Origin of the sequence: Paenibacillus polymyxa, from assembly GCF_001719045.1 — a bacterium.
Taxonomy (GTDB): Bacteria; Bacillota; Bacilli; order Paenibacillales; family Paenibacillaceae; genus Paenibacillus; species Paenibacillus polymyxa_B.
Map to the genome: position 1 here is coordinate 1211102 of NZ_CP015423.1, position 57671 is coordinate 1268772.

Annotated in this window: 47 protein-coding genes (1 of these 47 cut by a window edge); 13 read left to right on the top strand and 34 right to left on the bottom strand. The window is 44.3% G+C overall.

Annotated features, from left to right (window positions below):
- The 4 genes from AOU00_RS05485 to AOU00_RS05500 form a co-directional block, all read left to right on the top strand.
- On the top strand, positions 1-131 hold the 3' portion of the coding sequence (locus AOU00_RS05485) for a hypothetical protein (protein WP_061828766.1). Its footprint begins 355 nt before the window's first position; 131 of the gene's 486 nt are visible here — the last part of the coding sequence; the start codon falls outside the window, past its left edge; the stop codon is at positions 129-131.
- Between the two features lie 242 nt (positions 132-373).
- The gene (locus AOU00_RS05490; RefSeq protein WP_069290124.1) at positions 374-898 is read left to right on the top strand and encodes a hypothetical protein; all 525 of its coding nucleotides are present in this window, start codon (positions 374-376) and stop codon (positions 896-898) included.
- A 273-nt stretch (positions 899-1171) separates the two neighbouring features.
- Positions 1172-1531: a putative zinc-binding protein gene (locus AOU00_RS05495; protein WP_013311396.1), complete on the top strand. Its 360-nt coding sequence runs from the start codon at positions 1172-1174 to the stop codon at positions 1529-1531.
- A gap of 660 nt (positions 1532-2191) precedes the next feature.
- A complete protein-coding gene (locus AOU00_RS05500; protein WP_069290125.1) occupies positions 2192-3619 on the top strand; it encodes a pyridoxal phosphate-dependent decarboxylase family protein in 1428 nt (475 codons plus the stop codon).
- A gap of 377 nt (positions 3620-3996) precedes the next feature.
- On the opposite strand, the gene AOU00_RS05505 is transcribed toward AOU00_RS05500, so the two are convergent.
- The 8 genes from AOU00_RS05505 to AOU00_RS05540 all read right to left on the bottom strand — a co-directional run bounded on the left by AOU00_RS05505 (position 3997) and on the right by AOU00_RS05540 (position 11336).
- Complete coding sequence (locus AOU00_RS05505; protein WP_061828763.1) at positions 3997-4929, bottom strand: M23 family metallopeptidase; 933 nt, start codon at positions 4927-4929, stop codon at positions 3997-3999.
- On the bottom strand, positions 4930-6054 hold the full coding sequence (locus AOU00_RS05510) for a serine hydrolase (protein ID WP_061828797.1): 1125 nt from the start codon (positions 6052-6054) through the stop codon (positions 4930-4932). It abuts the gene before it with no gap.
- A gap of 10 nt (positions 6055-6064) precedes the next feature.
- A complete protein-coding gene (locus AOU00_RS27675; protein WP_419538102.1) occupies positions 6065-6853 on the bottom strand; it encodes a DCC1-like thiol-disulfide oxidoreductase family protein in 789 nt (262 codons plus the stop codon).
- A gap of 544 nt (positions 6854-7397) precedes the next feature.
- Positions 7398-8081, bottom strand: a complete 684-nt coding sequence (locus AOU00_RS05520; protein WP_061828761.1) for a DUF5819 family protein — start codon at positions 8079-8081, stop codon at positions 7398-7400.
- A gap of 75 nt (positions 8082-8156) precedes the next feature.
- On the bottom strand, positions 8157-8474 hold the full coding sequence (locus AOU00_RS05525; protein WP_039273018.1) for a hypothetical protein: 318 nt from the start codon (positions 8472-8474) through the stop codon (positions 8157-8159).
- 583 nt (positions 8475-9057) lie between these two features.
- On the bottom strand, positions 9058-9582 hold the full coding sequence (locus AOU00_RS05530) for a VOC family protein (RefSeq protein ID WP_061828760.1): 525 nt from the start codon (positions 9580-9582) through the stop codon (positions 9058-9060).
- A gap of 51 nt (positions 9583-9633) precedes the next feature.
- On the bottom strand, positions 9634-10260 hold the full coding sequence (locus tag AOU00_RS05535; RefSeq protein WP_061828759.1) for a type 1 glutamine amidotransferase family protein: 627 nt from the start codon (positions 10258-10260) through the stop codon (positions 9634-9636).
- 113 nt (positions 10261-10373) lie between these two features.
- Positions 10374-11336 carry a helix-turn-helix transcriptional regulator gene (locus AOU00_RS05540; RefSeq protein ID WP_061828758.1) on the bottom strand — a complete coding sequence of 321 codons (963 nt, stop codon included), beginning with the start codon at positions 11334-11336 and terminating at the stop codon, positions 10374-10376.
- Between the two features lie 372 nt (positions 11337-11708).
- Here AOU00_RS05540 and AOU00_RS05545 point away from each other — a divergent pair, with 372 nt between their 5' ends.
- Entirely contained in the window at positions 11709-12023 is a 315-nt protein-coding gene (locus AOU00_RS05545) for a hypothetical protein (RefSeq protein ID WP_237166282.1), read from the top strand.
- A gap of 565 nt (positions 12024-12588) precedes the next feature.
- On the opposite strand, the gene AOU00_RS05550 is transcribed toward AOU00_RS05545, so the two are convergent.
- The 10 genes from AOU00_RS05550 to AOU00_RS05595 all read right to left on the bottom strand — a co-directional run bounded on the left by AOU00_RS05550 (position 12589) and on the right by AOU00_RS05595 (position 23633).
- Entirely contained in the window at positions 12589-13470 is an 882-nt protein-coding gene (locus AOU00_RS05550; RefSeq protein WP_013311404.1) for a carbohydrate ABC transporter permease, read from the bottom strand.
- A gap of 55 nt (positions 13471-13525) precedes the next feature.
- Positions 13526-14407: a carbohydrate ABC transporter permease gene (locus tag AOU00_RS05555; protein WP_039273005.1), complete on the bottom strand. Its 882-nt coding sequence runs from the start codon at positions 14405-14407 to the stop codon at positions 13526-13528.
- 25 nt (positions 14408-14432) lie between these two features.
- A complete protein-coding gene (locus tag AOU00_RS05560; protein ID WP_069290126.1) occupies positions 14433-15776 on the bottom strand; it encodes an extracellular solute-binding protein in 1344 nt (447 codons plus the stop codon).
- A 134-nt stretch (positions 15777-15910) separates the two neighbouring features.
- A complete protein-coding gene (locus AOU00_RS05565) occupies positions 15911-16711 on the bottom strand; it encodes a response regulator (RefSeq protein WP_039273000.1) in 801 nt (266 codons plus the stop codon).
- Positions 16712-16713: 2 nt separating this feature from the next.
- On the bottom strand, positions 16714-18480 hold the full coding sequence (locus AOU00_RS05570; RefSeq protein WP_039272998.1) for a cache domain-containing sensor histidine kinase: 1767 nt from the start codon (positions 18478-18480) through the stop codon (positions 16714-16716).
- 279 nt (positions 18481-18759) lie between these two features.
- Positions 18760-19752, bottom strand: coding sequence for a Gfo/Idh/MocA family protein (locus AOU00_RS05575; protein ID WP_069290127.1), 993 nt, complete (start codon positions 19750-19752; stop codon positions 18760-18762).
- Between the two features lie 212 nt (positions 19753-19964).
- Entirely contained in the window at positions 19965-20408 is a 444-nt protein-coding gene (locus AOU00_RS05580) for a HEAT repeat domain-containing protein (RefSeq protein WP_013311410.1), read from the bottom strand.
- A 216-nt stretch (positions 20409-20624) separates the two neighbouring features.
- Positions 20625-20966, bottom strand: a complete 342-nt coding sequence (locus AOU00_RS05585) for a cupin domain-containing protein (RefSeq protein WP_061828752.1) — start codon at positions 20964-20966, stop codon at positions 20625-20627.
- Positions 20967-21040: 74 nt separating this feature from the next.
- On the bottom strand, positions 21041-22279 hold the full coding sequence (locus AOU00_RS05590; protein WP_237166284.1) for a PTS ascorbate transporter subunit IIC: 1239 nt from the start codon (positions 22277-22279) through the stop codon (positions 21041-21043).
- A gap of 331 nt (positions 22280-22610) precedes the next feature.
- Positions 22611-23633: a substrate-binding domain-containing protein gene (locus tag AOU00_RS05595; RefSeq protein WP_069290129.1), complete on the bottom strand. Its 1023-nt coding sequence runs from the start codon at positions 23631-23633 to the stop codon at positions 22611-22613.
- Positions 23634-23971: 338 nt separating this feature from the next.
- Here AOU00_RS05595 and AOU00_RS05600 point away from each other — a divergent pair, with 338 nt between their 5' ends.
- From AOU00_RS05600 to AOU00_RS05610, 3 genes are all read left to right on the top strand, one after another.
- Positions 23972-25165, top strand: coding sequence for a glycoside hydrolase family 5 protein (locus AOU00_RS05600; RefSeq protein WP_069290130.1), 1194 nt, complete (start codon positions 23972-23974; stop codon positions 25163-25165).
- Positions 25166-25467: 302 nt separating this feature from the next.
- Complete coding sequence (locus AOU00_RS05605) at positions 25468-26103, top strand: LysE family translocator (RefSeq protein ID WP_069290131.1); 636 nt, start codon at positions 25468-25470, stop codon at positions 26101-26103.
- Between the two features lie 270 nt (positions 26104-26373).
- Positions 26374-26703 carry a hypothetical protein gene (locus AOU00_RS05610; protein WP_061828748.1) on the top strand — a complete coding sequence of 110 codons (330 nt, stop codon included), beginning with the start codon at positions 26374-26376 and terminating at the stop codon, positions 26701-26703.
- Between the two features lie 148 nt (positions 26704-26851).
- On the opposite strand, the gene AOU00_RS05615 is transcribed toward AOU00_RS05610, so the two are convergent.
- From AOU00_RS05615 to AOU00_RS05625, 3 genes are all read right to left on the bottom strand, one after another.
- A complete protein-coding gene (locus AOU00_RS05615; RefSeq protein ID WP_069290132.1) occupies positions 26852-27433 on the bottom strand; it encodes an NAD(P)H-dependent oxidoreductase in 582 nt (193 codons plus the stop codon).
- 73 nt (positions 27434-27506) lie between these two features.
- Positions 27507-28091, bottom strand: coding sequence for a TetR/AcrR family transcriptional regulator (locus AOU00_RS05620; protein WP_069290133.1), 585 nt, complete (start codon positions 28089-28091; stop codon positions 27507-27509).
- A gap of 441 nt (positions 28092-28532) precedes the next feature.
- A complete protein-coding gene (locus tag AOU00_RS05625; RefSeq protein WP_081330681.1) occupies positions 28533-29183 on the bottom strand; it encodes a DUF4183 domain-containing protein in 651 nt (216 codons plus the stop codon).
- A gap of 443 nt (positions 29184-29626) precedes the next feature.
- Between AOU00_RS05625 and AOU00_RS05635 the strand changes: the two genes are divergently transcribed.
- Positions 29627-30040, top strand: a complete 414-nt coding sequence (locus AOU00_RS05635) for a DUF4183 domain-containing protein (protein WP_061828743.1) — start codon at positions 29627-29629, stop codon at positions 30038-30040.
- A gap of 161 nt (positions 30041-30201) precedes the next feature.
- On the opposite strand, the gene AOU00_RS05640 is transcribed toward AOU00_RS05635, so the two are convergent.
- Positions 30202-30939, bottom strand: coding sequence for a cyclase family protein (locus AOU00_RS05640; RefSeq protein WP_069290134.1), 738 nt, complete (start codon positions 30937-30939; stop codon positions 30202-30204).
- Between the two features lie 362 nt (positions 30940-31301).
- Between AOU00_RS05640 and AOU00_RS05645 the strand changes: the two genes are divergently transcribed.
- Positions 31302-32585, top strand: coding sequence for a pectate lyase family protein (locus AOU00_RS05645; protein WP_069290135.1), 1284 nt, complete (start codon positions 31302-31304; stop codon positions 32583-32585).
- 145 nt (positions 32586-32730) lie between these two features.
- Here the strand turns inward: AOU00_RS05645 and AOU00_RS05650 are convergent, their stop codons facing one another.
- The 5 genes from AOU00_RS05650 to AOU00_RS05670 all read right to left on the bottom strand — a co-directional run bounded on the left by AOU00_RS05650 (position 32731) and on the right by AOU00_RS05670 (position 42652).
- On the bottom strand, positions 32731-33792 hold the full coding sequence (locus AOU00_RS05650; protein WP_069290136.1) for an ABC transporter ATP-binding protein: 1062 nt from the start codon (positions 33790-33792) through the stop codon (positions 32731-32733).
- Between the two features lie 214 nt (positions 33793-34006).
- Positions 34007-35386, bottom strand: a complete 1380-nt coding sequence (locus AOU00_RS05655; RefSeq protein WP_069290137.1) for a sensor histidine kinase — start codon at positions 35384-35386, stop codon at positions 34007-34009.
- A 2-nt stretch (positions 35387-35388) separates the two neighbouring features.
- Positions 35389-36099 carry a response regulator transcription factor gene (locus tag AOU00_RS05660; protein WP_061828739.1) on the bottom strand — a complete coding sequence of 237 codons (711 nt, stop codon included), beginning with the start codon at positions 36097-36099 and terminating at the stop codon, positions 35389-35391.
- A gap of 168 nt (positions 36100-36267) precedes the next feature.
- Positions 36268-36774 (bottom strand): hypothetical protein, encoded by a 507-nt coding sequence (locus AOU00_RS05665; RefSeq protein ID WP_069290138.1) that lies wholly within the window; start codon positions 36772-36774, stop codon positions 36268-36270.
- 157 nt (positions 36775-36931) lie between these two features.
- Positions 36932-42652: a WIAG-tail domain gene (locus AOU00_RS05670; protein ID WP_069290139.1), complete on the bottom strand. Its 5721-nt coding sequence runs from the start codon at positions 42650-42652 to the stop codon at positions 36932-36934.
- A 189-nt stretch (positions 42653-42841) separates the two neighbouring features.
- On the opposite strand from AOU00_RS05670, the gene fabV reads away from it, so the two are divergent.
- Entirely contained in the window at positions 42842-44029 is a 1188-nt protein-coding gene (gene fabV, locus AOU00_RS05675; protein ID WP_069290140.1) for an enoyl-ACP reductase FabV, read from the top strand.
- 298 nt (positions 44030-44327) lie between these two features.
- On the top strand, positions 44328-44480 hold the full coding sequence (locus AOU00_RS25665; protein WP_013311427.1) for a DUF1540 domain-containing protein: 153 nt from the start codon (positions 44328-44330) through the stop codon (positions 44478-44480).
- Between the two features lie 295 nt (positions 44481-44775).
- On the opposite strand, the gene AOU00_RS05680 is transcribed toward AOU00_RS25665, so the two are convergent.
- Positions 44776-45015: a hypothetical protein gene (locus AOU00_RS05680; RefSeq protein WP_069290141.1), complete on the bottom strand. Its 240-nt coding sequence runs from the start codon at positions 45013-45015 to the stop codon at positions 44776-44778.
- Between the two features lie 93 nt (positions 45016-45108).
- On the bottom strand, positions 45109-45480 hold the full coding sequence (locus AOU00_RS05685) for a DUF4190 domain-containing protein (protein WP_025720792.1): 372 nt from the start codon (positions 45478-45480) through the stop codon (positions 45109-45111).
- Between the two features lie 223 nt (positions 45481-45703).
- On the opposite strand from AOU00_RS05685, the gene AOU00_RS05690 reads away from it, so the two are divergent.
- Positions 45704-46291, top strand: a complete 588-nt coding sequence (locus AOU00_RS05690) for a hypothetical protein (RefSeq protein WP_069290142.1) — start codon at positions 45704-45706, stop codon at positions 46289-46291.
- A gap of 11 nt (positions 46292-46302) precedes the next feature.
- Here AOU00_RS05690 and AOU00_RS05695 read toward each other — a convergent pair whose 3' ends face one another.
- The 5 genes from AOU00_RS05695 to AOU00_RS05715 form a co-directional block, all read right to left on the bottom strand.
- Positions 46303-46650 (bottom strand): prenylated flavin chaperone LpdD, encoded by a 348-nt coding sequence (locus AOU00_RS05695; protein WP_069292011.1) that lies wholly within the window; start codon positions 46648-46650, stop codon positions 46303-46305.
- 179 nt (positions 46651-46829) lie between these two features.
- A complete protein-coding gene (locus AOU00_RS05700; RefSeq protein WP_069290143.1) occupies positions 46830-52334 on the bottom strand; it encodes a S8 family serine peptidase in 5505 nt (1834 codons plus the stop codon).
- Positions 52335-52900: 566 nt separating this feature from the next.
- Positions 52901-54526: a S8 family serine peptidase gene (locus AOU00_RS05705; protein ID WP_069290144.1), complete on the bottom strand. Its 1626-nt coding sequence runs from the start codon at positions 54524-54526 to the stop codon at positions 52901-52903.
- A gap of 520 nt (positions 54527-55046) precedes the next feature.
- Positions 55047-56828, bottom strand: a complete 1782-nt coding sequence (locus tag AOU00_RS05710) for a SulP family inorganic anion transporter (RefSeq protein ID WP_069290145.1) — start codon at positions 56826-56828, stop codon at positions 55047-55049.
- A 29-nt stretch (positions 56829-56857) separates the two neighbouring features.
- Positions 56858-57187, bottom strand: a complete 330-nt coding sequence (locus tag AOU00_RS05715) for an ArsR/SmtB family transcription factor (protein ID WP_069290146.1) — start codon at positions 57185-57187, stop codon at positions 56858-56860.
- Between the last annotated feature and the right edge of the window lie 484 nt (positions 57188-57671).

The following is a 57671-nucleotide window of genomic DNA, read 5'->3' on the forward strand; positions in this document are numbered from 1 at the left end:
ACCTCAAGCTAAATCCTGATGATTATTTTTGGATTGCAGATTATGATTGGGTTTACAGTTGGGAAGACATACAAAAATTAAAATTATTACCGTATGACCCAGATTGGTGCTATAAGAATCCTAAAAACTAACTTATGAGTACAATGTGATAACAAGATCGTACAATACAACAAACCAAACACTAAAAAAGACATAAAATTGGTAAACCTTCAAAGGCTTATTTCGACTTGAATCTATGAGTAGGAATGAGCTTTTTTTGTATACTCAAAATCAAAAGAAGACGAAAATAATGTCAAAACGAAAACTGCGCATTTACGCTTAAAGAAAATGTTGCTGACGTACTTACCAGCTGGTATAAAGGAGACTAACGATTATGAAGATGGAAAAATTTAAACATATTTCAATGAGAGGTAGAGTGGCATATGGTATTAGCTGCTTTGAGAACACTATTATCACCTTGAAATATGATGTTAATGATTGGAAGATCGTTTTAAATTATTTATGTAAATTCACTAATATACAATACTTAGATGATTGGAATGATATTGTTGTCGAATTAATTCCTGAGAATTTAACAGAATTCAAAACATACGAGGAGGAAGAGTTTGAGAAGTTGAGTAAAGATAAATTCATGTATTTGTATAGCTTATATCAAAATATTGATGGATCAGTCGACGCCTTACTACAAAGTATTTATGAGCTTGGTATCAGTCATGCGCACACTGTGATTGAAGGATACGGCGAAAGCAGTTTGAAATCTTTGGAGAGAATTATAAAGTTCATGATAGATTACAATTTTCCATTGCCAAATATCGAACCATTTTTAAAATTTTCTATAGAAGAAAATAAAGGATGGGGTGACAAGTTTGATGGTACAAAATTATCTAAAATTCTTTAGCAGGGAAATTGATTAATTTAAGTGTACCAAACATTAAAATTTCAGAAGCTTATTCCCACTTGAATCTATGAGTAGGGATAAGCTTTTTTCTAATCTAGCTGATTTATATACACACAGTTAGCTCTATAATAGATTTTACAAAATATTGTCGTGATCACGATCACGGTTTAGACTGTAAATTTAAGTTAAAATACAAACAATTTTAAATTTATTTCAGCTGAAACCAAAGATACTGTGATCGATCACAAAGAAAAAACAAGGAAGTGTACAAAGATGAAAAGAACTGATTTACCTCTTGTCTATTCTTGTTCTGGATGTTCCTCCGCAGCACAAACCGCTAACATGATCGCTATACAAATGGATCGAGAAAAAGTCGCTGAAATGTCCTGCATTGCTGGTGTTGGTGGTGATGTCAAACCACTTGTCAGAACAGCAAAATCGGGACGTGACATCATTGCAATTGACGGCTGTCCCTTGTCCTGTTGCAAGAGTTGCTTAGCAAGGCATGAAGTTCAACCCAAACACCATTTCCTGCTGTCTGACTTTGACGTACCCAAGATCATAGGAGAAGATCCTAACCCCGATCATTATAGGAATGCTTACACACAAATCTTAGAACAAATTGGACAATAATTCTTAGTCAAAATTAAGGTGTGTATCGAAAGATGGCTCTTATTATGTAACAATATCATAAATTAGTTTTTACTGGTGGCTCCTAACACATCTTTAAGGGCCACCAGTATTTTTTTACTTCCAGTTTAATCATTAGATATAAAAATCCTTAAGAATTTGGAGCACTAATTGGAAAAAGAGTTTCAATACATATCTATTTTGATATTATTCATATTCATCAGAGGACAAAATCTATTCGAAGGGGGAATGTTATATCTCCAGATTCATTTTTCAAATTCTTAAGCAGCTCATTTGCAACATATGGCAAAGCGTTTTCGAACACTTTTCTTACAAGTACTAACTAAGGTTCCCCCTCCTATATTCAAGCTCCCCGCCTCCTTAGCTGCCTTGTAAAATTACTCGTCATTACCATCCAGGCAACACAGCAACTATGTAACTGCTTACCAGCCTTGAGTTGGAGTACTATACATTCTCAACATCACGTTTCCAACATTTGCACTGAACGACGATTTATAGCCCTCTTTGTCCTTAAAAATTACTTTACGTAATAGCGAAGTGTCTAAAAATAAACGTAATGATGAAATTGGTAAATATCACAAAATGACAACAGATGTTATATTATACTTTGGTTGAAGTTAAACAAAGGAGATGGAGTTGCTTATGATGAATCAAGAACCAAATCAGCAATTAGGTGAGATTATTGAGCAGTTCGTACATTCATTTATAGCAGAAAACAATAATATTCGATCTCAAAAAGTAATCAACATTGCAGATGAGGATACAATAGCTCATTTAAGGGAAATTGGCTTTCCCAAAAAAGGAAGACCCGTAAAAGAGGTTGTCGATGAAATGAGGAAAAACGTCTATCCTCATCAAGCCTTCATGCAACACCCTCGTTTTTTCGCAATGATTCCTAGCCCCGTGTCTGTTTACTCTTGGTTAGGAGATATCATGACCTGTGCTTATAATACCCACGCCGGAAGCTGGATGCAGAGTTCGAGCGCAAGCCTTTTAGAGGGGGAAGTGATCCGGTGGATGTGTGACCAAGCAGGATATCCTGATACTGCCGGGGGCTTATTTCTATCGGGCGGATCGCTGTCGAATTTGACCGCTTTAGCGGCTGCACGTAATGCAAGGTTATCCGAGCAGGAATATGCCATTGGAACTGCTTATGTTTCAGATCAAACTCATTCATCGGTCGCCAAAGGGCTACGCATCCTCGGATTCCGTAGTGATCAAATCAGAAAGGTTCCAAGTGATAAAAATTTTCGTATAGATGTTTCAGCCTTAGAGAAAAAAATAATGGATGATCAGGCGGCTGGCATGAAGCCTTTTGCGATCATTGCCACGGCGGGCACAACCAATACAGGAAGCATTGACCCGTTAAACGAAATTGCTGACCTATGTGAAAAACATAATATTTGGTTACACGTGGATGGAGCTTACGGTGCGTCGATTTTGGCTTCTTCGAAATATAAGTCTCTTTTGTGCGGGATATCGCGTTCAGATAGTATCACCTGGGATGCACACAAATGGCTAATGCAGACCTATTCCTGTAGCGTGGTTTTAGCCAAAGATAAGCAGCAACTCAAAAACTGCTTCAGCACACGCCCAGAATATTTGAAGGATGCCGAGACTGATGAAGAACATATTAATTATTGGGATTTGGGTCCAGAGTTAACCCGGCCTGCTCGAAGTCTGAAACTATGGGTGACACTGCAAGCTTTAGGCACGAATGCTGTCGGTGAAGTTATAGAGCATGGAGTTCAACTCGCAGAATGGGCTGAAGATGAAATCAAAAAACATAATCACTGGGAAATTGTATGCCCCGCGCAATTAGCGATTGTCAATTTTCGATATGCACCACCTGGGCTATCCGACCAGGAAATAGATTCACTCAATAAAAGGATCTCCCAAGAAATGGTAACGAATGGGTACGCCACAGTGCTTACGACACAACTCAATGGAAAGACTGTTCTCAGAATCTGCGCAATTCACCCGGACACTACGGAAGATGAGATAAGGAATACAGTTCAGCTTTTATCGAATATAGCAAGATCATTGAATGAGAAAAAAGTTTTTTTATGATGTTCAATTGTGAAAATGAAGTGCTACACTTTCTGTAAATAAATAAAAATGCTCAGCATTACGAAAATAAGAGGGGCACGCCGCCCCTCTTTACTGTTTCCCAAACATCTTCCAAGTTATTTGCCATTGTGCAATGCAGTAACAATGAACAGCACTCAATCCTAAAATGTTATTTGGATACAAAGTTGCTCTTAAATCCTCATTCATCAATGCTTCTCATCTCGATATATCACTACCACGCACTCCACGTGTGTCGAGACGATGGTAAGGATATACCTCTCGCTTAAGTTGAAAATACTTGCTTTGAAGAACAATACACCATACTGAAAATCTGGTAAACAAATTCTCAAACCGACTTTCTAGGTAGGTATACATTTTTAACGAAAAATAAGTGTTTGATTAAATAGCAAATCATTTCTCTTTAAGTAATTACCATTAAAAGTAATAGGAACCGAGGTTCCATTGAAGTAATCTCTCTTATTGTCATGTTTTATAGCATGAACATGAAGATGCGGCTCACTACTGTAACCTGAGTTCCCTACTTTCGCAATTTCTTGTCCAACCTTGACAAAATCATTTTTCTTGACTAATAGACTATTTTTCTTCAAGTGTAACAACAGAATATTATATCCTTTGTGTTTGATGATAATCATATTTGTAGTACTACGACCCAGGGAGTTTGGGACATTATCTTCTACTCCATCCACAACTTCGATAATTCTACCCTCAACCGGACTATATACTGAATCATTATAAATGGGATAGGATTTTAAAGATTCAGGATTATCAAATATTCCTTTTCTTGAACCTAACGGGGTGAGCTTAGTTATATCCACCGCATATTTCAGAGTACGATGCGAAAAGTGATAGTTCATAGATGAACTCATTCCACCATTCACTACCTCGTAAGTCCCTCCTTTCAAGGGGAACGCTAAATCGACTGCATCTTCGTGTTTAGGAGTGGATGTAATGTATGAAATACTAAATAAAATACATATAAAAACTTGATATATTGCTAATAAACCATAAAGATAAAGGAATATTCGTGTTTTTCTATTTAAGCCATTAAATTTAAAAGAGCGTAAAGTAACCATTTGACGGAATAAGGAACATCCAAACAATACAATGCAAACCGGACGTAAATAATAGCTAATTTCTGTCCAATCATTTATAAATAAAATCATGAACGTATATGCACTTGTAAACAAAGCGTGTATATACCACGAAATACGATTTTTAAATGGAAAGTAAGCCATGATCCAGTAAAGTATAAGCGGAATCAGCAGCATTTTTACAAAATAAAAAAACATTCAATTTCTTCCCTTATCATATGATAATTTGCTTCTTACCTCTTCTTGAAATGCAGTATCCGTTAATAATTTGTAAAAAAACAAATCCATCTTCTGCTTGAGCCAAATATGATCCATCCCAGAATCATCTTGAATAAACATGGCTAGTTGAATGTCATTTCCTTCTCGATCCGTACAATATAAAGCCTCTGTTAGAACAGAAATGGTAGATCCACCTTTGTTTCCGAACTCTATTAACTTGGAGTTATCCACTTGTCGCTGAATTAGCATTTTTAGATATGGATTTATAGTAGAAGGAACCAACTCCTCCTTGTGTATGAGCTTCATGAGATAAGCATATTCTTTAGTCGTTGAACGAGGAAGCTTGCGCGATTCCAGCACTTGAAGCTTTCGTACATAATTCTGCCTGGTGTTCCATTTCTGAATACATTCTATCCCCTGATCACGATTTAAAATCTGATGAATTTCAATAGATTTTTTCATATATTCCTCGTAGCTCATCTCACTTATCTTTTGTATCGACTCTTTAAAGCCTATGTTTTCGGTCTCTTGGATATAAGGAGACATGAATCCCGCAGATGAAAAAGGAAAGATTTTATCATGAGAAGAAAGTGAGAGCTTCATAATATTCTCATTTATCTTATCCAAACCCATTTTCGCCATTAGAAATTCTGTATTGGCATTGGAACTATATGCTAACATACCATGAGTAATATCCAATAACGTAATTTTACCTTGAACCTCTTTATGGTTTGCGCGAATGGATTTGATCCAGTTATGATGAGCGTTACCATCGGAACCAGGAATATAAAACTTATTTAATTCCTCTAAAGGAACAAGTTCCTGCTCGTCTAATATTTTCGCCACAACTTGGCGAGCAAATTCGATAGCAATGATCACTTTGGCCGTGCTGGCAAGCGGCATTTTAACTTCTGAGTTATAGCTGATTTTCTCCATACCATTTTTGATCATAAACAAAGATGCTTTACTCGGATTTTCCTTTAAAAAGCTCAGAACATCCATTTCTGTTTTCTTATTATTTTGGCGCTTCGCAATGAACAAAAACAGGATACATATGAGAACAAATATTAAAATTATAGCTACTATCCATAAAATTATTTTCATGCTTTGCTCCTTAATGGACACGCTTAGGGTAAAGTTCACATAAATCATCACAGTTCCCCACAGGGATCACTTTTCTTTTAGAAGCTATATAATCATACAAATAACCGCCTATACCCATTTTTTTGAAAATAATTATAAAGGGAACCGCCCACCAAAGATACGGTATTCTTGTACAAATTTGTGCAATAGAGTCAATTCCGCGTTGTATTTTATTGGGATCATTCAGTGAGAAACTATGCATTCGCCTTTCTAATTCATTAACATCTAATTTGTATGCTTGAACCAATGAAGAATTCCGAAAACTAACAAGCCGTAGCATTCTAAAATAATCTAGCTTATACAAATTGTCTTTTATATTTGTACAGACAGGGCACCAACCATCATAGAAAACCAGAATTTGTTTGTCTTGAAAACTTACATATCCTAATCTTCTTGTTTTTCTTCGAATTGTAATTGATATTTTCCGGAAACTGATCTTTGAAAAATGGTATAACTTTTTATATTCTCGATCCGTAAACAACAATAATTCCATAACAATCATAATTAGTGAAAATGTCAGTAAGCCCATACCTATACCGATTCCTACATGAAACAATATCATAGCAATAACTACAAACGGTTTAAGGCCTTTATTAATTACAGCAAAAGGAAAAGCTATTTTAACAATTATAGATAAATAAGTGAATAAAATGGTGAGCCCAACATAATGGTTAACCATATAATCCAAAATAGGTCTGCTAAACTCTCTCACCTGAGAGATATAATAGAGTGCCGTTCCGTTTTGCCACATTTCCCCCATAAGCTGGTACATTCCTGAGAAGAAATAAACAATACACAGTTGTATAATACAAAAAAGTACTGCAAAATTGTGAATTATTATGGATAACTTATAGAGTAAAGAGTCTTTCGAGTCTTTTCCACGTGAGTTGTTCGTTTTGGAATCCAAAGAGAAATAGGCAGTGTTATTGGTGAACAACAGAAAAAACATATTCACTATAAGTAAGTTGTCTCCTCCGTCACTTATATGAAAAGAACGAACATACAGTGAATAAAAAAATAGATAGGTCAGAATTGAAAAAAGGCGGCCTTTGTAACCAATTAAATAAAAAATAGTAACCACAATTCCTAAATGATAGATAAAGTCAAAAAATAAAGCTGATGAATTCAAATTATATAAAGACCATGTTAATGACTTGTACCCGGCAGAATATATATTAATTCCAGATTCGTGCCAAAAAAAATATCTTTGTTTATAATGGATAAAATAATTGAAAAGTAATATCAACCCGATACATATCCGAAGGATACTTGTGCCAATAAGAAAGCGTTCATTCATAAAAAAATTACGGTAATTCAACAACATCCTTTACAACTCCTTTCCAACCATATACGACATTATCTTCTTTCACTTTAAAATGAAGATCATCTCGCTTTGAATATGGAATTGCATCCGATATTGAAGTCATAAACTGGACATCGGTTATTTCATGTTTCAAAAACTCTCTTTTCGCAAACGCAGAAGCATAGCGGTATATGATTTGTTCAACTTGATCCGAATCCTTTTCTAAAGAAGCATTTATTTCTTTGGCGACATTATCTTTTTTAGATATTTTCTCCATTAATTTATATGTTAGATCATCTTTTCCTCCTATATATAATTGATGTATGTATCCACTTCCAATTCTGAGCATCCTATTATAAGGTGAAAATACTGTCGTCTCATTCGTCCTGATCATAGGTTCAGTAACATCATACCAATTGCTTATAACAGTTGTGTTACTGCCCTCCCCCTTATACTTCACACGTACATATAATTTTAGATTTTGAGTCATAGGCTGGGGAGCAAATAGATGCCAGTTTTGTTGAAAAAACCGTCCAACATAGTTATCAGTTACTGATTTCAATGAAACAGAGACCGGGTTAAGCGGTCCAGCGTGAAGAAAAATAAAGAAGAAATGAACCATCAAGAACAACGATAAAGAGAATAACGTAGCATTTAAAATACACGTTTCGCTTCTTTTTTTCATTTAAGCAATCACCTCTTTTTAATAACATCAGGGAGAGAGAAATATAAAAATCTGATCCTCTCCCTGATATTTAAGCTATTTATCAAAAATTACATCTGCATTCTCTACATCACTACTAGAAACACCTGTACCTAATAGACTTCCTAAGCGGGTCGCTTCTCTCAAAGCATCCTTGTTAGCATCCCAAGCTGATTTACCAACTTGCCATGCTTTACGAGCAAGGGATGTTATTGCTTGAGGCTCAACAGCAGCACCATTTGCATGCGCGCTAATTAAAGGAGAAGAATTTCCAGAGGAAACGTCATAATCAGAAGCGTAAGAAGCGCTTAAACTTACAGTAGAGAAGGCTGTGATGGCTAGAGCCAGACTAAGTATTGTTAATTTTTTCTTCATAGATAATTCCTCCTAAGATGGTTAGTAACAAAATAATTTTTAATCTCTTAGTTTTATAACTTTTTTATATGACTATTATTGAATATAATTACTTAATATATCACTCCCTTCCATATTTTATATCTTATTTTCCCTTGCCAAAAATCATAAACATAAATTTTTAGTAATTAAAATTAAAAATTATTTCGGATTATATCTTATTCCAGCAGGTGCCGCGCTTCATTTTATAAACCATCGAAAGAAGAAAACAATAACTTGCCATTCCTCCCTCTATCAGAGTTACCATGCATGCACACACTCATACCACAGGAGGAGTAATGTATCCTGTCAAATTGGCTAGATTGTTTCAAGAAGAATTACGCCAGCGATTTTGTAAACAACATGATTAAAACGTAGCAGAATGTCTACAAGCTCCATCAAACTCTATGCCTTAAATATTTCATGTCTACATTTTTCAAATGATTAAAAATAAAAACCCGCTCAATGAGCGGGTTCCAGTATAGAGGCGAGGGGATATATTCAAGCTTTCCTTAACATCTCTCAGCAAACCGTCACTCTTAATATTTTTAAAAAGTGATTGCCTTTATTCTCCACTAAAGCTGTTGGCCCATTCAGCAACCCTACGACTACTTTCTTCTTCTGACAAATCCTCAATCCTGGTCATAATAGACCATCTTACTCCACAAGGATCCAATATACTTCCGAATCGATCACCTGAAACAAAGTTTGTAACTGGTTCCCTTACTTTTGCTCCTCTTGCTACCGCATTTTCAAATACCTGATCAACATTCAACACGTAAATTCCGAAAGAATAACACGCATTGTCTTCATCTGGCGGCAAGACCAATTTATATGCCGGATTCGCTGCTCCCAGCTGCAAAAAACCATTTCCAAAATCTAATTCCGCATGAACAATTATTTTATTGCCATTCTCATCAGGATATTCAGTAATATCCTTAACCCTTGCATTGAAAACCGTTTTATAGAACTCTATTGCTTCCGAAGGATTCTTCACTGTAATAAAAGGGGTAATAGATGTAAAGCCGTTGGGCATTCCATTCTTTGTATATTTACCTGACACTCCCACATATTCTCTGCTTTCAGTCATTTATACTCCTCCTTTAAATGATCGTAACAGTTCAATTTTATGCTTATACCTTCATTGGATTGAATCCATCAACTCATAGTAATATTTGGATGCACGAGTCTTATTTAGACTATACCAGGCTTCTAATGTTTTAGAAGAAAATACACCCAGAGCTTTCAAGACGTGTACGGAAAATTCCAACGGAGCTGTTCCAGATGCAGTGATCAGTTTTCCATCCGTTACAGCAGACTCCACTTTGTAATACTTTTCGCCCGTGTAGGTGGGACAGATCATTTTAAGGTATTCCAGATCATTGCTTGTATGCCAACGTGAATTCAGCAATCCTGCCTGGGCAAGTCCCATGGTAGCACCACAAATCGCTGCAACCCATATCCCCTCCTCTAAACACCTCTCAGCGATTTTTAAGATGGGTTGGTGAATTGTTTCTGTCCATGTATCTCCACCGGGTAAAATCAATATATCCGTACTCTCAATGCTGCACTCATCCAGTTTAATATCAGGCAGGATTTTCAATCCGCCCATTGTAGTTACAGGAGTCTTTTCCATTCCCACGGTAACTATTTTGGATGGGACCAGCCCCTTTTTATAATATCTTCCCGAGTTCAGTTCGGCAGTTAAGTAACCGATCTCCCAGTCTGCCATTGTGTCAAACACATAAAGATATACTGTATTATTCATTTGCAAGTTCTCCTTATTTTATAATTTATCAAGTGATACCAATCATCCTTCGGTAATCAATGATTATCATCATTATAAAAAAGCTTCACTGACATCTGCTGTCAGTGAAGCTATTAAAGTTGATAGTATTCCATTAACTCCGACGCAACAGCAACAAGCTTTTTCTTCAAACTCTGTGGTTCGATGACTTGAATGGACTTCCCGTAGGGTAGGAGTAAATAAGGGACATATGTATGAAGTGATTTTTCCTCAAGCAAAAAGATGGCTTGATTGGATGTCCGCTCTTTCAGATGATGCCCCAAAAACCAATGCAGACATAAGTCATCCAATGCCTCTGGCCTGCCTTCGATCATTAAAGAAATTAAACCGTCCTTGCCTACTAAATCAGGTAACAGATTGTGCATAAAAAATTCACGGGCCGAAAAAGCTTCGGAACGCTTAAATAGGGTTGGAGTACGCTTGATTTGTAGAATCCGATCTGCCCGAAAGCTACGGATCTCATTTCTTAGGTGACAAAATGCAACAGTGTACCATTTGTTGTTCCAGTAAACCATTCCATAGGGGTCTATCACCCTATTCTTGGGTTGTTCTTCATGGCTTGTGCGATAATCCATTTCTACAGAGAATTCGTTGGCTACAGCTTGCTCCAATTCCGCCAATATCGGCTGAAGAGAAGGGTCTCCCATGCGGTTAATCACTTCAAATCCGGCTAAATGACGGCTAAGTATACTTTCCTGCTCTTGATTCGAATACATTTTCAATTTTGATGTCGCATTGCCTAATGCCTCACTCAAAGGGTATCCAGCCTCTTTTGCAAAAATAGCAGCATGAAGGAGTGCCTTTTTTTCCTCCATATCAAATAGTAGAGGCGCTCTGATAAAATTATTCAGCAAGCTATACCCGCCATTATGACCTGGGTCGGATATTATAGGCACTCCACTGGCACATAGTGCATCAATATAACGATAAACTGTCCTTATATTTATTTCTAACTTTTCGGATATTTGTTTTGCAGTCATTTTTACGCCCGAATTCAGCATCCATAGAATGGCCAGCATATTATCGTTTTTTGGCATAATATGAACCCTCATCTCTCATTAAAGTTCAATCTTTTATAAATATCTTTTTATACTCTCTCTTACTACCTATTATATGCTTTTTTCTACTCAAAACTCCCCTCCGGTATCTCCTGCTTCCAGAAATACACATTGTAAATACCGCTTCTAATGGTTCATTCTGTAAACTAAATCTCTCTTTTAACCGATAAATACATATGCTGGGTTGTTTATTAAATATCACCTCTCGTTTCTTAATACCAAACAACCCCCGTAATACATTACATATCTATCTTGACTCACAGTTTGTACTCATCTGCTGCTTCTGTAATCAGAAACGAATGCAAGATGACGTGCTTTACTTGGAAATACCCATAGAGGGGAAATAAAAAAATGAATCTTAAAGAAATTGAGAAATTACCAGATGTATTACCAACAGAAACATTAGCATTGATGTTTCAAAACGTATTGAATGAATTTAATACTGGTAAAATTGAGAAAAAGGATTTTTTATTAATTCTTAGCCAATTAACAGATAGACAAGTTATGACCTACGAGTTATTGGAAAGTGAAGTAAGAAATAGTATAGATAAGATTCTTCACAGGTTATGGAATACTGATTCTTATGATGATGTAGATATCATTCTTTCAATTGTTGTAAACCTCGGACTAAAGAATTGCTTTCAAAAAATTAAAGATTCAATATAAATAAATTAATATTGGAAGAAATAATAGAAGCAATTGAGGAAGTTGGTGAAAATATTTCGAATCCATATCATGGTTTAGAAAGATTCAAATAAGCCATGTCAATAGCTTGTTAATAACTTCGGACAAATTTAATTTATAATATTAACAGATATGCAAACCAACAACTTAACACAAATATGATAGCCTTTTAAAGGCACAGTCCCACTTGAGATACGAGTAGGAATGTGCCTTTTTCATGCCAAAAATAAGCAGTCAATTAGCAGAATGAATCCCAATTCCTATATGTATAACACAACTTGCCATTCCTCCCTATCAGGGTTACCAACCACATCATAACCTCTGATCCATTCACACAATTGGTCGGTAAATAAATATCAACACGTTCGTTTGCTTTCCATTTAATTTCTGAAAGGACTTAAAATTATGGAGCTACTTCATTAAGTATTCCCTTCAATTCAAAACCAGACTTACACAAAAAAGCACCTCCTAGCATTCATCGGACAAACCAAAAGGTTTGTTCCAATGTCTACACTAGGGGGTACTCTTCTAATCAGGGGAATCTGTTTTACCCCTTAACCGATCCTGCCGCGATTCCTTCCACAATCCGGTCACTCATGATGAGGAACACTAGCAAAATGGGCAAAATGCTGATCATCAACGTAGCTCCGATAGCTCCCCAGTCGGTCGTATATTGTCCAATAAAGTTCTGAACACCAACGGTCAGTGTTTTGTTTTCGTCCGAGCTGATGAACGTATTGACGAAAATAAACTCATTCCAGTTATAGATCATGTTAATAATAGATGTCGTTGCCATGACCGGGGTTGTCATGGGCAGCACGATCCGGAAGAACATCCGATTGACGGAGCAGCCGTCCATAACGGCCGCTTCTTCCACTTCACGGGGCAAGGCGTAATAGAAGCCCAGCAAGATCATCATCGTTGTCGGTAGATTAAAAGCAACATACGACAGGATGATGGAGAGTGAAGTGTCTGTTAAATGCAGTTTGAGAAACATACTGAACAACGGAATCAAGGTGGAATGGACTGGAATCATTAGTCCGACCATAAATAGCCCGAGAACCAGCTGACTTCCTTTCCACCGCATACGCGTAATGGCAAACGTTACAAAGCTGGCTAGCAGCACTGTCAACGCCACGGATATGACCGTAATCCACACACTATTGAAAAAATACCGCCCGATATTGCCGCTGGTCCACACATTCATATAGTTCTCCCAATGCGGCTGGGACGGGAGTGCAAACGGCGGAAGGTTAAACACTTCCTGATTATTTTTAAGCGAGAACAGCATCAGCCACACCAGCGGTAAAAGCTGCGTCACCGCCAAGATGATTAAAATGATATACAAAGCGGCATAACCGACCCGAGTTAACATTTTGCCGCGGGTAGCGACTCCTAGCGGATAGTTGGCGGCTGCCTGGGTTTTCATATCCGTTCCTCCCTCTTCCTGTCCTTTGTTACCCTCATCTATTAGCAAGACTGCATTATGAATACTGGATGGTGTCACTCGTAGCCGTAACTTTGCGGATCAGCCACGTAGCGATTAGACAGATGAGCAGCAGGGCAAAGGCTGTAGCACTGCCGTATCCAAAATCAAAGCTGCGGAATGCCTGGTGGTACATGTAAGAGGCCATCACTTCACTGGCTCCATTCGGTCCACCATCCGTCATGACGTAGATGAGGTCAAAATATTTGAGCGAGCCGACAATGGACAATATGATCGTAACGTTAATCACCTCTCGCAGCAGGGGCAATTTGATACGAGTCGCAATCTGCCAGGCACTGGCCCCGTCGATCCGGGCAGCCTCCATCAGCGTTTCGGGAATGTTTTTCAGCCCGGCATAATAGATCAGGATATAAAAGCCCGCATATTGCCAAATAATCGGAATGAACAAGGCAAACAGCACCAAGGACGGATTAGCTAACCATTCAGGCGGATTGTGGACTCCGACCGACGCCAGTATGGAATTGAACACTCCGTTCGTTGGATGATACATTTTGAGCCACAGCTGTGCGATCGCTACAGATGACAACAGCATGGGAATCAGATAAATTTTCCGCAGCAGATTCGCTCCCTTGATTTTTCCTGACAAAATCATCGCAATGACCAGATAACCGATCAGACTGATGCCTGAAAACAAGGCCAACAGCAGCGAATGCCAGGCACTTTGCCAGAATGCACTGTCAGTGAGCAAATGTTGATAATTGTCCAGCCCCACAAAAGTCATAGAGCCGATTCCATTCCACTGATTCAGGCCGTAATAGCCGGTCAGTACGATGGGTACATATATTACGGCGAATAACAGCAGCAGAGAAGGCAATACATATAGAGCAATGACAAGCTTATTGGACATGACCTTTTCCACGGTCGGACCTCCTTAGGTGGTCAATTCAATTTTCTTTCTCGATGGCAGCCTTATGCCGCTCGGCAAATTGTTGCGGTGTCATCGCTTTACCAAACAACGCCTGAATCATATTCAAATGTACCTGTGCTGCATTCGGCTTCATCTGTACATCGGCGAACAAGGTAATGCTGCTGGCTTGATTCAGTCCGTTCAGCAAATCGACATACAGCTTGGGCAATTTTTCTTTGGAGGTGTCCACTTTCGTCGCCGGAATTACGCCCGCCTGTGTGACCGATTGCTCTCCCCACTTGACTACGAAGTATTCAACGAACGCTTTGGCCTCTTCTTTTACCTTGGAATTTTCCGAAACGAACAAGCCTACTCCCGGACCTCCTACCCAACTGTTCTCGTTGCCCTTGCCACCTTCAACCATCGGGAATTTAAAGAAGCCAATTTGATCTTTAAATGCTTGCGGGATTGCAGGATTGGTCGTAAAATTCGGTAATTCCCAAGTAGCCATTAAATACATAGCCGCTTTGTCGTTCATAAACTCGGATTTTCCCTCATCATTGGACAAGCCGTTAAATCCTTTGTTAAAGGCATTCATATCCACAAGCGTCTGGACTTCGGAGGCCGCCTGAATTAAACCAGGGTCATCGAACGATCCTGAGCCGTCAATCGCTTTTTTCAGCGTTTCGTTACCTGCTATACGGTCTGCCAGATACATATACCAGAGCGAGCCGGTCCAACGGTCTTTATTGCCCAATGCAATCGGTGCAACTCCATGATCCGTAAGTGTTTTCACAACTTGCTTAAATTCGTCAAATGTCACAGGTACCTTCAAGTTGTATTTTTGGAATATGGCTTTGTTATAATAAATAGGTGTAATGTTCAATTCAATCGGAAGCGCATACGTTTTGCCATTCAGCGCATAAGCTTCGGTCGTTCCCGGTACGAATTTGTCCTTCAGCTTGGAACCATTCAACAGGTCATCCATCGGCGTAAATAATCCACCTTTAACGTAAGGCTCCATAAAACCCGCTGCCCAGGTGATGCCGATATCCGGCAATTCATTGGAAGCTGACAGCACTTTGAGTTTGTTTTTGTATTGTTCATTTTCCAGCACTTCCTGCTGAATGACGACATTCGGATGATCCTTTTGGTATTGATCTATAATCTGAGTCACAAGCTTGCTCTGCTGTGCCGAGCTTCCCTCTGGCCACAGGTGCATCATTTTAAGTGTAACCTTTCCCCCTTCTCCACTGGAACCGCCTTGACCATCCTTACCAGCACCGCAACCGGATAGCACCAGCATGAATGACAGCAGCAGGGTCAACCCAGCAAACCATTTTTGATGTGAGCGTTTACGCAAACCATACTCGTTGGACATCGTTAGACCTCCGTTTGTTGTATTTATATTTTTGTAACCGTTATCATTTGTAAGTTTAGCACTCCATTCCTGCTTCCAACAGGGTACACTCATTGGGTATAATTCCACTTTTATTGGGTTTGATCTGCCTACTGTCAGTCGATATTCTCCGGCCCTGTACGCATCTGCTGCCTGTAGCGGCTAGGACTTATCCCCTCGGTCGCTTTGAATACTTTAATAAAATATTTATCTGTCCGGTAGCCTGATCGCTCGCCGATTTGGGCAATCGTCAACTGGGTATGCAGCAGCAGCTCCTTGGCTCGTTGAATCCGCAGTCGATGCAGATATTCGCTGAAGGACAAACCACTTTGCTCCTTGAATAAAACACTAAAATAGCTCGCATTCAGGTGTGAATGCGCGGCAGTCTGCGCCATCGTAATGGATTCGTGAAGATGCTCCGCCATATAGGTGAAGGCACGTCGTACCGGATCACTAAGAGTAGCCGCCTGGAGATCAAGCTCTAGCAGAACAGGGTCAGCCAGCTTGTCCAGCTTCTCGTACCGCTGCCGCTCCTCTTCCAGCCGAAGCGCTTCATTGACCGCATTCAGCAGCTCCTGCTTATCAATCGGTTTGAGCAAATAATTGACGGCTCCCAGACGAAGCGCCTGCTGGACATAATCAAATTCCGCATATCCCGAGATGACAATGATCGCTGGTCGTCGTGAATCCCGTTCCAGAGAGCGGATTAAATCCAGCCCACTGAATTCCGGCAACCGGACATCCGTAATCAACAGGTGAACTGTCTCCGCTCGCAGTATAGTTAATGCTTCCAAACCATTACCAGATGTCACAATCCGGTATTTCCCGGCGGCCCATTGCTCCAGTGTCTGGTGTATCCCCTGACGTGTTCGCTGTTCATCGTCTACAATGACAATGGTTTTGGATGAAACACTCATTCCTACCGCCCTCCATATTCATCAGGAATTTCAAAAGCGACCACAGTTCCTTCCTGCTCAGCACTATGTATCAGCATACCGTCCGTTGGATAAGATGCGCTGTCATAATAGAGAGCGAGCCTGCGCTGCACATTCACTAGTCCCATACCGGTTCCCTTGCTCTCGCAGGCTGCTCCCCCCATCAACGCTGTACGCACAGCCGCAAGTTCTTCCATTGTCATTCCAGGTCCGTTATCTATGACCGCGATCTTGGTCCAACCCGATCTGGTCGAAGGAGTGACACTGATTTCAACGCGACCGTTGCCGATGCGATTTTCGACACCATGCAAAATGGCATTCTCTAGAATAGGCTGGATCAACAGTTTAGGAAGCGGAATTCTGGCTGCCTCTGAAGGCATATGAATTTGCCAGCTCAGACGTTCACCCAGACGCATCTCCATCAGTTCCAGATAACGACGGATTTGCGCCATTTCTTCCCCGAGGGTCACCCAAGAGTCATGGTGAGCCGGTTCGATAACATAACGAAACAGCCGCGACATGGACACCATCAGCCCCGCAAGCTCCTCCTCTCCCTTCTCCTGTAACGACCAGTTGAAAGCATCCAGCGTATTAAAAAGAAAATGCGGATTGATCTGCGCCTGCAGAGCTTTAAGCTCGGTCTGGCTTTGTAAAACCTCCTTCTCACAAATAACACGGATCAATTCATTAATATCGACAATCATCGTATTGTACTCTGCGTTCAATTCTCGCAGCTCGACTGCTGCTGCCGGTTCTGGATTCAGGGCCAATGCCCCTTCCCGTGAACGACGCATCGCCTGAATCAAGTGACCTATCGGTCTTGTAATCAACGTAGACAACATAAAGGACATGAACAGAAATAGCACGGCACCAAGAGACGCGGAAATGATAAGTGTAGTCCGTAAAACCGTAATTCCGTCTGTGACGACGCTAACCGGAATCAGGATCAGCAGCGACCAGCCCGTCCGCTCCGACTGCTGAACCGCCTTCACATATTCCCGCTCCCCAATATGAACCGTCTGTGTCTTGCTGTGCAGTACACCTGACAAATCCGTCTGGTTCATTGGTTCACCCGACAGCAGCTGGCCTTGACGATCTACAAGCAGCATGGTTTCATCCGCTTCTTCATTGACTGTTGACGCACCATTCAGTCCAAAATAACTTCGCTCCATACGGGTAATCAAGTACCCTCCTCGTGAGAACCAGCGATCCACCAGACTTACCTGCCGAATTGCCAGCAGTGACCGAGGGTCTTCGGGATCAATACCGATCCAGACCAGTCTTCCTTTCATCTGATTCGCTTCCCGGATGTCTGCCTGTCCAATACGTTCCTCCAGACTGCCCTCTCTAATCGGAAACAACATCTTCCCTTCGGCGGTATACAGCTCCAGTGAGCCGACACTCGGCATATATGCCTGATAGCTATGCATCACTTGCAGTAGGGATTGGCGCTGTCCGAAATTTACCTTGCCCCCGTTACGCTCCTCCAGCAAAATATGCTGAACAGACGGGTGATTCGCGACCTGCTCCGTCAAGCTGTCCATCTGGCCAATTAATGCATCCAGCCTACCGCTTGCTTGTACGGCGGTCTGACCAATATGTCGCTCAGCACTGTCTTTTAACAGGTGAGATACATTGAGATAAATGAACGCACCCGCCACACTCATCATAATGAGCATCACCAGTATAAACCCGATAAAAATCTGATTACGTAATGTGTTTAATGGTTGAAACCTTGACCTTGAACGCATATGCCTTCTCCCCCTGAACCATCGCAGAAAAAATGGGTGATGATAACGCTTTCCTTTTCCTATTCTATCGCATCATTCGTCTTTGTTGTCGTATTTCAGCAGAGATTAATCAAACTGGGCAGGAATGCTATGAAATTAAAAGGTCGTAGGGTAAACGAAAAAAATGACTCCCGACAAATGCAGGAGCCATCTACTGACCAGTTTACACCGAAGCTTCTTTCAAATCACCCAAACTAAGGTACCGTCCAGGCTCCGAAGCTTGTATATGAAATGGGTATCCTATTGGAGCGCAGCCAAAATGCGGTCGCACAGTTCCATCGTTTTCACGTTGTCCCGTCCACTTGAATCAGGCGTCCGTCCTTCTTGGCAGCAGTTCATGAAATGTGCGATTTCACCAACAAAACCGCGCAAGTACAAATCACGGTATCCGCCCGACATCGCGGAGGCTGACGGTGTCAGAACCGTATCATTTTCCGCAAGGGATTTCCAAGGAAGCTCTGTATGACTCTCCGACTTGTGAATGATCAGTGTGTTCACTTCATCCGCGTTCGCAAAACCGTGATCAAAGGTTACCGTGATCCCTTCACTCTCGCGTGTCCATGCTGTCATACCTGCGAAGTATACGCTGCCCACTACACCATTTTCAAATTTCAGGGCAATCGTATGGGAAATACACTCACCGTTATCGTTCGCAAATCCGGTAACCTGCACCACTTCCCCGAACAAATAACGTACCAGATCGACCATGTGGACCGCCGCCAGCTTCATGAAATCTTCGCCGGTTTTACAAAACAGGGTACTGTCCACGAGAAATTTTGCCTGAAATGAGCGTGCGGCTCCAAGCGAGCCACCCTCAATCCATTCTTTTAATTTTATGTATACAGGTGCGTAGCGCTTCATGAAGCCGACCATCAGAACAACGCCTGCTGCTTCTGCCGCATCTGCAATTTGGGCCGCTTCCTCCGCATTCCAACCCAGTGGCTTGTCTACAAAGACATGTTTTCCAGCCTTAATGCAGTCTAGTACGAGCGAGGGATGATCTGCCGCTTGTGCAATCACGACAACTCCATCACAGTCTTCCTGCTCCAGCATAGCCTTGTAATTGTCATAAGGTGTGCCGCTGCTTCCAAACCGCTGAAGTGCTGTCTTCGATCTGCTTATATCTCTGGTCGCAATCGCCTGAATTTCAGCCCCTGCCCCAATGACAGCAGGATATATATTTGTTGAAGCGTGAAAGCCCGCCCCGATAAAACACAGCTTCGCCTTGCTCATGTTAGTCCCTCCCATGTACACACTAAAATAATCCGATCCCATCGTACCATATTGCTGAAGTATATATACAGTGGCATAAAGATATAGGGCGTGATTCTTAAGGAGAACAAGCTAAAAAAACCTTAACAAAGATAATCCCTTATCCTTGTTAAGGCTCTGTCTGCATCACCAGTATTGATCCTTAAATCACATTCAATTACAGGGTTCAGACATTATCTTGTAGATAACGAAGCCCATTTTTGCTCCAGCCACTGATCAAATTCAGCACCCTTGTCGCCTTCGTAGATGTCATAAATATCGACTCTCATCTTGTGCAGCTTCTCGCGAAAATCGTTATAGGTATGGTCGGCTGGCAGGCTTTTTTTAATCCGCACCAGAATCTTCGTCAGACCCTTAACAAGTTCACCCTCTTTGCGCACAGGCGGCTGTACATTCTCGCCCCATTCCTGAAGTCTGCGGTAAGCGGCTTCCTGAACGGCATATACCGTATCATTATTCAACCGGTGTGTCAGCAAGTCAATCGTCTGCTGGTTCTTCCATGCACCCAGATCGTTTACCGCGGCTAGGCGTGTTTTCCAATCGGAGGTTCGGTTTGCAGCTACTTTAAGCTGCTCATATACTTCTGCAAATTCTTGCTGAGTTTCGTTGTTTTCCAAAATCATCTCATCCTTTTCTAAAAATCACTATATTACTGTTCATCACGATTGCCGTTTGTTAAATATAACATACTTGCAGGTCTTCTTCTAAAAAAGATAAAAATGAAATGTATTGGACATGCCAGAAGGCATCATCCGCCTCAGTTGGTTGCCGCGGAAAGGCTTCGTAAATCCCTCCAGATCTCGGGGTAGATAAACCGTATTTTGTAAGGGGATTTACAGAAAATCTGCACGTGCTGGTGTAAATGCATCTAGCAGAATACCGCCATCCTCCAGTGGGATACAGCCATGAAGAGTATCGGATGGAAAATGGATGCTGTCTCCTTCTTTGACGGTCTGCACTTCCTTGGTTTCGCCATTATCAATCATGAACTCAAAACTTCCCTTTATTACATAAGTGACTTGTTCATGGACATGCTTATGCAACAGGATCTCCCCTGTTTGCGCTTTAGCAAACATCACTTTGACATACATAAGCTGGTCGCTGTGGGCCAGCACTTTCCGGGTGGTATTACTGTCAACGATGTCAATTTGAATATCTTGTTCGTTAAAAAACATGGATAATTCCTCCTCTTTTTAAGCACAAATGATTTAGATGAGTTATTTTGAAAAAACTCATAAATCGATTTAGTTTAAAACCAGCGAAAAATAAGCCAAAGTACTCCGGAAAGGGTAGTAAAGTCGGGATCGGCGAACGTTACCCCTTCGGCACCCAAAAAAGAAAAGAGCGGCAAGGTGAGAGCCGGCAGCAGACAGAGCAAGAATCCATTAAGACAACTGGAAATAACAGCTCCTCTGAAACCACCGCTGGAATTGCCGAATATCGCGGCTGCACCACCAGCAAGGAAGCAGGCCATGATCCCCGGCACAATGACAGGCAATCCGATAAACGGGAAAAGAAAGACGCAGGCAACGCCTGTGAAGAAGCTGACCAAGAAGCCTACCAACGCGGAATTGGGTGATTTATCGAACAGTACCAGAACATCCACACCAGGGATTGCTCCAGGTGCGAACACTTGGGAGAAGCCTTTGAAAGCGGGTACAATTTCAGTTGTGAACAGCTTAACACCTGCTTTTGCGATATACAAGCCGGCAGCAAAAATAGCTGACTGTTCGAGGATAAAGACGATATATTCTTTCCCATCCGATAATTTGCTGACATAATCAGAACCAGCAACCAGTCCAGATACCAGTAAAAGCACAAGCATCGTCAAGGTCGTTGCAACATTGGGGTCGCGCAAAAAACTGATGCGGTCATTAATTTTCACATTTTCGGTGTCATTTTCACAGTTGCCAAAAACTTTCCCTAAATAGGTACCTAGAATGTAAGAGGTCATGGAAGCATGAGCAATCGTATATTCATCCGATTTAATAATGTTTTTGCTGGCATTCCGGAGGAGGTAAGGAAACACCGCCATATAGCTCCCAATTACCAAAGAACCGACGATGATCGTAGTCAGCGAACTGAGACCCAGACCTTTCATAACGGCTGTAGCGGCAAAGCTCATAAACAAAATCAAGTGAAGAGACAAATAAATGTACTTGAACTTGGTCAGGCGTGCAAGCACGATGTTAAGGATCATGGAAAAGAGCAGAATGAGCGCAGCATCCGCCCCGATCTGATCAATGGTCAGTGCCATAATGGCTTCATTGCTGGGTACGACACCTTTAAGGTTGAACGCATAAGAAAAAATTTGGCTGAAGTTAGTGAGAACGCCACCTAAAATGCCGCCGCCGACCTTGATCATGGTGAAGCCCATAAAAGAAAGGGTAGTTCCCGTAATAATTTCTGATACTTTCTTTCTCTGGAATATAAGGCCGAGTAATGTCACAATCGCGATAATGATGGATGGCTCCCTGATAATGCTCATAAACATTTCCATAGTGATCTCCGACTTTCTTTTATTTATTTTCCATTCTTACTAAATCGATTTAGTAATACACGAAAAAAATTTCCCTTCCGGGAATGTAAAAAGAAGCAGAATCATTTTTGTGAATTAAATCACAACTTACTCCATACATTATTCGTTTAAGCTCCATTCCTCCCCTCTCTACAATCGCAACATCACTAAAATCAGGACATACATAAATGAAAGGGTATTCATGACTCGAATCATAAGATCATTATAGCTCTTTATTTTCTTTTTACAATAGAATTCATAAAAACGTTTTCAAAAAGATAAAAAGGACTTATTCAATCATTCAGTTCAGTTTTTGGACAGATTCTCTGTGGTTAATGACCGGATTCATTCGGATGATTTCTGACAGTTCCTCATGATCCTGTTCTTTTTGATCAATTTTCTCCAGCAGTAGCCGGGCACTTCTTTTCCCCATTTCAAAACTCGGCTGGGAAACGGTGGTGATCGGCGGGTTATAAAAAGACGCAAAGGATACATCATCTATGCCAATCAAGGAAAAATCATTAGGTATGGTCAGATGATTATTTTTTGCATAAATCAGCACCTGCTCCAAAATCATGTCATTCGTAGCAATGATTGCAGTGGGCGGATTCTCCATGTGGAATAGTTGTCCAATCAGATTGGGCATTTCATCCGATCTGCCGCTTTTGATATAGTTTTCATTCACTGGTATGTCATGTTTGCCCAACGTATTTCGATAACCTGACAGTCGCTCACTTCGTGTAGTGATCGCTTTTTTGCCTAAGGGGAACGTGATAATCCCAATGTTGTTATGACCATGCTCAATGAGTGCTTCAACCGCAAGCTCGCTGGCCTTTTCATTATTCAATAGCACCGTATCTACGCTGATTTCATCGATTTTCCGGTCCACAAACACGAAAGGATAGCCATTCTTGACAAGGGAAACATATAATTTCTTGTTCTCTTCCGTCGGGAAAATGATAAGTCCATCCACTTGCCGAGCAATCATCGACTGGACATACTTTTTCTCTTTGAGCGAATCATCATCGGTATTGCAGACAATGACCTGGACATTTTCCAGTTGGCATTCATCTTCAATGGCACGCACGACTTCTGTAGTAAATCTCGATAAAATGGTTGAAGAAATAACTCCCACAATGAAGGTCTTCTTCTGCTTGAGACTACGTGCCACCTCATTGGGTATATAACTGAGATCCTCAATCGCTTGCTCGATCTTCTTCTTGGTGTTTTCACTCATATAGTTGTATCTCTTTTGTAGAAACTGCGAAACTGTACTCTTCGACACCCCGGCACGTTCTGCCACTTCCTTCATCGTTGTTACCATAATTACCCTCCTTTCTTTTTCTGCATGTCAGGCGTGTTATTTTATCAAATATATATTCTGCAACCTGTATGTAAAGTGAATTTCACTTTATTATATACCTTCTTTTACAGCAGGAAAATATAATAAATAAAGAGTTAGAGCGAGCCATCCAGCCCATAAACAACCGCTCCCACAAAAGCTGGACACTTAGCTTAACCATCCGTTGTTACGAATCTATTGAATTCGAACGAAATCTTAGAAAGATACGAATTTTATGAACTTGTTTGATGGAAGATTTGAACATAAAATAAAAATGTAATCGGTTACAATTTCTTTTAAATAAAGGAGGAAGCAGAATTATGAAGAAAAAAGGAATGAAAAAAACATTTTTCGTCATTGCCTCCCTCGTAATGGGCTTCACACTGTATAGCTATACTCCCGCTTCAGCAGATGCAGCCAGTGTGAAAGGATATTATCACACCCAAGGAAACAAGATTGTAGACGAATCCGGGAAAGAGGCGGCATTTAACGGTCTGAACTGGTTCGGTTTGGAAACCCCTAATTACACCTTGCATGGACTGTGGAGCCGCTCAATGGACGACATGCTAGATCAAATGAAGAAAGAAGGCTACAATCTGATTCGTCTGCCTTACAGCAATCAGTTGTTCGATTCCAGTTCTCGTCCAGACAGTATTGATTATCACAAAAACCCTGATCTGGTCGGATTAACTCCGATTCAAATTATGGACAAGCTGATCGAAAAAGCTGGACAACGCGGTATTCAGATTATCCTTGACCGTCACCGTCCAAGCTCAGGTGGGCAATCCGAGCTGTGGTACACATCCCAGTACCCTGAGTCTCGCTGGATTAGCGACTGGAAAATGTTGGCTAATCGTTATAAAAACAACCCTACCGTCATTGGTGCGGATTTACACAATGAGCCACACGGTCAAGCAAGCTGGGGCACAGGCAATGCCTCCACAGACTGGCGTCTGGCGGCACAACGTGCAGGGAATGCGATTCTGTCCGTGAATCCGAATTGGCTGATTCTCGTAGAAGGTGTAGACCACAATGTACAAGGCAACAACAGCCAATACTGGTGGGGTGGCAACCTGACAGGTGTAGCCAACTATCCTGTCGTTCTGGACGTACCGAACCGTGTCGTATATTCTCCACATGATTACGGCCCTGGTGTGTCTTCGCAGCCATGGTTCAACGATCCGGCCTTCCCGTCCAACTTGCCAGCGATCTGGGATCAAACCTGGGGCTACATCAGCAAGCAAAACATAGCTCCGGTACTGGTCGGTGAATTCGGCGGTCGTAATGTTGATTTGTCTTCTTCTGAGGGGAAATGGCAAAATGCACTCGTAGACTATATTGGTGCCAACAACCTGTACTTTACGTACTGGTCCCTGAATCCGAATAGTGGCGACACAGGCGGTCTGCTGCTGGATGACTGGACTACCTGGAATCGTCCGAAGCAAGATATGCTGAGTCGAATTATGAAGCCTGTTGTTTTCGTAGCGGAACAAGCGAAAGCAACCGCAGAATAGGCCTGTCGCCTGCTCCACGGGTATATGACAACGGCTTATCCTTTGGGCATTTGACACAGGACAGGCTGCCCATGTTTTTTGCTAATTATCGTGAATGAGTAACTACGTAGTATACTCTCATTGTAAAAGCCGCTTTCCCTCCTTCAGGATCAGGTCATGCCAGACCTATGGAGGGGTGAAAAGCGGTTTTTTTAGGTAAACTTACATAAACGTATAACAGATATTGAAGATTGACAATGAGCTATTTACTAAATTATCATTACCTTTTAATGTATTTCATAATGAAGAGGTGGTGCTCAAAAATGTTTGGAATTGTAAATTATGAAGTATTTTTGCTTACTGGAATCCTCCTAAATCTAATTCCTGGTGCAGACACAATGTATATAATTGGAAAAAGTGTTGCGCAGGGGAGAAAAGCCGGTGTGTATTCTGTTTTCGGTATCATTAGTGGTTCTTTGATCCATACGCTGTTAGTTGCTTTTGGTTTGTCAATTATACTTACAAAGTCAATTATCTTGTTCAACATGATTAAAATAATTGGAGTTATTTATTTAGTTTATTTAGGAGTAAGAATGTTATTGGATAAAACAAATGCAAGTTTTAGTGCCTCTGAATCCAATAAACAACACAGTAACAGAAAAACATATTTACAAGGGATGATGACAAGTCTTACGAATCCCAAGGTTTCTTTGTTTTTCATTGCCTTTCTTCCACAATTTATTGATACAAAGGCTTCTGGTCCCATTCCATTTATCATTTTAGGACTTACATTTTCGTTCACCGGATTATTATGGTGCTTGTTTATTGCCTATTTTTCCTCTTACATTACCCAAAAAATAAAAGTCAACCAAAGGCTTGGCAGCTATTTAAACAAAATAACCGGGATAATCTTCATCGGATTAGGATTAAATCTTCTTCGAGCAAAGGCTCCTCAATAAACTTGATTAATTGTTCACAGTGTTCCACTAACAGGAACATTTTTGAATTCATCATATGACCACCTACATAGCTAAATGGTGGTCATATTTTTTTCAAAAATCGACACAATAAAAAAATAGCAAACTAAGCTTTTTCTCCCCTTTTTGACACATCCCTTCCAGTTTTACACATTGTAAATCCCACAATGAATGGGTCATTTTGTAAACTAAATCTCTCTTTTAACCGATAAATACATATGTTGGATTTAAATTTAGGAAGGAAGATTTCATGTGATTATTTGGAAGGGTTTTGGTATTTTAAACATCGTTATTCCAGGGATCTTATTTGTTATTGTCGGGAGTTTAGTATCCGCTCTAGGGCTTGACTCCATAGATTCCCGGCTACCGATGGCTTTTGTGTTCATTGTGTCGGGGGTTATTATCTGGTACTTGGGAAAGGCGCTTAACGCCGACTCGGACAAAGTGCTAGTTGATATGGAAACGGGGCAACGTTATCGAATGGGAACCCAGCACAGTCTGTTTTTTATCCCTATGCATTATTGGGGCCCTGCCGGTCTAGCGATCGGATTTATTTTAATCGTTGCATCGATATTTATTTAACGTTGATTGCAAACATGAGCTATTCCGAACACCACAATGCGAGCCAGTTGCTCCCATTGTGGTCTTTTTCCTTTTCGCAGGTCAATTATGATCAGATACCACCATGGTTTACCTGTAGCCAATGGATTTGGGGCAGGCAGGCGAAAACCTAGCTCATGCTTCGTCCCAACTGCTCCACCTTGCTCAGCCAATCGTTGCGCTGCTGATCCGATAATTTATTCATGAGATCAATCGCAGTAGAATGCACTGGTTTGACACCACATAGATGCAGCGTGGAATCCTTCATCATTCGATGCCCAGGCTGTCCCTGGAAAAATCGGTAGTACCAGTGTGGACCGTCCATCGTTGTAATGAGGCGGGCCGTTCTTCCTTTTAGAAGCTTGTCAGGCATGGGCTTTCCTTTTTGATACTTAAACGCAAATCCCGGCATAAAGGTACGGTCAATGAATCCTTTCATTAATGCAGGCAAGCTGCCCCACCAGATCGGAAAGACAAAAACGAGATGTTCTGCCCATTTAATCGACTCCTGTGCTTGAATCAAATCAGGCTCCAGCGGCAATTTATTACGATATCCACCTAATAGATTTGGATTAAAATCAAGCTCGGATAGCTGCAACAAACGAACCTCTGCCCCTGCAGCCTTCGCCCCTTTTACATAGGATTGAGCCAACGCTTCTCCATAACTGCCAGCGACAGGATTCCCTTGAATTACCAATATTTTTTTAGACATATAAACCATTCCTACCTTCATATTATGTTTTTAGTTAGAAAACACTAACTTTATATTTAAAAAGAAAAGGTCACTACTGACCTTTACTTAATAAAGCAGTTAAACGTTGTTTGACCTCTGTTGCAAATGGGACCAACTGCTGTGGAAGTTCACCTTCCAGGCTGGACACGGACAAGCGTGTAATAGCTCCAATGATGAGCACACCGGATAGCTGAGCATCCTGCTTCGGCAGTTCACCTTGTTGAATCCCCTGTTCGATGAATTCAGTCAACGCCTCCAGCGGCTGACGCACATTCTGGCTCTGGCTTGCTTCAACATACAGCTCATGATGCTGTGATAGTAGAAGCAAGCCATACTGGTCCTCATCATGCATATTCAGCACTTCATCCACCAGTTGATGGAAACGACTGACGAAGCTCCCACTCTGCTTGCGATAGAAGTCAATTAATGTGGTGTAGCTATTGCAATATTGCCCGAATACTTCCAAAGCCATCGCATCTTTACTCTTAAAATGCTTATAAATCGCGGCATCCGTCACACCGGCAGCCTCTCCAATTTCTTTGACCGAAATCCCGTCAATTCCTTTGGTTGCAAATAAGCACATCGCTGCCTGCAGAATATCTTTCTTTTTGCTGTCTATATGTGTTTTCTTATTCATAAGCTTATAGTAAGCGATAACTAACTAAAATGCAAATTATATTTATGCAGGCTCCTTCCCTCTTCATACCTTTATTTAAAATATATTGACTTTAACCTAATACACCATGTTTTTATATGTGATTAATTATAAACACCTTAAATTATACGTGTATCACCCCATTTTATTCATATAAAATAGATATGTAACCGAATAAAACGGGCGCTAGGACAGTTGGGACTAATTATGCTTGAGATGCACGCAGCCACCCAGCAGGGAAAAGACTCAGGCAATCTTGGCCTATGGAGCGACGAGCACATTTCACCGCTGCAAAAAAGTCGTGCAAGCCATCCATGACCAAGGCTCCAAAGTCGGTCTTCAGCTTTGGCATGTCGGATGCAAAGGCTCGTTGCCCCAAGAAACAGCTGTATCTGCCTCTGGGTTGCCTCACCGCAAACCGTATCATCCACTGGATCGCACACTAAATTGGACAATTTCCACAATAATAGGTGTGCCGGAGAGAATTGCCTCTCCTTCGTTAAGGCGAATCGTCAGCGATTCAGGTGTCAGGCTATACAATGTGCTTTCTTGTATCATGCCGTTAATGTATAGATTGGCGTAACTGTTGCTTCCGACATTAAAACGCTGAAAGACCTCCTGTACACCATCTACAGAAAATTGATCTGCCATAATCGTGATTGAAGATTCAATTGTAGCAGGCGCAAAATAAAAATACCGCTCAGCTATGGGTATAATTTCAATATTTGAAATGTCAGCTGCCGGACCGGTTGGGCCTGTTATTCCTTGGGCGCCGGTAGGGCCCGCTATGCCCTGTGCTCCAGTAGGGCCAGATGCACCTGTTGCACCTGAACTACCTTGGACTCCAGCCGGACCTGGCACTCCTGGCGCTCCCCGTGTTCCTGCTGGACCCTGTATTCCTGGTATTCCTTGGACTCCCGGTGCTCCCGCAGTTCCCGGTATGCCTTGCGCTCCTGCTAAACCTGGAATGCCTTGTACTCCGGTCAAACCAGTTTCACCCTGTAACCCTGTCAAACCGGGAATGCCTTGTGCTCCTGTCGAACCCGGAACACCTCGCTTTCCCGTCTGGCCCATTCTTTTCCTCCGCTTGACAGGAATATTTCTACACCGCCGGTGCATGATTAGCTTTGGATGCTTTTTGGCATTGAACCTTGTTTTTGTTCTACCTTGGAATGAATAACTTGTTTTACACTTTTTACGTTTGTTGGTCTTGCAATGTACGGTTCTCTTTCCTTGCCTTCTTAGTGATGAATCGCGTCTCCTCATACCAGCCGTATGCACCTCCTTCTCTCATGCTATGTATTGTATGCACATCCCCCTTTAGGGTTTTAGGCATCTGTAGCATGCCGATTCCAAGTATTCGCTTCCATCTATATTTGTAGCAAAATAGGGCCTTCTCCATTTACCCTATTATTAATAGAAAGGTTAATATGCCGTTTCCAAATAGGTTGAAAAATCATTTATTGATTAAGAGCCAGCGAATGGCTCATTACCAGTAAAGAAAGGAGATGAGAACTATGCCAATCATAAAACCTGTGTTCACAGCAGTAGCTACAGCTCCAGTGTCAACAGGTGGTGCCGTAACCACGACTATAGCCCCAGCCACGACTCGCTTTTTTGCAACCATTACAGCTGGAATGATCGGAGCAACAGTAACAACCGTTCCTGCTGCAAGTTTTGTAGATGACGCTGATGCTCCAGTTGTTGCTTTGCCAACATTAGCAGCTACGGATTCTTCTAATTATTATATTAACGGAGTTATTCAGCAGAGCTCCTTATTCACCCTAACCACAGCAAGTTTGGTCATTGCCTCCGTAGATATTACACCAGGTGTCCCAGTTGTTATAGAAATAACAGATTTTAGCAGTACAACCTCCACCATATCAACTCAGCCCACCATCTCTGCCCCTACCGTAACGATTATCACTTAAGACGTTTCATTATTTTGATTCAAGATGGACTGAACGGTCATTCACGCTGTACATTACCCCATATAAGCTAGAAAAGACCGATTCAGATGTCGATATCTGAATCGGTCTTTTAGTTCAAGATGATAATATTATCGTTTTATCAATGACTGAGTACTGTATGGTTAAGGCAAAATAGCAAAGGAGCGCACCGGAAATCCGGGGGAATCCTGAATGCTCGGAACGATATTATATATAACCGCGCCCGTCGGGGGCAGCTTGTCCAAATTCGTCAGCACCTCAACTTGATAACGATCTTGCTCCAATATGTAATATTCCCCTGCCAGCTTGCCAGCATTGCGATAAGCTACAGAGGAATCAGTATCTAGTGTTTCATGTCCAATGGCAGCTACATTCCGTTCTTCTACCAAAAAGCGTAGCGCTTCCAGCGACCAGCCCGGACAGTGTGCATCTCCAGCGTCGTCCTTGTTTGAGAAGGCATCTGAATCAGGCCAACGTTTGCTCCAATCACTGCGAAAAGCGACAAAGGACTGATCAGCAATGCGTCCATGCTCTTTCTCAAAGTCCAAAATATCCGCAACCGTAAGTTCATAGTCAGAATTGGCTGCAACGGCTGCTGAACGGTCAATGACAACTAGCGGCAAAACCAGTTCCTTCAACGAAAGCTCATGCAAGTAACGTTTGCCCTTCACAAAATGAACGGGTGCGTCAATATGAGTCCCATACTGACCGGGAAAGCAGTATTGTTTTACAAAAAAGCCATCGTCGTGGGTAAACAGGGTATCCACCTGAACATTATCGAATACTGGAAAATGAGGGATTTCAGGATAAAAAGCGTGGGACAAATCTATCCACTCTTTTTGCTTCAACAACTTCAAGATATCTGCTAAATGCTCTGCCATGATGCCCATTCCTCCTCAGCTTTATTACAAGCCATTTTACCTGAGGATTCTTCAAAAATCTATAAATCGAAATGAAATCGTTAACATTCTGAGAAAAACACATAAACAATTCCATATATTCATATATACATTTCCTATTCCGTGTGATTGTTAACGTTTTCATTATTACATATACGTCTTGATTGGAAAAAGAAGGGGTCTATTGAATTATATAAAAAATTCGACAAAAATTTTAGTATGTAACTTTTATTATATTAACAAATACTGGAACACGAAGTATGATAGAAAATGTAGAAACCACAGGAGCACCCGGGACTCCGTTCGTTCATCTACTCCATTAATCCAATATACGGAGGTATTTTATGAAAAAGAGATTTTCACTCGGAATCGCAGCGGCTCTACTGTTCACTACTCTGGCTCCTATAGGTGCACCTGCTCATGCAGCCAGCGATATTGGCAAGGAGACGCTCGGCAGCAAAAACGGATGGGCAGCCTTTTCTACAGGCACAACAGGTGGAGCTGCGGCGACTACCTCCAATATTTTCACCGTAACGAATCGCAAACAACTTGTCGATGCCTTAGGCAAAAGCAGCAACACAGCGCCTAAAATTATTTATGTCAAAGGCACGATCAATGCCAACGTCGATGACAATAATAAACCGTTAGGATTGGACGATTACAAAGACCCTAAATATAATTTTGACGCCTACCTCAAAGCGTATGACCCGTCCACCTGGGGGAAAAAGGCTCCGTCCGGCACATTGGAAAAGGCACGCGAGACTTCACAAAAAAACCAAGCCAGTCGCGTCATTATTGATATTCCGTCCAATACAACCATTGTCGGGCTGGGTAGCGACGCCGTCATTAACGGCGCAAACCTCCAGCTGAAAAAAGGGACAGACAACGTTATTATCCGTAATATTGAATTCCAGGATGCCTACGATTATTTCCCTCAGTGGGACCCAACAGACGGTAGCACAGGCAATTGGAATTCGGAATATGACAGTATTACAGTTAACGGCGCCACACATGTGTGGGTAGATCACAATACCTTCAATGATGGGTCTCACCCCGATAGCCAAAACGGTACCTTTTACGGTCAAGAATACCAGCATCATGATGGACTTCTCGATGTGATCAACCAAGGCGATCTGGTTACGGTTTCTTACAATCATTTTTACGATCATGATAAATCGTCGATTATTGGCAACAGTGACAGCAAAACAGCAGATGAAGGAGCTTTACGTGTAACCTTGCATCACAACTATTATGAAAACACGGTACAACGCACACCACGTGTACGGTATGGACAAGTCCATCTGTACAACAATTACTATACAGGTGATGTAAAACGCTCCGAATATCCTTTACTGTATATATGGGGTGCAGGTAAATCCTCCAAAATCTTCGCCGAAAACAATGTCATTGACGTTGCCGGTTTATCTGCAGCTAAAATCGTGACTGTCTTTGGAGGAACTGCCCTGTCAGATACGGGCACAATCCTGAATGGACAAGCTGTTAACGCAGGCTCCAGCGCGGGTCTTAGCTCCTCTGTAGGCTGGAAACCATCGCTGAACGATAAAATTTCCCCATCCGCCAGTGTGAAGGCAGAAGTCACTTCCCAAGCCGGTTCCGGTAAGCTGTAAGCACTGCCCGCTAACACCAATAACCACAGGCTCATACAACCTATGATTTTACACCAAAAAGGCTGTTTCCTCCGTAGAATGATTCCACACGGAGAGAACAGCCCTTTTTATTTCTCATTGGTTTAGTTATAAATTACGTTGCGTATTAATATTGTTCTACCAAAACCGGCTTTTCAAATGCGTTATCCAGCTTACGAAGTTTAGCCTTTACCGCTTCTGGTGGCTCAACCGCAGGCGCATCTGGATGCAGCAACCATGATTTTACAAAGTGCGTATCGGATAATTGAAAGAGTGGAGGCTCTTTCTCAAAGTCAATTTTCATAGCATAAGAACTGCGGGCTGCAAAAGCATCCCCTACAGGTGGGTGAAGCAGATCCGGAGGTGTTCCCGGAATAGCTGCCAGCTTCTGACCATGGCTGTCCAAACTTGGCATAGAAGCGAGAAGGCCCCATGTATATGGATGTTTCGGGTTATAGAAAATTTCATTAACCGTACCTGTTTCCACGATTTGTCCTGCGTACATAACGGCAACACGGTCCGCCATCTTCGCCACAACACCGAGGTCATGCGTAATAAAGATGATGGAAGTATCGATCTTTTTCTGAAGATCCTTCATCAGCTCCAAAATTTGAGCTTGAATCGTTACGTCCAACGCAGTCGTCGGCTCATCGGCAATCAGAAGTTTCGGATTAGCAGCCAATGCCATCGCAATGACGACACGTTGACGCATACCGCCACTAAATTCATGCGGATATTGGTTAAAACGCTGTTCAGGATGTGGAATACCTACCAGATTCAGCAACTCAATACCCCGCTTGCGAGCAGCATCCTTGGATATTTTTTCATGCTTGAAAAGCACTTCCGTGATCTGCTTGCCGACTTTCATCGTAGGGTTAAGCGAAGTCATTGGGTCCTGAGAAATCAGGCCAATTTCCTTACCACGAATTTTTTGCATCTGCTTTTCCGTTTTATTAATCAGCTCTTGTCCGTCAAACATAATTTGACCCTTTTGATAGATGCCCGGAGGGGTCGGAATCAACTTCATAACAGCTTGTGAGGTTACGCTTTTGCCTGAGCCGGATTCGCCCACAATCGCCAGCGTCTCTCCTTTATTGACATGAAAGTTTACGCCACGAATGGCCTGCACTAGTCCCTGACGGGTCTTGAAAGATATCGTTAAGTCCTTCACTTCCAAAAGGCGGTTCATCTCATCACTCTTTCATTTATTATTCATCACTATTATTGACCACTATCTAAAAAAACGACGTCCAGGAGTCAAGGTATATACGATTAATTTTACTCAGTTTAGTACCTACCAGTCAAGCTATATCTAAAATATCACCAAAAACCTCTCATACTATGTTAGATAAATGGGATATTAGGCCGGAAAAACGATCATTTTTACCCATTTCTGTACTCATTTATAACATGTGCTGGATATAGCTGAAGCGTGCTCCACCCAATGGCGAACGGGTGCAGAGTAGTTCTCCGTTCAATCGGGTAGCAATTTGACGACAAATAGCCAATCCAAGACCTGTGACACCATTCGAGCCCGCATAGAATCTTCCGAACACCTCGGCTGCCTCTTGTTCGGTCAGCCCTCCTCCATCATCATCCACATGCATAACCCATACAACCTCCGGTGTTGTCCCTGTCTCCAAATGAATGACAACCTCCGTAGAGGTGTGCCGAACTGCATTTTGCAACAAATTCAACATTATACGGAACAATTGCTCGGCCGGAACGGCCACATGCAGGCCCTCTCCCTCCACTCTAAGCGAGATAGAACGTTCAGCAGCCACCGGCATCAATAGATGAACAGCATCCTCCGCCATGCTTCTAAGATCAACGAGAGAGACAGGCCATTCCTCATTCAGCGCTTCCAGCCTTGATAGCTGCAGCAGCTTTTCCACCATATCAATTAACCGCTGGGACTGCACTTTGATGATACTCAGCCCCTCGTCCTGGGATACCACTTGATCCTGAATGGCATATACATAGCCTTGAATGGACATTAACGGTGTCCTTAGCTCGTGAGATACATTTTGTAGAAATTCAATTTGACCCTGATGGTGCTGCTGAATACGGGCGGACATGGAATGAAAGGTACCGATCAGCTCGCCAATCTCACTTTTATCCGCCTGCGGAAAATCACTATCCTGCGGCTGATTAGGCTCATAGTTGCCTACCGCCTTCTTCAATCGTTTAAGCGGACGCACTAGACGCGAGACAACCATCAGACCAATGACGAGAATCACCAAAAAACCCGCGATGATAGACAGTAATGTGGTTCTCATTAACGGTACATACAGTGCTCTCAAGGAAGATAAGGGTGAGTATACAAAAATACGAAAAGGTTGTCCGGGCAATTCTTCATTCGTAAACAGTACCTTTTTACCTTGAAGCACAGCTACCCCTTCATGTGTAGCTGTCAGATCCTGGAGAGACGGATGAACCGATGCAAAAAATCCCTGGCGGATCAAAAGCAAACGCTCGATCTTTTTGCCTTCCATTCCAGAGACGCTTGAGTCGATGATACGGTTATCCGTACTTAAAATAAAGTAGTCGGCAGATAAAAGTACTCCCTTGATAACATAGTTGAATTCAGCATTATCCAGTCGATCAAAGCCTCCGTCGCTCATAATATGGACGGCTTTGCGCGCCTGCTCATGGAGCTTGGATTTAGCCTGATTCACCAGAATGTCGTCGATAAGCCTGATGAATAAAACGACCGTAATACAGACGGTAATAAGCATGGCGATGGACAGGGAAAGCAGTATTTTAGCTCTCATCGTACGCATGGTTACAACTCCTGAACCGTTGCTTTATATCCGAAACCCCATACGGTGTTAATGACGAGCGTAGAGTGATATTCAGCTAACTTTTTACGAATCCGTTTGACCAGATCATCCACAACTCTCACATCACCTATAAAATCATAGCTCCACACCTGCTGAATCAGATGTTCCCTGCCAAAAGGTCTTTCCAGATGATTCGCAAGAAACAGCAGCAGGTCGAATTCACGTGAGGTCAAATTCAGCTCTTGTCCGTCCACTGTGACTTTACGAAAGTCAGCAAAAATACACAGATTGCCCGCATGGCAAAGATCTGCGCTTCCTGCCGCTTGCCTATCGTCCGATGCAGACATTCCGGCCTTGCTCAGCCTCAGCATCGCTTTAACCCTTCCTACCAACTCTCTTGGATTAAAGGGCTTGGTCAAAAAATCGCTGCATCCCAGCTCCAGTCCGTGAATACGGTCGTTTTCTTCTCCACGGGCAGAGATCATAATGATCGGCATTTCTGTAAAATCACGAAGCTGAGTCAGTAGAGAAAGCCCATCAATGCCAGGCATCATAATATCAAGAACGAGACAATCCGGACGGTTCGTACGGATATGCTCTACCAGTGTTTTACCACTGGAAAAGGAAGTGACCTCGTAGGATTCTTTTTTCAAATATTCAGATATTAATTGCAAAATGAACACATCGTCATCCACTACTACTATTTTTGTCATAGCCTTAACCCCTTGCCGTTGTTCTGGATGCTTCCATCCTCTCTTTAAGCTTAACAGAAGCCCAGCAGAATAGACAAAAGACGGGTATACCGTTCCCGGTCCCGTCTTTCTTATCATGAATCGCTGCTGTATATGCCAGGCGAGCTGAAAGCTAATTACACATCAATCTTATTTCTTGGTTGTTACTACTTTAGCAGCTGTTTTTGGCGCTGTTTTCACTGTTTTTGCTGGGACTGCTTTTTTAACTGGAGCTTTGTGAGTCAATTTTTTAGCTACGACATGATGTGCACGAGTTTTATGAGCTGTTGCTTTGTGTTTAACAACATTATGTTTTTTTGCATGATGTTTAACTGTACGGTGCTGCACTTTCACTGCTTTTGTTTTGTGGCTAGCCACTTTTTTCGCAACGGATTTTTTAGCAGGGGCTTTCTTCGCTTTGGTTGTTGTTTTATGAGCTGTTACAGCTTTTTTAACAGGTGCTTTCACCACAGGTGTTTTCGTCACAGGTGCTTTTGCCGGTGTTTTGGTAGCCGGAGTCGTAACCGCAGGAGCTTTGATCGCTGGTGCAGTGCTCGCTGGAGTCGTTGTTGCTGTAGCAGCGAATGCACTGCTTGCTCCTCCCAGTACACTTACTACGGTCAATACAGCTGCTGCATTTTTAGTCCATTTTTTCATGATTGAATCACCTCTCCTTTAAAGTATCTTTAGCTTATCAGGAGAATTCGGGATAATTGTGGAGCAAATGTGTGAAAAGTATATGAAAAAGCGTGCAGCCCTGTATTTAGAAAATACATGAGTCTGCACGCTATGAGTTTTACAATAACCATTTTCACTAACCAATGGCGATCCAGGAAATAATACCGTAGTTATGCGCGGTTTCGTTCCACTTGGTTACGACGATCACTGCTCCATTCGGCGTCTGAGATTTCAGCGTCGCATGAAAGAGAGGGTGGTTCGTCATCGCTACCAACGTGTAGTCTGGGTTTACAAAAGGCTCCCCGAATACAATGGTCACTTCCGTCTCCCCTTCACTACCTTTCAAAAGAAACGGCGCTCTGCCAAACTGCTGCAATGCGGGCTGATTCGCACAAGTACGGACCGGAGTGATGCTCAAATGCTCCGGCTTCACTGCGTTCAGCTCCAGCTCACGTGAGCCTACAGAGCCTTCCACCAGATGATGACCCTCAATGCTCTGCTCTGCCACATGATGACTTTGTACCGCAGCAGCCTGCAGATGCTCTGGTCCCACAGCTTCCGGGCTCAGTACCTCGCTGTCGACGGCCTGAGCTTGCAGATGGCTGCGAGATATACTGTTTGCCTGAAGTCTGTCGCCACTGACACCTTCCTCTGGCAAAAGTCCGGAGAGATGAATATCTGTGGACAGCTGAGCCAGTGTCACCGATCCCGGCTTTAGGTGATGCGAATCAATAACTTCCTCTCCAATGTGGTGGCTTTCAATAGCTTCCTCAGCCACATGGCGGGACTGTATCGTTCCATCTGCAAGCTTGCTGGACGTCACCGCACCTTCCTGTATAGCATCCTCAGCCACCGCCTGCCAGCCTACATGCTGTGGCTGAATTGCCCCTGCTTGCAGATGTTCCGACTGGATTGAATCCAGCGCGATATGCCTGGACTGCACCACGCCCTCTGCCAGTGCGGACCCTTGGATCGCCCCATCGGCCAAATGTTGAGCGTGTACGGCATGCTCCGTCAAATGCACGGAGTTTACGCTGGCTTCTGCCAGATTCGAAGCACGCACCGCCCGAAGCGCAAGCTTCTCAGCGTTCACGCTGCCTGCCTGAAGCGCGTGAACCGATACACTCCCGGGTGCAATATGCCGGGTCATCACTGCCGAAGCCTCCAAATGGGCAGAGGTGACAGATTCAGGAGCCAGATGGCTCGACTGGACGGCCTCTTCTGCCAAATGATTGGCTTGCACCGCTTCGTCCGTAATATGCCACGGCTGGACCGAATGAGGAGATATTTTGGCAGCAGTCACGCCATCATCCGCCAGTTTGTCGGACGTAACCGACTCATCCTGCAAAGCATCGGTTGATATTGCTTGGGATGCGATATGCACACCCTGAATGGTTCCAAGATGCAGATGGTGCGGCTGAATGGACTCCGGTGCGATATGCACGGACTTCACCGCCCCCTCTGCCAGCGCTCTGTCCTGTACTGCGCCCGTTGCCAAGTGCCGGGGGTGTACGGCATGCTCAGACAACTGTGAAGGGCCGACGCTGCCTTCCGCGAGATTCGTCGCTTGCACCGAGCGTGCCGCCAGCTTTTCCGAGGTGACGCTTTCTGCTTGAAGCGCACGACCTGACACACTGTCCACAGCCAGATGTCTCGCAAACACCGAGGAAGCCTGTAAATGATCAGAGGTGACGGATTCCGGGGCCAAATGGTTGGACTGGATGGACTCTTCTGCCAAATGATTGGCTTGCACCGCCTCGTCTGTAATGTGCCACGGCTGGACCGAGTGGGCTGACAGCTTGGCGGCAGTCACGCCCTCATCCGCCAATTTGTCGGACGTAACGGATTCATCCTGTAAAGCATCGTTCGATATGGCCTGTGAGGCGATATGCACACCCTGAATGGTTCCCGTTTGCAGATGGTGCGGCTGAATGGACTCCGGTGCGATATGCACGGACTTTACTCCCCCCTCTGCCAGCGCTCTGTCGTGTACTGCGCCGGGTGCCAAATGCCGGGGATGTATCGCCTGCGCAGACAGATGTGAAGGACCGACGCTGCCTTCCGCGAGATTTAACGCTCGCACCGAGTGTGCCGCCAGCTTTTCCGAGGTGACGCTTTCTGCTTGAAGCGCACTACTGGATACGCTATCCGAGGCCAGATGGCTCGCAAGCACCGTTGAAGCTTGCAAATGGGCAGATCTGACGGATTCCCGGGCCAAATGGTTGGACTGGACAGCCTCTTCTGCCAAATGATTAGCTTGCACCGCTTCGTCTGTAATGTGCCACGGCTGGACCGAGTGGGCAGACAGCTTGGCGGCAGTCACGCCCTCATCCACCAGTTTGTCGGACGTAACGGACTCATCCTGCAAAGCATCGGTCGATATCGCGTGTGAGGCGATATGCACACCCTGAATGGTTCCCGTTTGCAGATGATGCGACTGGATGGACTCCGGTGCGATGTGTACGGATTTCACTGCCCCTTCTGCTAGCGCTCTGTCCTGTACTGCACCCGTTGCCAAGTGCCGGGTGTGTATCGCTTGCGTGGACAGATGTGGAGGGCCGACGCTGCCTTCCGCGAGATTCGTCGCTTGCACCGAGTGTGCCGCCAGCTTTTCCGAGGTGATGCTTTCTGCTTGAAGCGCACTACTAGATACGCTATCTGGAGCCAGATGGCTCGCAAGCACCGCTGAAGCCTGCAAATGGGCAGAGGTGACAGATTCCCGGGCCAGATGATTGGACTGGACGGCTTCTTCTGCCAGATGTTTGGCTTGCACCGCTTCGTCTGTAATGTGCCACGGCTGGACCGAGTGTGCTGACAGCTTGGCGGCAGTCACACCCTCATCCGCCAGTTTATCGGACGTAACAGACTCATCCTGCAAAGCATCGGTCGATATGGACTGTGACGCGATGTGCTCTCCCTGAATGGTTCCAATTTGCAGATGATGTGGCTGAATGGATTCCGGTGCGATGTGCACGGACTTCACTGCCCCCTCTGCCAGTGCTCTATCCTGTACTGCTCCAGCTGCCAGATGCCGAGTGTGCACCGACTGCGCAGAAAGATGTGAAGGGCCGATGCTGCCTTCCGCGAGGTTCATTCCTTGTACCGAGCGAGCTGCCAGCTTTTCCGAGGTGACGCTTTCCGCTTGAAGCGCACGACCGGACACACTATCCGGGGCCAAATGTCTCGTGAGCACCGAGGAAGCCTGTAGATGCACCGAGGTGACCGCTCCTGCAGCCAGATGTGCCGAATCCACAGCCGCCACAGCCAAATGGTTGCTTTGTACAGCTTCGTCCATAATATGTCCGGACTGCACGGCATGGGCAGACAGTTTGGTGGGAGTTACGCTTCCCTCCGACAGTTTGGCAGAGGTGACCGATTCATCCTGTAAGGCCGGAGTCGCTATAGCCTGCAATGCGATATGCTCTCCCTGAATGACCCCGCTTTGCAAGTGCTCCGATTGGATGGATTCGGGCGCAAGATGTACAGACTTTACAGCGTTCTGGGCTAATTCCGTCTCCTGTACTGCTCCTGCAGCCAAATGCTGAGTGTGTACGGCTTGCGCAGCCAAATGTCCGGGACCCACGCTGTTTTCTGCCAGATTGGAAGCCTGCACAGCACGGGCCGCTAGCTTCTCAGAGGTGACACTTTCTGACTGAAGTGCATGACCGGATACACTGTCGGGGGCGAGGTGTTTAGTTTGGACCGATGCAGATTGCAAATGATTAGAGGTGACGGATTCCGGAGCGAGATGATTCGCCTCCACCGCTTCAACAGCCAGATGGTTACTCTGCACCGCTTTATCCGTAAGATGCCACGGCTGCACGGAACGAGCAGACAGCTTAGAGGAAGTGACACTACCCTCAGCTAACTTAGGAGCCGTAATCGCCAAATCATTGATTTTATCCGTGGCCACACTTTCCGGCGATAGTTTCAGTGAAGTAACGGCATGATCCTGCAAATGATGGGAGTACACCGCTCCGCTGGCCAAATGCGCGGTTTGAACAGCGCCTTCCCCTAGTATGTCTGCGGTAACGGACTGTTCTTGCAAAGCCGAGGTTCCAACACTGTCTTCCCCAAGATGTTTGCTCAGCACAGAACTCTGGGCCAGATGGGTCGAATCGACGGATTGAGCCTGCAATGCCTTTCCACCCACACTGTTGTCGGCAAGGTGGTTTTCACGAATTCCCCCCGTTGCAATGTGTGCGTGTGTAATGGCTTGAGGGGCAATCTTATTTCCAGTTACCGCTCCTGTGGCAATTTTAGGTTCTGTCACTGCTTCGTCAGCAATTTTGTCAGACTTAATCGCGCTCGAGGCAATGTGATTTTCCTTGACAGCCTGATTCGCCACATGGTGTTCCAGCACTGCCCCCTTCCCTAATTTCTCGCTCGTCACAGCCCCGGAATGCAAATGTTGCTCCGTAACCGCCTCCGATGCAATATGATCTTTTCGAATGATTTCCGACTGGAGGTGTACGGAAGAGACTGCCTCCGGAGAAATTTGGGGACCTTGTATGGCTGCTGTAGCAATATGTCTGGTAAGTACCGCCTCGTCGGCAATTTTGTGTGGTAAAATGCTCTGATCCGATATTTTGGATGAAGTGACGGATTGATCGACAATTTGCAATGAGCCTACAGATTGATCTGCCAGTTTATTGGACTGAATGCTCCGATCCGCCAGGTGGCGGGCTGTCACTTGGCCCGTTCCAATCTGCTCTTCCCCGATGGAGCCAGGACTCAGATGCTTTCTTTCAATCGCTCCAGCCTGAATGTGCGCACTGGTCACTGCCTCAGACTCCAGATGACGCCCGCTGACAACGCCTTCCTCCAATTGTTCCTTGCCCACAATTCCATTGGATAGCTGCTTGCGATTAATCGAACCGGGGGCCAGATGCCTTGCGTGAACGGCATGCTCGGTCAGGTGTGCACTCTCAATGCTGCCAGCTTGGATTTTAGCTCCATCCACAGCACCATCCCGCAGTTTGGAAGTGGTCACAGATTGATCGCCCAGTTTGGAGCTGTCGACAGCTTCATTAGCCAAATTGTTGGATTGAATCGTACCACTGCGAATTTTATCAGAGGTGACCGACTGATCTTGAAGCATATCTGAAGACACGATCCATTGCTTGAAGTGACGGCTCTCAATGGAGCCATTCGCAATATGATCACCGCTGATAATCTTATCAGCCAGCTTCTCAGGAGTGATGCTACCATCTCGAAGCTTTTCACCGCCGATGGAGCGATCCTGCAATTTATTGCCTGATACCGATGCGTCCGACAGATGTTCCACCGTAATGGAGTCTGCGGCAATCTTCGAAGAAGTCACAGCACCGTCAGCTATCTTAATCGTTTGAACGGCATAATCCGCCAGAGATTCCGTGTGGATGCTCTCTTGTTTCAGTTTGCTGGAATCTATGGAAGCGGGAGCGATCTTCTCACCCGTCACAGCGAAATCGCTCAAATCGTCTGTATAGATGAAAGCATTGTTTACATGTGGGGCCTTCTTATTGCTCAAAATTTCCTCAACATCAATTGGATCAGGTTCTGGCTCTGGCTCCAACTCTGGTTCTGGTTCTAGCTCTTGGGGGTCCTCTATCGACACTTGAGTCTCCTCTGCATCCGCACCTTCAAACTCTGTCTCATGCGAAACCTCGACTTCAGGTTCGACAACAGTCTTTAGCTCCGGCTCCTCTTTGGTTGGGGGAGGCGGAGAAGCAACTTGATGAAGTCTTGCTTCTGTCTCCCTCTCCGCAGGCTGTGGCTTCACGCGCTGTATCATACTTAATTCATTCATATCCGGGTCAATTACACTATAGAGCGGCTTTTTGTTTCTTATGGTTTTGCGGCTCTTATTCTTCAAGCAGCTCTCTCCCTTCTCGTATTTATCGTTACAGCATCATATGCAGGCCCTTAGGCACTTGCCACCCCGTGCAAGGATACACTTTTGGGTAAAAAGGATACTTACTGAAATCCACGTTTGAAAAAAAATAGTTAAAAGTTAAAATAGTAAGGGTGAAGATCGCTACAAGAAGAGAGGAATTACAATAACATGATTATCAAACCAAGAACACGTGGCTTTATCTGCACCACTGCTCATCCGGTGGGCTGTGCCCAACATGTTCAGGAGCAAATTGACTATGTACAGGCCCGTCCTGCTATCCAGGGACCCCGTAATGTACTTGTGATCGGGGCATCTGCCGGATATGGGTTGGCTTCTCGCATTACTGCTGCCTTCGGTGCGCGTGCCAATACAATTGGTGTATATCGCCCTAGTAATGCTACTGCCACACGTACAGCATCGGCAGGCTGGTACAATTCTGCTGCATTTGAAAAAGCTGCTCAGGAAGCTGGGCTTAAATCCTTAAGCGTGACAGGCGATGCCTTCTCGGATGAGGTCAAAGCCAAAACGGTGGAAGCCATTCGCGAAGAACTGGGACAAGTCGATCTGGTGATTTACAGTGTCGCTTCAGGTCGTCGTACAAATCCCCGCACAGGCGAAACGTTTAATTCCGTGCTCAAACCTATTGGTCAGCCTTACACAAACAAGACCGTTAACTTCCACACCGGGGAAGTCAGCAACGTGACGCTTGAACCAGCAACAGAAGAAGAAGTACAAGCAACTGTAGAGGTTATGGGTGGTGAGGACTGGAAATTGTGGATTGACGCCTTGCGTGAAGGCGGTGTATTGGCTGATACTGCAACAACCTTCTCCTTTTCGTATATTGGTTCAGATATTACGCAAGCCATCTACAGAGAAGGCAGTATCGGAAGTGCAAAGGATCATTTGGAGGAGACAGCACATCAGCTGAACGATCAGTTGAAAGTTACAGGCGGACGCGCCTTCGTCGCAGTCACCAAAGGACTCGTTACCCAATCTAGCTCCGCTATCCCTGTCGTTCCTCTGTATATTTCTGCTTTATATAAGGTAATGAAGGAAAAAGGGCTGCATGAAGGGTGCGTAGAACAGAGCTACCGCCTGTTTGCTGAGCGTCTGTACGCACCAGAAACTCCTGTAGATGAAGAAGGACGTATTCGTATTGATGATTGGGAACTGCGCGAAGACGTACAGGCAGAGGTTGAGAAGATATGGGAGGCGCTGACGACCAACAATATCTACGAATTGTCAGATCTTGAAGGATATCGTCACGAATTTTTCCAACTGTTCGGCTTTGAGTTTGAGGGCGTAGACTATGATGCTGACATCGATCCCATCGTAAATATTCCTAACGTGCGCTAAATCTTTTCATATCGTCATTATGTCAGAAAAACAAAAAAAGCTGTTCTCCAGCAGAGAAACATTTCGTTCTGCATGGAGGACAGCTTTTGTTTTTTAATTAAAAGGGACACTTATGTCCGCTTCGAACTGCAAAATGAAGCAAACATTGCAATTTTAGATTTCATTTGATATTGTACAAGCAGGCATAGCAAAATCCCTCTTCCTAACAAGAGGGTAAACACAGTTGGACAAGTCCTACCTTGACTGACCGTGATACTATTTGCTCAGCCCATCACAACCATATAAGGAGGTGTACAACATGGCAAAAGACGTTCTGTGTGAAGTCAATTCATGTACGTACTGGGCCCAAGAAAATAAATGTAGCGCTAGCTCCATTTATATCGTAAGCAACAGACCTGAAGACACTCACAAATCCGAAGAAACAGACTGCAAAACCTTCGAAGCCAAGTAAATCTTTGATTTCAAGCCTAAGCTTTATAATGAAGGAGCCCATGCCCGGGTTCCTTCTTTCTTATGATATTCTAACAAGAATGATAATTATTATCAAGTCCTTTTTCGGTACAGAAAAGCGCTATTCAATCCACACAATCATTTCTCTGCTCAACGTTTGGTTGCTAAGCTCTATTCATGGTACGGGTATCTGATTGCTCGAGTTCAGTTTGATCTGACCATGCGCTCATTTGTTAAGCCCTCCTTTTTTCATTTTTTTGTTGAATCAGTTTTTTACGTAAGGTTGCAGGCTTACTTTATAAAGCCACGTCGAAAAGGACCCTGCTGTTCTCTCTAAAAACAAAAAAAGAAGCGTCGCTCTGAACGATTCGCTTCTTGTGCTTGACCTTTTGTAATTGTTCTTGCTTGGTCGGCTTCATTCGTATGTGCTGTGAAATCTCGCCATAATGGTCATTCGTTTTGCGGCTCTGTGCCGCACAATAGATTCCAGCGCGTTTTGCCTTGCTCAGCGCTTTTTGTGTTTGAGTACGTGCCATACGGCTTCACTCTCCTTCATTGGACTCCTTTTATCATAACATCCAATAGTCAAATCGTGAATGGTTTGTCTGACTCAAGCATACTTCAATTCATTAAATGTCTGAAAAAATATCCGGATCGCCACTGGAGGCAGCTACTATAAAAACAATAACTATAAAAATGATGATCAGTGTATAAATCAGTGTACCGATAATACTACATACCAATCCAGCAATGGCCATACCTCTGCCTTGCTCGCCATGACGGTTAATTTCCTTCAGGGAAAGACTGGACAAAATAATACCCACAATTCCGATAATCAATCCGATATAGGGAATGACCACAGATAAAATCCCGAGCACCATCGAGGCAACAGCTTTACTATTCGTAGGTGGAACTACTGGGGGCGGGTTAAATGGGGCGTTATAATCGTTCGTCTCCTGAAAAGGATCGGAAGATCGAGGCTCCTTGTACAAATCACTCATCTGTTAAATTCAACTCCAATAAGTAAAATAGCAATTATATAAGTTCTAGGGTACCACAATCTTACAAATCAGGACAGTACTTATTTCAATTTTTTAAATTAGAACGTTAAAAAGAAGAAACATAGCGATATTAGCACTTTTTGAGGTAACCGGGCATACAGTATTTTACCTGTTACAGATCAATTGCGCTCCATGAGAGCATCCTGCCAAGGAGGTCGGAGCTATGCTATATCGTGCAACATCCCGCAGAAAGGGCTCGCCTCACAAACGTTTAAATGCAGAAACACTTAGGAAAATATCCGCTGCCATGCTGCCCTTTTACAAAGCTATTGCAACCCGACGTGCTTTTGCTGTCCAATGGTCACGAGCTGTCGTTCAGGGCAATTTGGATCGGATGAAATCCCTTCTCTGCTCAATAGCGCCATTTGCCGCTAAACAAGGCTTAGGCACGAATGGCATCGGCTACTTTATTTCTTTTTTAGCTCAGCCACCGATGCTCTATTATACGAATGGAACGACGATTCCACCAGGGACTGTGCAGTTTACGTTTGAGCCGAGAGTTCATCGCGCCATCGCAAAAGCCGTTTTTCCGCTGTATCGCGAATTGGCACGCAATCCATGTTTTGCTTCTGCCTTAGCTAAAGCGATCAACAGACAAGACCAGCGTGCAGTTCATGTCATGATCCGTAGTTTAATTCCATCCTCTGCGCTGAAATCCGTACAAATTGAGGATGATGGCTTTGCCTTACTTTTTAAGTATCCCTTTAGCAAGTATCCCTATCGCAATCTGCTCTTTCAGGAGTTCACTTAAAAAGGTTGCTACTAGCGTGCTTCCTTGAGTTCTCCAATGAGCTCTTTTCCCAGTTGTATAGCCATATCTGTCAGCACTCGGATTTCATCCTTGGTTGCATGATCCAAATGTGCCCCGCAGCAAATGGCAAAATTGCCCGCAAACTCTTTTCGCAAGCGAACTGCAATTTCTTCGGTAATATAAAATTCCTTATGGTTTTGTAATTGCACAGTTTGAATCGGCTCGAGCCTGGCCCCTGCTGTAATCGTTCCCAAATGGGGCTGATCACCGCCAGAAATGAGTACAATGATATCTTCTCCCATAAAATAGGCATCCAGCACAAGACGGATACGTCCGCTTTCTTTTTGCAAATGAATCATATAATCCTCTCCTGCTAAAAATATTATTGTGAAACGATTCACTTTATGAGCATTATTCATTGTATCGCTTCCTGAACGGCTCGACAATTAAAAATGGCCCACAGCAGCCTCTATAAACCGTGGCTTGCTGTGGGCCTTCATTGCTATTCTAAAAGAAGCCTTCCCTTTCCTACTGGCTGTTAACGGATTGTGATCGTATGCACAGTCTTACCGCTTGCGCCGTCATTATCCGTCACCGTTAGCTCTACGGTATACGTTCCAGCTGTGGTGAATTTATGCTTCACCTTGGAACCGACTGCCGTATCGCCATCGCCAAAATTCCAGCTGTAGCTGACGATTTCACCATCTACATCACGGGAAGCTTTGGCGTTAAATTGTACATTTTTGTTCTTCTTAGCTGATTCATTAGCCTGAATAATGGCTACTGGCTTTTCATTGGATGTAGGTGGATTCGGATCAGGGTTCTGTCCTCCACCATTGGTTACATACAATTTTCCTGGCGCCTCCGTCTCCACTTCATTTCCCGCTGCATCCCTTACCCGGATCACGATGACTCCGCCTTCTAGGTTCAGAGAAGATGAAGTGAAATAAGTACCTTCATAGTGGCCTGACGAAGTTTCATTTAATGGAATATCGTTGCGGCCCAAAGTGGACAGGTTGAAAGGCAGCTCCACATGGAAGGACGCCTCCAAACCGGATGCACTGTCAAAAGATACTCGTACCGGCTGCCCTGGAGTAATACGCACATCCTCCGCAGGGCTAATGTTTTCAAGCTTCGGCAGAGCTGTATCGACATACACCGAGCGCGTAACGGTTGTTTCGTTTTCGGCAAGATCCTTGGCCATCACCGTAATTTGATTTTCGCCTTCGTTGATAAGCAATCGCTTGTTAAAGCTGCCATCACTTCCAAATTCAGCGGGCTCACCGTTAATCGACAATTCGGTGAGGAACTCGTCGTACACGGTACCGATAACACTAACTACACCCGCGTTCGTACGGGCTCCTTCATCAGGAGAAGTCAGGATCAGACCCGGTTTAGTCTGATCGAGCGTCACAACTACCGTTTCGGAACGATCCGTTAATTTGCCGTATACCGCTGCTTGAACACTTAGCGGATTAGCACCTGGCTGAAGATCAACCGAAAAACTGAACTGACGATCCTTCACTTTCGTTGTGCCAGCCAGTTCCTTACCGTTAAAGAGCTGAATATCGGCTCCTTCTGCCGGGGAAGTTCCTGTTACGGTAATCGACTCTTCCTGCGTATACGTAGCCTTCGTAGGAGTCGTAATCGTTGGAGCATTCACCGGATATCTGACGATAGCCCGGATCATGTAGTTCCCTTCCTCCTCAGGTGATTGGCTCCATGCTCCGCTTACACCTTGCCAGCTGCGAAGTGCATTCGGGCCACTCTCATCTGTAGCAAGACCTGGCGACTGTGTGCCTACAGCAGACTGTGTATATACGATGTAGAAGTCACCTTGAACCGTCACCGGCTCTGGAAGCTGCACCGTCGTCCATTGTGTCTCATCCCTTACGGCAGTCCCGTCGAATGGACCAGCCAATAATCGTCCAGGTGCTCCTGCCGCACCGGAGGCGTCATAGATAGAATATTGGAATGCCGTTCCTCCCGGATTCGGGAAGGCAGAGTTCCAGAACAAAAGCGATGCTCCTGTCACTTGAGCCACTTCCGACTCAGGCGTCATTCTGACTGCCCATGAATTGCCTGCCGCGTTAAAGGCTCTAGCATTTTCTCCTGTCCCATCATCGTAGGCAATGCCTCCCTGGAACCCGATGAAAGGTTTCAACGTGACATTCGCTACCACACTACCGTTCGGAGGAGCAGTAACGGATACACTGTCGCTATAATAATTCTCAGCTGAAATGGACAATGTGTATGTTCCTTCCAGCACGTCCAGCGTAAATTCTCCAGCCTCATTCGTCTCTACCGGAGCAATACGCGCATCCTCCAGCACCAACACTTTCGCTTTTTGGATCGGTTCACCGGATTGCTTGTCGGTAATGACCCCATGAATCGTACCGTGAGGTACGGCCTGAAGACTAAAGTTTGCTCTTATGACTTTGTTATTCTCAATCGTGACTGCTTTCGTTTGAGGCACATAACCATAGGCTTCAGCCTTCAGCGTATAGTCGCCTGCCACATGGGTGAAGCTGTATTTGCCCGTGGTCGGATCCGTTTTCACCGAACGTCCGGTTTCCAATACCGTAACCGTAGCGCTGGCTGGAAGACTGTCGAGACCGACACGTCCACTATCCACCGTTGTTTCTGCCGGCTTCACTTTCTCCTGGAATTCACTCTTTTCAGTGCTTGTAATTTTGTACAGCGGGAATTGTTCTTCCGCTTTTTCCAGCTTGATATTCGACTCAGGTACGATGTCCTTGGTCACTGTCGCAGCTGGAATGCCCAGCACACGGAAATCGTCAATGTACCAGCCGTTCTTGTTCACACTGTTATCCGATTTCAAACGGAAGCGAATTTGAATCTCATTGCCGGTGTAGCTATCCAGATTGTAATAAACTGGAGTCCACTTTTTCCCGTTCGTGTTGTGAGAGAACTTGCCCAGCTCGCTCCACGTGTCGCCATTGTTTTTGGACACTTCCACATAACCGTAATCATAGCCGGCCTCAATTTCAAACCAGTGATTGAAGGTCAGTGTTGCGTTGCGTACAGCCTGCAAATTAATTTTGGGAGAAACCAGCGAAAATTCAGCTCCGTTCTCATAATTGCTATCAAGATCGGTTGCCCACACATTGGGTCTGGACGCTGCGCTCTCTGGTCCTACTTCCTTGGGAATGCCGCGTTCCCACTCATCCTTGGTACCGGAATGAGTCCAGCCATTATCCGAGCTGCCGTCAAAATGATCGCTATACAGCGTATCTGGCACGTCTACTCTCAGAGAAGCCTCATTCGACTTGATTCCTTCATTGCCACTATAATCCTCAGCCGCCACTGCATAATGATAGGTCGCTCCACCGACCGTGATGGTATCTGTGAGTGTCAGTGCTGAGGTTGTACCGATGGAAGTATAATTTTTGCCTGATTGGGTAGAACGATACACCTTGTACTGCTTTACATCATCATCGGAGGAAGCATTCCAGGCCAGTGTGACGTTACCCACAGTATCTGCTTCAGCAGTCAAATTGCTCGGCGCAGCAGGTGCAACGGTGTCTGGCTCCTGAATCGACAGATCGTCAATATACCAGCCATCTTTCACAACCGTATTGTCACTCGTAAAGTTGAACAGGAGGTATACCTTTTGACCCGCGAATGCCCGCAAATCAAGATATTGTGTTTTCCAGCCGTTGCTGGTGCCGGTAAACGATAATACCTGCTCAAACGCATTCTGATTGTTTGTGGTTGCTACGTACACTTTGCCGAAATCAGAATTGTTTTCAAGATCGTACCAATGCTTGAAGCTGACCAGTGCCCCTTTTGAGCTCTCGGTCAGATCAATCGGAGGGGCCATAAAATAACTGTTGGAGTTGGCCTGATATTGGCCTTCGAGATTAGTCGCGATGACCTTTGTACCCGAATGTGCGCTTTTAGGGCCGCTTGTCGGAGTTCCCCATTTCCAAACACTGCCCTGTCCACCGATATTAATACCGGCAATGTCTTTTTCGAAGTCTTGTGTGTAGCCTGGTTTTACGCCTTTGGAGATTTTAACCTTGTATACTTCAGTTTCAAATCCATTATTACCATAATCATTTACACGAATATAGTATTCCAGACCAGCGCTGTCCACCAAAAAAGTCGGGATAGATGCTTGATATGTACCATCTTTGCTGTCGCCGGAGGTCCGTTCCAACGGAATATATACATAGTTTGACGTACCTGCTGTTTTGGCAAAGGCCTCAACGGCTGTCACGCCGACATCATCCGTTACATGAGCAGTCAGAGGTATATCAATACCCTCGAATGCCGCTGCGGGCGGTGTATGCTCGAGAACAGGTGCTTCCAGATCGTCGCCACCCGTTACAACTTTACCAGACACGGAGCCCAGACCTTGCATGACCGAACCGACTGCATCCAGCGCATTAATGACACCATGTCCGTAGCCATTGTTTGGCGAAGTAGGATATGTGCTGTCCGTGCGGGGTGTAGCTGTGTTCATCAAAATTTCCTCAAGCTGATCTACGGTAAGCGAATGATTCGCTTGTAGCAACAGAGCTGCAAGGCCCGCAACATGAGGTCCCGCCATGGAAGTACCGTTATACCCACCTTTATAGGCGCCACCAGCGACAGATGACCGGATATTCACACCCGGTGCGGAAACTTCTGGCTTCACCTCACCATAGGGTGAGGGTCCTAACAATGAGAAGCTGGCCAGATTATCATTGCTATCCGTGGCTCCAGTAGCAAAGGATTCCGGATAGTTCGCCGGATTGGCTACCGAGGCAGGTCCGCCCGGATTGGAAAGAGAGGTATTACCTGCGGAGAATTCGGGGAAGATTTGAGCATCCCGCCATGCCTGAACCACAGGGCGGAACCATTCATCAAGACCCGGTCCACCTCCCCACGAGTTGTTCACTACGTCTGGAGCAAGCTCGGGATGAAGATTCCCTTGGGCATCTTTTGGCGCAAGCAGCCATTGACCACCATCCAGTATAATCGCATCCGTCGTTTCCGGATTAAAAATCCGAACCGCAATCCACTTCGCACCAGGTGCAACGCCAACTCGATTCGTTCCGTTTTCCTCAGAGCCGACCATCGTGCCCATCGTATGTGTACCATGGGAATCGTCTTCCTGATCGACCGGAAGCGTCGCATGACTATGCGGATCGTACCAGCTCAGTTCGGGATTCACGACATTGCCTGCCGCGTCCAGCCCCCGCCATTTGCGATGAAGGGCCGGATGTGTATAATCTACACCTGTATCCAGATTGGCAACCACGATTCCGGTTCCGTCAATTCCCTTTTCCCACACTTGTGGTGCGTTAATATGGGATATGTTCCATTCCACCGTAGATGGGTCTACAGCGTTCTTACCTGCATTGCCAGGCTTAGCCGATGTTTTGCCATCGTCCTTCTCCAGCTCTACAGCCTTCTCTACCGTTGCAGACTTCGCCGTTGCTGCTGTCGCTGTTTCAGCCGTTTTGGCATTTGCTCCCTCTGCTTGCTTGTCAACTGTCACCTTTTGCAGATAACGCGTTTCATTCGGCAAGACTTTATCGACCTCAGGCAGCTGCGAAATATGATCCAGCACCTCCTTGGTGCTTGTTACAGCCAATGCATTGACAATAAAAAAGCTTTTATATTCCTTCACTCCGCCGCTCTCTGATTGCTTATCCAAATAATTTTCAAGCCCATATTGGGTTCTTGAAGCCGTTTCACGCAGAGAACTGATCACATGGCTGCGCGCAGCCATTTTGGCAGCGGAAGGTGTTATTTTCTCAAGTGAGGCCTTTTGGAGAGCATTTTTGGAAACCTTGTTGGTGTCTACCTGTTCTTTTAATTTGACCAGATAGGTAACATAGTTATTCTCCTCAAACTGTTTGGTCAGTTTCGGGGACACCTTCGCGGTCGTGACCTTGTGCGAGGCTGATTTCAGCTCCAGCTTGGAGCCATCCGGTGTGTTATTCGCCAAAGCAGGTTGAACAAAGGAAAAGGCCATTAGCAAAGATAGTCCGATAGATAGTGGTTTCTTGAATCGTTTAGGTTTAATCAATTACTTCTCCACTCCTTTTACTAGGTTTAATGTTTCTGGAATAACCTGTACAGAGTAAGACCTCATACCTTACACATCAAACACACGTTTTGCGCAACACGATGTGGTTGGCGACCACCTCCTTCATAGAATATAGAGGCACAAAAATATTTGGCTGTTCATAGGTGGTGGTACTTCATAGGTGAGTTTACAATTCCAATAGGAAGCGATGAAATTTAGTAGAAACCAAGGAGAACAAGCAGGAGAACTTCGAAGAAAAGACATGTTATATCATTACAGTTTATATTAAAAATTGATATATAATCATATATTATGGAATAGTATAAAGTTATCAAAACAGATATACAAGTCATTTTTTTGCATTTTTCTTGAAATTCTATGACTTTTATATTCTTTTATGTACGAAACCCCTTTTTTGCGGCTACGTAATAGTGCATTACACGGTTAACAGGTGTATGCAATCTCTGTACGAGCCGCTCAAAGGGATTTCGGGGGTCTTTCTTAATCCTATCTTTCGCTCTATATCTTGTTCATTGGAAGTCGCTTATGGGATTTTTGCAAAATCCTCACTTAAGTACGGAGTTCACCGCAGCAAGCGCGTCGATCAGACCATATCCGTAACCATTGTTCGGTGAAGTCCGATACTGGCTATCTGTCAGCGGCGTCGCTGTTTTTGAAATAACATCCTCCAGTTGATCCACAGTCAAAGATGGCTTGGCCTGAAGCAGTAATGCCGCTAATCCAGCAGTATGCGGACCTGCCATGGAGGTACCATTCCATCCCCCCTCATACACTCCACCCGGTACAGAAGAACGGATGTTGACACCAGGAGCCGAAATTTCAGGCTTCACTTCGCCATAAGGAGAAGGACCGCGCAGTGAGAAGCTGGCCAGCTTGTTGTTAATGTCCGTGGCTCCTGTTGCATAAGCTTCCGGCAGATTTGCCGGATTGGCTACAGACCCAGGTCCGCCCGGATTGGACAATGTTGTGTTGCCTGCGGAGAACTCAGGGAAAATCTGAGCCGCTCTCCACGCCTTGGTGACTGGACGATACCATTCATCCAGACCAGGTCCGCCGCCCCAAGAGTTATTCACCACATCCGGTGCAAGCTCAGGGTGCTTTTTACCGTTTTTATCTACAGGAGCAAGAATCCATTGTCCACCGTCCAGTAAGATGGAGTCGGTCGTATCTGGATTGAATACTCGAACCGCAATCCATTTGGCGCCAGGGGCAACACCGATTTCATTCGTACCGTTGCTGTCCGATCCAACGCTCGTACCCATCGTATGTGTACCATGTCCATTTGAATCAGTTGGCAGTGATGCTCCATCAACCGCATCATACCAGCTCAGTTCTGGATTAACGACCTGACCGGAAGCGTTCAGACCACGCCATTTTCTTTTCAACGCCGGGTGAGTATATTCAACGCCTGTATCCAGATTGGCGACTACAATGCCTTTGCCGTCGATGCCTTTGGCCCAAACCTGTGGTGCTTTGATTTTAGAGATATTCCACTCGACACGGCTCGGCGTTACAGCATCCTTATACACGGATTCTTCCACTGATTTTTGCGCATTCTCTTCCGTCACAGCCGTATCTACAGCGGCTTGATCTGCAACCGCTTGGTCAGCTGTAGATTCCTCAACTACGGGCTGGGCATCCTTATCTATTTCTACCTTTTGCAGTTCCCGCTTTTCGTCCGGTAAAATTTTGTCGATCTCAGGAAGTGTGGCGAGATTATCCATGACCTCTTTCGTGCTGGTTACCGCAAATGCATTCACGATAAAGTAACTCTTGTACTTTTTGACGTTTCCGTTATTGACTTCCTTCTTTAAGTATTCCTCCACGGATTGTTGCGTTTTTTCTGCTGTATCCATGAGAGAGTTCACAACCGTTGTACGTACAGAAAGCTTAGCAGCAGCGGGTGAAATTTGCTCAGCAGAGGCCTTTTGAAAAGCATGCTTGGCAACTGACTCCGTATCCACCTGATCTTTTAATTTAACCAGATAGGTGACATACTCACTGGCACTGAATTGTTGGTTCAGCTTGGCAGAAACCTTGGCGGAAATCGTCGATGCTCCTGCTGAGGTGGTTGTGCTGGAATCACCATATACCGGAGAAATCAGAGAAAAAGCAAGAAGAGCGGTAAAACTGACCGACAGCGTCTTTTTGATATTTTTCGACTTAATCAATACTTTCCATCTCCCTTTACTTGGTTTTTTAATTCTCAAGGACAGCCTTCCGGGCAGCTACGTCAAAAGCTCACAAAATAGCCTCTGGTACTCACCTCCTTTAAAAAATATAGATTCCGCCGGGGTGATATCCATAGGTCATCATTCTGAGGTGAACAACCCTTGGTGCAGACCGTAAAGAACGAGCATCGGGTAGAAACAGGTGGACAAGTTTGAAAATGATAAGTGAAAAAAATGAAGAGAAAGGTAGGATAAGAAATTTAGAAGTAATCGAGGAGGTTAATGTGCAAGTATTAAAATACAATTTAAAACAAAAGAATGAAACATATGGTATCTTTTGAATCTAGTATAGTGTCATAAAATCAGATATTCAAGCATTTTTTTTGAATTTTATTCCTTTTTTTCTTGAAGAAGAGAAAAATCTCTTCCATTTTCGAAGCAAATGCAAGTCTTTGTTATGCACTTGGTTTCGGGGATTAGAAGAGATTTTTCGGCATTCAGCAACAAATTTAAAAGAGTGTTATCTGCCGCTATTTACAGGTATGGGAACCGAAACGGCTCCATCTGGAAAGGAAGATTTGGTTTGCAGCGATCTGCGGCACAGACTCGTACATTCTCGGAAAGCCATTTGCCTGCATCCACAGCAATGATCTTGATTCACCAGTGCAAGGGCAGCCGTCAGGGCCTCTCCTGTATGTTCGAAAAAATGCTTTTGTCCAATCATGTCGTAGCATCCGGTTTTCTGTAGTAATGCCCGCGGTTGAGGCTGGAGCCCGGAAACAAGCACCGTTCCGCCAGACTGCCGGTATTTCTGAATTAATGCGGTAAAGTTACCTTCTCCCGTCATATCCATAAAAGGAACCTTCCCCATACGCAACAACAAAATCCCTTGTAGGTGGTCATTCCGACCTCCCACACCTGAGTTTTCCAATACCGAGGCTGCACCGAAAAATAAAGGGCCTTCCACATTGTAAATAGCCACCTGTGGACAATCATGCTGATCTGTGACCATATGGGCGCCTACTTTTTCATGTTTTACAGAAGGATCAGGAAGTACCTTATCTACTGAAAGTGTACTGCTCATACGTTTAACAAACAATACAACTGCCAGAATTAAACCTACCTCCACAGCCGTTGTCAGCGTCGTAAAAACTGTCAGCAAAAAGGTGACAACCAGCACAATAGAATCCGCTGTCCGCGTTTTGAGAATGTGTGCAAAATGCTTGCGCTCACTCATATTCCAAGCTACTACCATCAGCACCGGAGCCATACTGGCCAACGGAATATTAGATGCATAAGGTGCAAAAAGCACCAGAATGAGGAGCACCACGAACCCATGTACGATGCCTGACATAGGAGAAACAGCACCGCTACGGATATTTGTGGCTGTGCGGGCAATTGCACCTGTCGCAGGAATACCGCCGAACAGCGGTGTCAGCAAATTAGCTATCCCTTGTCCAACCAGTTCACGATTGCTGTTATGCCGGGCTCCCGTCATACCGTCAGCTACCACCGCTGAAAGCAAAGATTCAATAGCTCCCAGCATTGCAATAACAAGTGCTGGCGGCAAGAGTTTCACGATCAAATCCCACGTCATCGCAGGAATATGTAGCTCAGGCAAAGATGCTGGAATTGCGCCATATGCAGAGCCAATCGTAGCCACCTGCCCTGGAAAAAGTAAAGCTGCCACCAGTGTTGACAAGAGTAGACCAACCAGTGAACCGGGTATCTTGGGCCATTTTTTAGGCACCAAAATAAGCGCGGCAAGACAGATACAAGCCGTCAGGATACTATATACATTCAGTGAAGGAAGTCGATGGACGAGCTCTGCCATGGAAGGCAGAAAAGTTTCATGCCGCTCTACCCCGCGCAAGCCGAGAAAGTTAGCAATCTGACCGCTGAATATCGTCACGGCAATTCCGGCCGTAAAGCCAATTGTTACTGGCTTGGGAATAAACTTAATCAGTGCCCCCAGCCTTAGCACTCCCATTAAAATGAGCATAATGCCCGCCATAAAACCGGCTATGAGTAGGTTCTCATAACCGTATTGCATGACAATAGCCAGCAAAATCGGAATAAATGCACCCGTAGGTCCTCCGATCTGGAATTTTGACCCTCCCAGCAGCGAAACCAAAATTCCCGCAACAATGGTCGTATACAGCCCATATTCCGGCTTTACTCCTGATGCAATGGCAAACGCCATACCAAGCGGAATCGCCACAATCGCTACAATACTTCCGGAAATAAGATCCTTACGCAAAGCCCCTGCGTTATAGCCTTCGAACCTTCCTATCCACTTCATTCCTGTAACCCTTCTTTTCTGTAATAGCATTACTTCTCGTTACGTATACCTTCCAGCAACGAGATCGCTTCGACCAAATGATTGTCAAAAATCCGCCGCGCCACCGCAAGCAGCTCCTTCAAAAGCGGATCACGTAGTGAATACACGACCGATGTACCTTCCTTGAAACTGTTCACCAAATTTTTGGCTCGTAAAACGGCCAATTGCTGCGATACGGCAGAACCTTCGGAACCGAGCGCAGTCTGTAGCTCGTTCACATTCCGTTCCCCTTCACTCAGCACCTCCAAAATGCGGATGCGCAGAGGGTGAGCCAATGCTTTGAAAATGTCGGCCTTAAATTTCTGGAGATCTCCTTCCATGCCTGCTCCGTCCCCCTCACAGAATTGTCCTATAAACGTTCAACAATATCTGAATATTTGAATATTTAGTACAATATCAGCTTTGGGCCAATTGAACTATGATGTTACTCACACTTCACCGTGAGTAAAGTCACATTTCCCTATACTTCTACCTTTCAGGGTTGACAGCTTCCACAGGTTTCCATTAACATAGCAATTAACTTTAAGAAAAGGGGGCCGACAGACATGACTGAGCTTTACATGATAACGACAGACAGACAGCATGATACAACCACATATTTGAGTTTTCGTCTCATCGGCCCCGTTCGGGCGACATGATGGGTGATATCACGCTGTCTGACGGCGTGATTAGCCAGGCTTTTTTATTTTTTTATGCTATTGGAAGAACAGGTTATTTTACGTATTTATGATGTGTTGATCATAAAATGTAATGACACTTTCGGTGCAGGAAGCCGTAGACGACAAGTCTGCGGCTTTTTTGTTT

What these genes read in the sequence shown, in the direction of transcription:
- AOU00_RS05640 (WP_069290134.1), bottom strand. Translation starts at nt 30,939, where the DNA reads ATGGCAGAGCATTTAGCAGATATCTTGAAGTTGTTGAAGCAAAAAGAG.
- AOU00_RS05615 (WP_069290132.1), bottom strand. Translation starts at nt 27,433, where the DNA reads ATGTCTAAAAAAATATTGGTAATTCAAGGGAATCCTGTCGCTGGCAGT.
- AOU00_RS05690 (WP_069290142.1), top strand. Translation starts at nt 45,704, where the DNA reads ATGCTATATCGTGCAACATCCCGCAGAAAGGGCTCGCCTCACAAACGT.
- AOU00_RS05680 (WP_069290141.1), bottom strand. Translation starts at nt 45,015, where the DNA reads ATGGCACGTACTCAAACACAAAAAGCGCTGAGCAAGGCAAAACGCGCT.
- AOU00_RS05635 (WP_061828743.1), top strand. Translation starts at nt 29,627, where the DNA reads ATGCCAATCATAAAACCTGTGTTCACAGCAGTAGCTACAGCTCCAGTG.
- AOU00_RS05620 (WP_069290133.1), bottom strand. Translation starts at nt 28,091, where the DNA reads ATGAATAAGAAAACACATATAGACAGCAAAAAGAAAGATATTCTGCAG.
- AOU00_RS05575 (WP_069290127.1), bottom strand. Translation starts at nt 19,752, where the DNA reads ATGAGCAAGGCGAAGCTGTGTTTTATCGGGGCGGGCTTTCACGCTTCA.
- AOU00_RS05565 (WP_039273000.1), bottom strand. Translation starts at nt 16,711, where the DNA reads ATGAGTGTTTCATCCAAAACCATTGTCATTGTAGACGATGAACAGCGA.
- AOU00_RS05490 (WP_069290124.1), top strand. Translation starts at nt 374, where the DNA reads ATGAAGATGGAAAAATTTAAACATATTTCAATGAGAGGTAGAGTGGCA.
- AOU00_RS05600 (WP_069290130.1), top strand. Translation starts at nt 23,972, where the DNA reads ATGAAGAAAAAAGGAATGAAAAAAACATTTTTCGTCATTGCCTCCCTC.
- AOU00_RS05500 (WP_069290125.1), top strand. Translation starts at nt 2,192, where the DNA reads ATGATGAATCAAGAACCAAATCAGCAATTAGGTGAGATTATTGAGCAG.
- AOU00_RS05655 (WP_069290137.1), bottom strand. Translation starts at nt 35,386, where the DNA reads ATGCGTACGATGAGAGCTAAAATACTGCTTTCCCTGTCCATCGCCATG.
- AOU00_RS05650 (WP_069290136.1), bottom strand. Translation starts at nt 33,792, where the DNA reads ATGAACCGCCTTTTGGAAGTGAAGGACTTAACGATATCTTTCAAGACC.
- fabV (WP_069290140.1), top strand. Translation starts at nt 42,842, where the DNA reads ATGATTATCAAACCAAGAACACGTGGCTTTATCTGCACCACTGCTCAT.
- AOU00_RS05530 (WP_061828760.1), bottom strand. Translation starts at nt 9,582, where the DNA reads ATGACTGAAAGCAGAGAATATGTGGGAGTGTCAGGTAAATATACAAAG.
- AOU00_RS27675 (WP_419538102.1), bottom strand. Translation starts at nt 6,853, where the DNA reads ATGGGGGAAATGTGGCAAAACGGAACGGCACTCTATTATATCTCTCAG.
- AOU00_RS05495 (WP_013311396.1), top strand. Translation starts at nt 1,172, where the DNA reads ATGAAAAGAACTGATTTACCTCTTGTCTATTCTTGTTCTGGATGTTCC.
- AOU00_RS05510 (WP_061828797.1), bottom strand. Translation starts at nt 6,054, where the DNA reads ATGAAAATAATTTTATGGATAGTAGCTATAATTTTAATATTTGTTCTC.
- AOU00_RS05550 (WP_013311404.1), bottom strand. Translation starts at nt 13,470, where the DNA reads ATGAAAACCCAGGCAGCCGCCAACTATCCGCTAGGAGTCGCTACCCGC.
- AOU00_RS05505 (WP_061828763.1), bottom strand. Translation starts at nt 4,929, where the DNA reads ATGTTTTTTTATTTTGTAAAAATGCTGCTGATTCCGCTTATACTTTAC.
- AOU00_RS05625 (WP_081330681.1), bottom strand. Translation starts at nt 29,183, where the DNA reads ATGGGCCAGACGGGAAAGCGAGGTGTTCCGGGTTCGACAGGAGCACAA.
- AOU00_RS05715 (WP_069290146.1), bottom strand. Translation starts at nt 57,187, where the DNA reads ATGGAAGGAGATCTCCAGAAATTTAAGGCCGACATTTTCAAAGCATTG.
- AOU00_RS05605 (WP_069290131.1), top strand. Translation starts at nt 25,468, where the DNA reads ATGTTTGGAATTGTAAATTATGAAGTATTTTTGCTTACTGGAATCCTC.
- AOU00_RS05540 (WP_061828758.1), bottom strand. Translation starts at nt 11,336, where the DNA reads ATGCCAAAAAACGATAATATGCTGGCCATTCTATGGATGCTGAATTCG.
- AOU00_RS05595 (WP_069290129.1), bottom strand. Translation starts at nt 23,633, where the DNA reads ATGGTAACAACGATGAAGGAAGTGGCAGAACGTGCCGGGGTGTCGAAG.
- AOU00_RS05560 (WP_069290126.1), bottom strand. Translation starts at nt 15,776, where the DNA reads ATGTCCAACGAGTATGGTTTGCGTAAACGCTCACATCAAAAATGGTTT.
- AOU00_RS05520 (WP_061828761.1), bottom strand. Translation starts at nt 8,081, where the DNA reads ATGAAAAAAAGAAGCGAAACGTGTATTTTAAATGCTACGTTATTCTCT.
- AOU00_RS05660 (WP_061828739.1), bottom strand. Translation starts at nt 36,099, where the DNA reads ATGACAAAAATAGTAGTAGTGGATGACGATGTGTTCATTTTGCAATTA.
- AOU00_RS05695 (WP_069292011.1), bottom strand. Translation starts at nt 46,650, where the DNA reads ATGATTCATTTGCAAAAAGAAAGCGGACGTATCCGTCTTGTGCTGGAT.
- AOU00_RS05645 (WP_069290135.1), top strand. Translation starts at nt 31,302, where the DNA reads ATGAAAAAGAGATTTTCACTCGGAATCGCAGCGGCTCTACTGTTCACT.
- AOU00_RS25665 (WP_013311427.1), top strand. Translation starts at nt 44,328, where the DNA reads ATGGCAAAAGACGTTCTGTGTGAAGTCAATTCATGTACGTACTGGGCC.
- AOU00_RS05585 (WP_061828752.1), bottom strand. Translation starts at nt 20,966, where the DNA reads ATGTTTTTTAACGAACAAGATATTCAAATTGACATCGTTGACAGTAAT.
- AOU00_RS05590 (WP_237166284.1), bottom strand. Translation starts at nt 22,279, where the DNA reads ATGAGCATTATCAGGGAGCCATCCATCATTATCGCGATTGTGACATTA.
- AOU00_RS05525 (WP_039273018.1), bottom strand. Translation starts at nt 8,474, where the DNA reads ATGAAGAAAAAATTAACAATACTTAGTCTGGCTCTAGCCATCACAGCC.
- AOU00_RS05570 (WP_039272998.1), bottom strand. Translation starts at nt 18,480, where the DNA reads ATGCGTTCAAGGTCAAGGTTTCAACCATTAAACACATTACGTAATCAG.
- AOU00_RS05685 (WP_025720792.1), bottom strand. Translation starts at nt 45,480, where the DNA reads ATGAGTGATTTGTACAAGGAGCCTCGATCTTCCGATCCTTTTCAGGAG.
- AOU00_RS05545 (WP_237166282.1), top strand. Translation starts at nt 11,709, where the DNA reads ATGAATCTTAAAGAAATTGAGAAATTACCAGATGTATTACCAACAGAA.
- AOU00_RS05710 (WP_069290145.1), bottom strand. Translation starts at nt 56,828, where the DNA reads ATGAAGTGGATAGGAAGGTTCGAAGGCTATAACGCAGGGGCTTTGCGT.
- AOU00_RS05535 (WP_061828759.1), bottom strand. Translation starts at nt 10,260, where the DNA reads ATGAATAATACAGTATATCTTTATGTGTTTGACACAATGGCAGACTGG.
- AOU00_RS05665 (WP_069290138.1), bottom strand. Translation starts at nt 36,774, where the DNA reads ATGAAAAAATGGACTAAAAATGCAGCAGCTGTATTGACCGTAGTAAGT.